The sequence below is a fragment of the Mumia sp. zg.B17 genome (genome assembly GCF_019550915.1).
Classification (GTDB): domain Bacteria; phylum Actinomycetota; class Actinomycetes; order Propionibacteriales; family Nocardioidaceae; genus Mumia.
In genome coordinates, this window is record NZ_JAHWCI010000006.1 from 1 (window position 1) to 56360 (window position 56360).

Here is a 56360-nt window from a genome sequence, read left to right on the forward strand (position 1 = left end):
GAAGGGCCTTACCGCTCGACTTGCATGTGTTAAGCACGCCGCCAGCGTTCGTCCTGAGCCAGGATCAAACTCTCCATCGAAACCCAACCAAACGGCCAGGCACAACAAAAACGTTCAACCCCGGACATCACTATTTGCTGACAAATAATTCTGTCACGGAATTTGACCAAAACAACAACCCAGCAAAACCAGGCCATCATCAAGGTCGCTGATTATCTCGTCGACTTTTGACACACTGTTGAGTTCTCAAACATCAGACACACAAAACCCTCAACCCCACACAGGAGCATCAGACCAAGGCGCGACCCCCAAACCTACCAGAGCTTTGCTCGGCAGCCAAGATGGCCAGCCGGTCGGTGGTCTCAGAGAGAGGGGGGTGTCTACCAGGGCCGCGTGCCCGGCCTCTCGGCCTTGCCCGCCGCCGTCCCCGGCAACAAGAAGAACATTACGCGGCGGAAAACGGCCGGTCAAATCGGGGTCGTGTGGGCTGGCTCACAAACACTGTCTTCGCAGGTCAGGGGCGGTTTTGGGTCGGAAAGCCCGAGGCCCGGCGCCGCGTTGGGGTGTCGAGCCTCGGGGATCTCTCGGACAAGCCTGGACAGACCGGTCAGGCGCTGCTCACCTCGGCGCCTGCGACCGCCTTCTTGCCGCGCCGCAGGACCACCAGGCCCCCGTGCAGGCCGGCGTCGTCGAGCGTCGCCTCGGGATCCTCGGCGCGGACGTTGTTGACGTACGCCCCACCCTCGGTCACTGCTCGACGTGCCGCAGACCGGCTGTCGACAAGGCCGGCGCTCACCAATGCGTCGACGACGGTGGTTCCCCGTGGGACGGCGACCAGGCCGGCCTCGCTCAGGGCTGCTCGCAGCGTCGACTCGGGCAGATCACCGAGCTCGGCCCGGCCGAAGAGTGCGGCAGAGGCCTGCTCGGCCGCCTTGACCTCGTCTGCTCCGTGCACCAGAGCCGTCACCTCGGCGGCGAGCCTGCGCTGGGCAATCCTCAACCCGGGCTTCTCGGCCGACTCCGCCACGATCGCGTCGATCTCCTCGAGATCGAGGAACGTGAACTGCCGGAGGTACTCGACGACCTTCGTGTCCTCCGCCTGGATCCAGGTCTGGTAGAAGGCGTACGGCGAGAGCATCTCGGGATCGAGCCAGAGCGCTCCCCCGGTCGACTTGCCGAACTTGGTGCCGTCGGCCTTGGTGATCAGGGGCGTGGACAGTGCGTGGACCTTGGCACCCTCGGCGCGCCGCACCAGCTCCACGCCGGCCGTGATGTTGCCCCACTGGTCGCTGCCGCCGGTCTGCAACGAGGTGCCGTACCGGCGGTAGAGCTCGAGGTAGTCCATCGACTGGAGCAGTACATAGCTGAACTCGGTGTAGCTGATCCCCGACTCCAGCCGGCTCGCGACGACCTGGCGGTCGAGCATCCGGTTGACCGGGAAGTGCTTGCCGATGTCGCGCAGGAAGTCGATGACGTTGACGTCTTTCGTCCAGTCGAGGTTGTTGACGACGCGCGCGGCGTTGTCACCCTCGAAGGACACGAACTGCTCGACCTGCGCCTGGATCCGCTCGACCCATTCCGCGACGGTGTCGCGGCTGTTCATCGTGCGCTCCCCCACGTCGCGGGGATCGCCGATCAGACCTGTCGAGCCGCCGACGAGGATCAGCGGCCGGTGTCCTGCCAGCTGGAGGCGCCGCGCGGTGAGCAGCTGGAGGAGGTTGCCCATGTGCAGGCTGGGCGCCGTCGGGTCGAAACCGACGTAGTACGTGACCGGCCCCGCGGACAGATCGGCGCGCAGGGCGTCTCGGTCCGTCGAGTGCGCGACGAGTCCGCGCGCCTCGAGGTCGTCCAGGACATGGGTGGTCACGTGATGTCTCCTCTGTCGGTGATCGCGGCCAGGAACGAGGCCGATCTCCCTGCAAGTCTGCCGCACGGCGCACGCAGCGCGCCGTGACGGCGCCCGACTCCGTGCCCCCGGTCGGCGGTCGCGGTGGTGGGACGATCCCTCGGGATCGGCTCGGCGTACGGGAGATCGCCGGTCCTGGGACCGGCACGCGCTTATGCTCAGGGCCATGTGGCTCGCTGTTCTCGGCCCGGTCGAGATGCACCGCGAGCAGGCCTCGCCGCCGGTCGCGCTCGGGACGCGCAAGCACCGCGTCCTGCTCGCCGCGCTCGCGCTCGGCGCCGGGAGCGTCCAGAGCGTCGACACCCTGATCGACTACCTCTGGGGCGGCCGTCCCCCGGCCGGTGCGCACGGCACGCTCCAGGCCTACGTCTCCGGCCTCCGCAGGGCGTTGGCGACCGTGGTGCCCGACGACGCGGACCCGCCGCTGCGGACCTCGAGCGGTGGGTACGTCCTCGACACGTCGGGCCTCGCGCTCGACGCCGCCACCGCGAGCGATCTCATGCACGGGGCCCACCGGCGGCTCGGTCCGCTCGTCCGGCACGCCGTCCCCCGACCCGGTGTCACGACGGCCGACGTGCTGGAGCAGGCTGCGCGTGACCTCGACGCCGCCATCGGTCTGTGGCGCGGGCGTCCGTACGACGAGCTCGGCGAGCACCCTCAGGCCGTTGCCGAGCGTGCCCGTCTCGACGAGCTGCGTCTGGTCGCGTGCGAGGACCGCGCCGCCGTGCGACTCGCGCAGGGCGAGCACGCGACGGTCGCGGCCGAGCTCGAGTCGCTGACGACGCAGCACCCCCTCCGTGAACGGCTCTGGACGCTGCGCGCGGTGGCCCTGGCGCGCAGCGGACGTCAGGCTGACGCGCTCCAGGCCGTCCGGGTGCTCACCTCGACGCTCGACGAGGATCTCGGTATCCAGCCCGGGACCCAGGTGCAGGAGGTGCAGGCGGCGATCCTGCGGCAGGACCCGGCGATCACCTGGACCGAGACGACTCCGTCGTCACCCTCGACGGCGACGGCCGAGCCGCAGACGGTGCCCGCTCCCCCTCGAAGTCTTCTCCCTCGAGGGCCTCAGCCCCGACTGCCGCAGCTGCCTGCGTGGCCGATGGTCGGCCGCGACCGCGAGCTGGCCGTCCTCCTGGACCGGTACGAGGTGGCCGAGACCGGACGCCCGCAATTCGCCTGCCTCGTGGGTGAGCCGGGGATCGGCAAGTCCCGCCTCGTCGCCGAGGTGCTGGCGCGCGCCCGCGAGCGCGGAGCGCGCGTCCTCGTCGGACGCTGCTCCCAGGACAGCGGCGCGCCGCCGCTGTGGCCGTGGGAAGCCGTTCTCGAAGGGCTGGGCCGTGACGTCCCGACCGCCGTGGGCGGCGACCCGGACAGCGAGAGGTTCGCCGCGTGGGAGCAGATCTGCCGGCAGGTGCTCGACGCCGCGGACGAGCAGCCGCTGGTCGTCGCGCTCGACGACCTCCAGTGGGCCGACCCGTCCTCGTTGGGCGTTCTGCGCCACCTCTGCGCCGTCGCCGACGAGGGCCGGTTGCTCCTGATGGTGACGATGCGCACCCACGCCGAGCAGGACGGGGCCGTCGCGGAGACGCTCGAGGCGCTCGCGCGCAGGCACGCGGTGTCAGTGGCGCTGACGGGTCTCTCCGCGGCGGAGACCGGGGAAGTCTTGACGGCCCTCTCCTCGCACCCCGTCGCCCCTGCGACGGCCCGGGTGATGCAGGAGCGTACGGACGGCAACCCCTTCTTCGTGGTCGAGTACGCCCGGCTCCTCGACGAGGCGGGTGGCGACGTGGCGCTCGAGCCGCCGACCGCCGTCACCGACGTCGTACGGCGCCGACTGGCCGCGGTGCCCGACGGCACCCTCGACGTGCTCCGTCACGCCGCCGTCGTGGGACGACGTTTCGACCTGCCTACCGTCGTGAGCAGCACAGGGCTCGACGACCTCACGGTCCTCGACCGCCTCGAGCCCGCGACCTCCGCGGGGATGGTGCGCGACGAGGGGGACGACCGGTTCCGCTTCTCGCACGCGCTCGTGCGGGACGCGGTGTACGCGACGCTGTCGCCGTCGCGCCGCCAGCGCATGCACGCCCGGATCGCCGAGGCGCTCCGGCTCGACCAGCGCGCCTCCAGCCGGACCGCGGAGATCGCGCGGCACTGGGCCGATGCGGGTGAGGACCATGCCGCGCAGGCGTGGACGTCGGCGTACCGGGCCGCGCTCGCCGCGCAGCGCCGCCACGGCCACGAGGAGGCCGCCGAGCTCCTGGCCCTGGCCCTCAGCCGCATCGACCTCGACCCCGATGCCACCCTCTCCGACCGCTACGAGCTCCTGCTGGCGCGCGCCGACGCGACGCGTTGGGCGGCCCGCTGGGACGACCTGACCGACGCCGTCGAGGAGGCGATCACGGTGGCGGACAAGCTCGGCGACCCCGAGCTGCTCGCCCGGGCCGCGGTCGCGACGACGCGCGGCGCGCTGTGGCAGAGCCCGACCTTCGGTGAGACGAAGGAGACCATCGTCGGCGCCCAGCGGCGCGCTCTCGCCGCGCTGCCGGGCGGGGACTCGCCCCTGCGGTGCACGCTGCTGATCAGCCTGGCCAACGAGGTGTACTACAGCGCCACGGAGTCCGAGTGCCAGCTGCTCGTCGCCGAAGGACTCGAGATGGCGCGACGGCTCGGTGACGACGCGCTCCTGATGGAGATGTGCTCTGCGGCGTTCCTGGCGGTCTGGCGTCCGTGGACGGCCGTTCAACGGCTGGCACTCGCCGACGAGGCGGTCGCGATCGCCCGCCGGCTCGGCGATGCCCGGGGTGAGGCGATGGCGCTCGCGCAGCGGGCCGCGGTCCACGGCGAGCTCGGTCATGTCGAGGACCTCGAGCGTGACCTGGCGGAGGCCGACGGTCTCGCGGACGATCTCCAGCTGACCTACGTCCGGTGGTTCCTGGACTGTATGCGCCTGCCGTGGCTCGCGATGCGCGGCGAGCTCGAGGAGGCCCGAGCGACCCTGGACGGCCTCATGACGCTCGTCGACACCATCGCCGTGCCCCACAAGTACGACGCCGTCGGCGGCCTGATGCTCGTGCTCGCGATCTGGGGCGGTCTCGACGACCGCGAGGACGGCGTCCTCGATGAGCTGGTGGCGGCAGCGCGGGTGCCGATCCACATGGCCGCGACCGGCTTCCTGCTGCGACTCGGTCGTACGGACGCGGCCCGGGAGCTCTTCGAGACCTCACGGCCGACGCTCGACGACGAGAGCTGGATCGCTCCGTTGATCTGGGGGTTCGGGGCCGAGGTCGGGCTCGCTCTCGGCGACCGCGACCTCGCAGCAGCCGCCTACGATCGGCTCGCCCCGCTGCGCGGGGGCGTCCTGAGCGCCGGCTCGACGATCGCCATGGGACCGGTCGACGCGTTCCTCGCGCTCGCCGCCGCTGCCGACGACGACATCGGGCTCGCGACGCGGCACGCCGACGACGCCGTACGGTTGATGCAGACGTGGCAGATCCCGTTGGCGGAGCAGTGGTTCCTCCGTCAACGGGACCTGCACGGCTTCTGAGCCTCGGTAGGGATCAGGGCGTCAGGGCTTCGCTGCCCGCGAGCAGACAGTCGATCCGCCGCCCGGTCTGCACGAGCCTGACGAGAAGCGCCGCCCGGATGTCGCGATCTCCGTTGCCGGCCATCCACGCGAGCCCTTCCCCGCACACCGCCATGGTCTCCGCCAGATCGGTCTCCTGGCGCATCAGAGCCTCGGTCTGTGGTGCGCCGCTGAGCCGGCCCCAGCGGCGGTGCAGGCGTGCCCACGCCAACCGGTCGCCGAGCGGCGTCGTCCGTGCGGCCTCGACGACCGCCGTGACCTCGTGCTGGAGGGGGTGCTCGCGCGTCGTGCCGTTCATGTCGTTCGTGCCGTTCATGTCGTTCGTGCCCTTCATGCCGTTCATGCCGTTCATGCCGGAGCCTGCTCTCTCTCGTCGGTCGCACCAGGACCGGACGGTGCCGGTGCGGTGACTGCGCCGGCGTCCAGCTCGGCGCGTACGTGCGGGAGCCGCCGGTCGATCCAGGGCGGCAGCCACCAGTTCGCGCGACCGAGCAGCGTCATCGTGGCCGGGACGAGCACGAGGCGGACCAGGGTCGCGTCGAGTGCGACGGCCACCGCCATCCCGAGTCCCAGCATCTTGACGAGGACGGTGTCCTCGGTCGCGAACCCGAGGAAGACCGCCACCATGATCGCCGCCGCACTCGAGATCACCCGTGCGCTCGCGCTGAGGCCGGTGACCACCGATCCCCGCGCGTCCCCTGTCCGCAACCAGGCCTCGCGGATCCGTGACAGCAGGAACACCTCGTAGTCCATCGAGAGCCCGAACAGGATCGCGAACATCAGGATCGGTACCCAGCTCGAGACAGGGACAGCGCGGTCCATCCCGAGCAGGGACGAGCCCCACCCGTGCTGGAAGACGAGGGTCACGACCCCGTACGCGGCACCGATCGACAGCAGGTTCATCGTGGCGGCCTTGAGCGGGATGATGACCGACCGGAACATCATCGCGAGCAGGAGCATCGAGACGAGGACCACGAAGCCGACGACCACCCACATCCGCTCGGACAGCATGGTCGAGATGTCGGCGAGGATCACCGTCGTGCCGGTCAGCTCGACGCCGTCAGGGAGCCCATCGGTCCGTAGAGACGCGATGAGGTCGCTGGTGCGCTCGTCCTGCGGACCCGTCGTCGGTTGGGCGTCGAAGACGGTGATCGCCCCGTCGCGCGACGTGGTCGCGGGACCGACCGACGTGATGCGCGGGTCGTCGAGGAGGTCGGAGCGGAGGCGCTCGGTGTCGGTGGGGTCGACCGCACCGGTGTCGCTCACGAAGGTCAACGGCCCGTTGGCGCCGTGCCCGAACTCCGCGGCGACGAGGTCGTAGGCCTGGCGGGTCGTGAACGAGGCAGGGTCCGCGCTGGCGTCCTGCGGGAAGGTCCGCATGCCGAGCGCGGGTGCAGCCAGGGCGATCAGGACGACGAGTGCCGCGAGCGCCCACGGGAGCGGTCGTTTGCAGACCCGGCGCGCCCACCGTCCCGTGAGGGTCCGGCGCACGCTGCGCGGGCCACCGTTCTCGTAGGGACGCCCACGGTCTTTCCGCGCCACGAGGCGATGGCCGGCGAGACCGCAGAGCGCGGGCACCAGCGTCAGCGCGGTCGCCATGACCGAGGCGACCGCGATCGCGGTCGCCGCCCCGAACGCCGAGTACGTCGGCAGACCGGCAAGGCCCAGGCCCGTCAACGACACGAGCACCGTGAGGCCCGCGAACACCACGGAGCGGCCGGCGGTCGCCACCGCGGTCCCTGCGGCGTCGACCCTGGACCGGCCGCGGCGGAGCTCCTCGACGAAGCGAGTCACGAGCAGCAGCGCGTAGTCGATGCCGACGCCCAGCCCCACCATCGTCGCGACGGTCGGGGCGGTCGAGCTGACGTCGATCACCGCGGCAAGCAGCGTGACCCCTGCGCTCCCGACCGCGAGACCCACGAGGGCGACCGCGAGCGGCAGACCTGCTGCCACGACGGAGCCGAACGTGAGCACGAGGATGACCAGAGCGACGCTCACGCCGATCAGCTCGCCACGGCCGCTCATCTCCATCGCCGACCCGGGGACCTCTCCCCCGTACTCGACGTCGAGGCCGTCGACCCCCGCGGCCGAGACCGCGTCCTCCAATGGTTCGAGCGCGCCCATGACCTCGTGGTGGGTGACCGGCACGTCGTAGCGCAGGGTGAGCAGTGCCGTGTCGGAGTCGGCCGACAGCCTCGGGGGCGAGACCTGGGCGACGTGCGGGACGTCCTCCAGCGTGCCGGCGATCCGGGACAGGTCGGCTCGGACGAGCGCGCCTCCGTCAGGGTCGTGGACGGCGACCAGTGCGCTCGCGCCACCGGACTCCGGGAGGTGGGTGCGGAGGGCGTCGAGGCCGACCTGGCCCTCGGCGCCGGGCACGTCCCAGTCGTCATGGGTCGCGCCTCCGGCGCTCGCGGCGAGCGCGAGCACCCCGACGACCACGACGAGCCATGCGCTGACCGTGCGCCACGGGTGCGCCGCGGTCGCTCGACCGAGGCGGTACAACATGCTGGACATCACCAGTGCTCCTTGTCATCCGGTCTGGATGACAACGAGCCTCACGCGAGCCGCTTGCGGATCCCTTGGGAAAGCCTTGGGGCGTCGCCGCAGCAGCGACGACGCCCCGTGGAGACTCCCGGACGAGGGCTAAGCGGTGCCGGAGCTCCGGCGCGCCCGTCTCGACAGGGAGTCGATCGTGACGGCGAGCAGCAGGACCGCGCCGGTGACGATGTAGCGAACCTCGGCCTCCACGCCGATGAGGTTCAGACCGCTGGTGATCGACTGGAGCACGAGCATCCCGAAGAGCGCCGCGTACGCCGAGCCGCGACCGCCGAACAGGCTGGTCCCGCCGATGACCGCGGCCGCGATCGCCATCAGGTTGGTGTCGGTGCCACCGCTGGACTGGGCGACCGACTGCAGCCGGCCGGCGGCGAGGATCCCGCCGAGGACGGCGAACGTCGAGGCTGCGGCGAACACGGTGATGTAGACCCTGTTCACCGGCACGCCGGCGCGCCGGGCTGCCTCCTCGTTGCCGCCGACCGCGTAGACCGACCGTCCGAAGCGCGTCTTGCGGAGGATCAGGTCGACCGCCACGATCATCGCCACCCAGAACAACGGCATGTAGCCGACGCCGCGGTCCTGGTTGAGGTACCAGGCGCCGAAGAGCATCGCGGCCACCATCAGCACCGTCCGGATCACCGCGCCCCGCAGGGACGGCGCCGACAGGTTCGCCGCACGGCGGCGACGGATCGTGCGCAGCCGCAGCGCGAGATAGACGGCACCGATCGCGACGGCCAGGGCGTACGACACCGGGTCGGGCAGGTAGGAGAAGTTGGCGAAATCGATGATCCACGAGTCGATCGGGAGGTTGACCGTGCCGCGGCTCCCGAGCACCCACAGCTGGACCCCGAGGAACGCGAGGAGTCCGGCCAGGGTGATCACGAAGCTCGGCACGCCGAACTGCGTGAAGAGCAGGCCGTAGAACGTGCCGATCGCGACACCCACGGCGAGCGCGAGGAGGATCGCCGTCAGCAGCGGCCACCCCTGATAGACCAGCAGCACGGCCATGATCGAACCGCCGACGCCGCTCACCGAGCCGACCGAGAGGTCGATCTCGCCGAGGAGCAGGACGAGCACGATCCCGAGCGAGATCATGCCGATCGTCGCGGAGTCGAGGCTGAGGTTGACGAGGTTGCGCGAGGAGAGGAACCGGTCGTTCTGGAGGAAGAAGATCAGCCAGATCAGGACCAGGCCGATGATGACCGGGGCCATGCCGAGGTCGCCCGACCGGATCCGTCGCCCGAAGCCGCTGAGGACGGCGCGGGGCGACTCGCTCTCGAGGAGCCGCTCGTCGGTCTTGTCGTAGGTCGTGGTCATGCGTCGCGCTCCTGGTCGGGGTCGGGGCTCACGTGCCCCGGCCCGCCGGCGCCGTCCGGCAGGACGGCGTACGGGTCGATGGCGTCCGGCGTGATCGGGGACCCCGAGCGGTCGCGGGCCGCACGCTCGGCCACAACGTTGTCGGAGGCGCCGGTGATGGCAGCGACGAGCTGCTCCGTCGTGACCTCGCCGATCGCGAACTCGGCGCTGTTGCGTCCGAGCCGGAGGACGTAGATCCGGTCCGCGACAGCCTGGACGTCGGCCATGTTGTGCGTGATGAGCACGACGCCGAGCCCACGCTTGCGCAACCGCTCGATCAGGTTGAGGACCTCGGCCGTCTGGGCCACACCCAGCGCCGCGGTCGGCTCGTCGAGCATGACGACCTTGGGCTCACCGACGAGGCTGCGGGCGATGGCGACCGTCTGGCGCTGTCCGCCGGACAGCGAGGCGATCGGGATGCGCACGGACGGGATCTTGGCCGAGAGCTGCTGCAGGAGCTCCCACGAGTGGCGTTCCATCTCCACCTCGTCCAGCACTCCGGCCTTGGTGCGCTCGTGGCCGAGGAAGAGGTTCGCGACGACGTCGAGGTTGTCGCACAGAGCAAGGTCCTGGAAGACCGTCGCGATGCCGAGGGCCTGCGAGGCCTTCGGCCCGTTGATCGTGACGGGGCGTCCGTCGAAGACGATCTCGCCGCCGTCGGGCTGGTACACGCCCGACATGATCTTGACGAGGGTCGACTTGCCGGCGCCGTTGTCGCCGACCAGGGCGACCACTTCACCGGGGCGCACGTCGACGGAGACGTCGCTGAGGGCTTGCACGGCGCCGAAGCGCTTGTCGATGCCGCGCAGCGAGAGGATCGGCTGGCTGCCGTCGTTCATGATGTCCTTCGCTGATGGTGAGGAACGGGAACGGCCCGGGTGGTCACGACGCGCGTGACCACCCGGACCCCGAAGGCTTGATCAGCTGAGGCCCGCAGCCTTGCACGCGTCGGCGTACTCGGGGGTGCAGATGTCCTCGACCGTGTAGAACCCGTCAGCCACGACCGTGTCCTTGATGTTGTCCTTGGTGACGACCGCCGGGTCGAAGATGAACGAGTCGACACCCTCGTAGTCGGTGGTCTCGCCGACGTCGTCGCCGTTGACGATGGCGACCGCCACCTCGGCGGCCTTCTCGGCCTCGGTCTTGATCGACTTGTAGATCGTCATGTACTGGTCGCCGCTGACGATGCGCTGGATCGCGGCGAGCTCGGCGTCCTGACCGGTGACCGGCGGGAACTTCGTCATGCCGTCGGCGCGGAGGGCAGCGATCACGCCACCGGCCTGGCCGTCGTTGGCGGCGTACACGCCGGCGAGCGCGGCGCCGTCGACGTTGTTGAGCTGCGACGTGACGAACTTCTGAGCGTTGTCAGGGCTCCAGTCGGGGTTGTCGTACTCCGCCGCGACGGTCAGTCCGCTGGCGTCGATGGCCTTGTGCGCGCCCTTCTTGAACTGGGCGGCGTTCGGGTCGGTGGGCGAACCGTTGAGCATCAGGATGTCGCCGGAGCCACCGGTGGCCTCGACCAGCGCCTGACCCTGGAGCTCGCCGACCTTCTCGTTGTCGAAGGACAGGTAGTAGTCCGCGCCCTCCATGAACCGGTCGTAGGCCACGACCGGGACCTTGGACGACTGCGCCGACTTCACGGCGCCGGCCGCGGCGTCGCCGTCGACCGGGTCGAACACCAGCACGGCGGCACCGTCGGTGATCGCCGACTCGGCCTGCTGCTGCTGCTTCGCCGAGTCCTGGTCGGCGTTGAGGTACTTGACGTCGCAGTCGTCGCAGAGCTCCTTGACCTTGGCCTCGAACAGCGGCTTGTCGAACGCCTCGTAACGGGTGGTCTTCGTCTCGGGGAGCAGCAGCGCGATCGTCTTGCTGTCGCTGCCACCTCCGTCGCCGTCGTCGTCTCCGCCGCAAGCGCCCAGTGCGGCCGTGAGAACCACGACCGACGCCGCCCCTACGACGGTGCGCGCAAACTTGTTCACGATGTCCTCCCAGATGATGTGGTGCGGACAGCTGCAGGTCCGCCGCCGACAGTCTTGGGACCTTCCGCGTAATCGTCAAGTCATGAACGAATGAGCGTTGCAGAATCGAAACATATCTGTGAAATGTTCACCTCTTGACGACTCACGAGATCTGATTAGGTTGTGCCCATGCCTCCCACCGGCTCGCCCTCGGCGCTGCGCTCTGCCAACCTCGAGCGCATCGTGGGAGTCCTCCGCACCGCCACGGAGGTGTCCCAGGCCGAGATAGCCCGCCGCACCGATCTCGCGCCCGCGACCGTGTCCAACATCGTCCGCCAGCTCGTCGCCACCGGGCTCGTCGAGACCTCCGGCGGAGCCGGCCGTCGAGGCCTCACGGTCCAGATCTCCCGTCGCGCCGGACTCGTCGCAGGACTCGACTTCGGTCACTCCCACCTCGAGGTCGCGCTCGGCGACCTCGCCGGCCGCCCGCTGGTCGGCGTACGCCGCCCGCTGGACAACGATCACCGGTACGCAGATGGCCTCGCGCTGGCGGAGGATCTCCTCGACGACCTGCTCGCCGAGCTCGGGGAGAGCCGCGACGCCGTGCGCGCCGGAGGCCTCGGGCTCCCCGCGCCGATCACGAAGGACGGCCGCATCACGGCCGGCTCGATCCTCCCGGGCTGGGTCGGCGTGGCCGCGGCCGACGTGGCCTCGGCCGTGCTCGGCATCCCGATCCTGGTCGACAACGACGCCAACCTCGGTGCGCTCGCCGAGCACCACCACGATCCCGGGGTGACGACCCTGGCCTACCTCAAGGCCTCCTCCGGCATCGGCTGCGGACTGGTGCTGGACGGCCGCCTCTATCGCGGCGGGCTCGGCACCGCCGGTGAGCTCGGCCACGTGACGCTCGACGAGAGCGGACCCTTGTGCCGGTGCGGCAGCCGTGGGTGCCTCGAGGCGTACGCCGGGGGTAGCGGACTGATCGAGCAGCTGCGTGGACGGGCCCCGGACCTGGCCGTCCACGACCTGGCCGACCTCGCCGTCTCAGGAGACGCGGGCGCCCGGCGCCTCCTCGAGGACGCCGGCCGGGCGCTCGGGCAAGGGTCGGCGATCCTCGCGAACCTGCTCAGCCCTGAGGTGATCGTGGTGGGCGGGGACCTGGCCTGCGAGATCCTCGTCGACGGCATCCGTGACGGTCTGCGCCGTCACGCGGTCGACGGGCTCGAGGGAGCGATCGAGGTGCGGTTGTCCACGCTGGGCGACAAGGCCTCGGTCGTCGGAGCCCTCGTGACCGCGCTCGACGCGGTGGCGCTGACCGGGTGACGTCCCCGGCGCCGGCCAGCCGCTCAGACCGTCGTACGGCCGAGCAGCGCGGTGAGCTCTACCGTCGTCGGCGTGCTCGTCAGCATGGTGCCGTCGACCTCGACGGCCGGTGTCCCGTCGATCTTGCCCATCGCGTCCTCGGTGAGCTCAGGGACCAGCCCGGCGTGCTGCCCGGTCTCGATGCAGGACCTCGCGTCAGCGGCGCCGACCTCATCGGCGAGTCCGACGAGGTCGGTGTCGGACAGACCGCCCGGGCGCTGATGCTCCAGGAGAGCGGCGACGAACGCGGCGTACTCCGCCGCCCCCTCGGCGGCGGCGACGCACAATCCGGCGTTGACGCTCCGCGCGGAGGCGCGGTCGGTGCTGCCGTTGTCGAGGAACGACACCAACCGGTACTCGAGCGTGATCGCGCCCTCCGCGAGCCGCGCCTCGAGCAGCCGCCCCTGGTCAGCGGCGAACGCCTTGCAGTGCGGGCACAGCGGCTCGACGTAGACGGCCACCGCGGTCGCCTGCTCGGGGAACGAGCCCGCGGGGTCGAGGTCGCGGGCGGTGACGACCACGCCGCCGCCGTCGGTGAGCGTCGGGACGGCCGCCGCGGCACCGGCTGGTCCTGAGCGACCCGTCGCGACATCGGCGGCGCTGCCGCACCCGGCGAGGACGCACGACACGAGGCACACCATGAGTCCGGTCACGAGCCAGGAGCGAGTCATGCCGCCATCCTCACAGAGGCTCCGCGTCGCCGGCCCGGGGGCTGCGGCGGTAGGCCGAGACCGTCGGGTCGTTGGTCACCCAGAACCGCCACGGGACGTCGGCCGCCCGTGAGACCCCCACCCGGGGCCCGGCACTGACGGCCTCGGCCGGGATCGGCGCGTCGCGGTGCAGCACGACCTGAGGTCCGTCCAGCGTGGCCCCGTTCTGCTCGATGGTGATCCCGAGCGCCGAGGTCAGGTTGGCAGGGCCTCGAGCGAGTCGGACGTCGGGCACTCCCCCACGCCGGTCACGGGCTGTCTCGACGCCCCGCACCACCTCACCGGCCCGCAGCAGCACGGCCGACGCGTCACCGTCGGCCCCCACGACCACGTTCGCGCAGTAGTGCATCCCGTACGAGAGGTAGACGTAGAGCACGTCGGGCGGTCCGAACATGATCCCGCTGCGCGGCGTCGGTCCACGGAAGGCGTGCGACGCCGGGTCGCCCGTCCCGCCGTACGCCTCGACCTCGGTGATCCGCACGGTCACGTCACCACGCGTCAGGGTCGCTCCCAGCAGGTGCCGCGCCTGCGTCTCGATCTCGTCCGTCACACTGCCGAGTGTGCCGGGCCGTCCGGCTTCACCGCGAGGACGGGGACGGGAGAGTCGAGGAGGAGTCGCTGGGCGACGCTCCCGGCGATCATCTTCCCGACCGGGGACCGGTGACGGATCCCGATGACGAGCTCGTCGGCACCCACCTCCGCGACGACGGCGAGCACCGCGCCGGCGACGTCGGGGTCGATCGGCTGACGGACGACCGCGTCGACGCCCAGCCGCACGAGCTCCTCACGGAGGTGGTCGGCCGCGCTGCCGGCGGCGAACCGCCGGTCGACGTAGGAGTCCCCGCGGGTCGCGTTGACGACCACAAGGTCGGTGTCCCGCAGCCTCGCCTCCGCCACACCGTGGGCGAGGGCGGCGCGTCCCTGGTCGTCCTCGCTGTAGGCCACGACGACGGTCATGGGCGGACCTCCTTCTCCAGGTCGTCGAGCTCCTTCTCCAGCGGGTCGGTGCCGCCACCGCGCAACCGGGCGACGAGAGGGACCAGCACGATCAGCGCGATCACCACGTACGCGACGACGGCGACCGGCTCGGAGAGCAGCGTGGTCCAGTCTCCCTCGGAGAGCTGGAGCGCCTGCCCGAGCTGGTATTCCAGCTGCGGACCGAGGATGACGCCGATGATGAGAGGCAGCACCGGCAGCGCGAACCGTCGCATCGCGAGGCCGAGGAGCCCGAACGCGAGCAGCACCAGCAGGTCGAACCACTGGAAGTTGACGCTGTAGGCGCCGAGCGAGGCAAAGAAGAGGATCCCGGCGTACAGGTACGGCCGCGGCGTGCGCAGCAGCTTCGCCCACACCGGCGCGAGCGGGAGGTTGAGCACGAGCAGCAGGGTGTTGGCGACGAAGAGGCTGGCGAGCAGGCCCCACACGAGCTCCGGCTCGTTGTCGAAGAGGCCGGGTCCCGGCTGCAGGCCGTAGCTCTGCATGGAGGCCAGGATCACCGCCGCGGTCGCGGTGGTGGGCAGCCCTAGGGCGAGCAGCGGCACCATGGTCCCGGCGGCGGAGGCGTTGTTGGCCGCCTCCGGACCGGCGACGCCCTCGATCGCGCCGTGGCCGAACTCCTCGGGGTGCTTCGAGAGCCTGCGTTCGGTGATGTAGGACAAGAACGTCGGCATCTCGGCGCCACCGGCCGGGAGCGCGCCGAACGGGAAGCCGTACGCGGTGCCACGCAGCCACGGCCTCCAGGAGCGCGACCAGTCCGCCCGCCCCATCCACGGCCGACCGACCGGCGTGATCTCGAGCGGGCGACGCCGCAGGTGCGCCGCCACCCACAGCGCCTCCCCGATCGCGAAGATGGCGACCGCCACGACCACGATGTCGATGCCGTCGGCCAGCAGCGAGTTGCCGAACGTGAGACGCGGCTGACCCGTCGACGTCCCGACCAGGCCGATCGACAGACCCAGCGCCAACGAGATGAACCCGCGCAGCTTGGAGTCGCCGAGGACGGCGGTGACCGCCACGAGGGCGAGCAGCATGATCGCGAAGTACGACGGAGCACCGAGGTTCACGACCCAGTCGGCGACGCTCGGCGCGAGCGCCACGAGGAGCACGGTCCCGATGGTGCCGGCGACGAACGAGCCGATCGCCGCGGTGGCGAGCGCCTGGGCCGCGCGGCCCGCCTTCGCCATCTTGTTGCCCTCGATCGCGGTGATCACCGACGACGACTCCCCTGGCGTGTTGAGCAGGATCGAGGTCGTCGAGCCGCCGTACATCCCGCCGTAGTAGATCCCCGCGAACATGATCAAGGCGCCCTCGGGCGAGACGTTGTAGGTCACCGGCAGCAGCAGCGCCACGGTCATCGCCGGGCCGATGCCGGGCAGGACGCCGACCGACGTGCCGAGCAGCACGCCGATGCAGGCGTAGAGGAGGTTGATCGGGGTCAGCGCGGTCGCGAAGCCGTCGAGGAGCATGTCCATCAGAGCACCCCGTCCAGGATCCCGGCCGGGATCGGGATGCCCAGCCCGACGTAGAACCCGTACCAGGTGCCGACCGACATGACGGCGCCGATCGCGAGGTCGCGCACGTGCGTCCGGCTGCCCAGGACCCAGGTGCAGCCGGCGAACAGGAGTGCGCCGGTGATCGCCCAGCTCAGCAGGTCGATGAGGACGATGTTGACGACGAAGACGCCCACGAGCTTGGCGACGGTGAGCCAGTCGGCGCCCTCGGTCAGGTCGACGTCCTCGCCGGCCTCCGCCTCCGGCACGTCGCCTCGGGCGGTGACGACGGCCAGCAGCACCGCGAGCACGACGAGGGCGCCCCCGACGACGTAGGGGAACGCCGCCGGGGACAGCACCTGGTCGGAGAACCCGGCGCTCAGGGTCGCGGCGTCGTACAGCACGTAGGCGCCCACCACGGCGAGAAACGCCGCGAGGGCGTACTGGGCGCGGTCGACGACCCGCGTCGACGGCTCGTCCGCCTTCGCCGCGCTCATACCAGCCCCAGCTCCTTCAGGGTGTCCTCGACCCGCGCGTCCTGCGAGACCAGGAATTCCTCGAACTCGGCCCCGGTCTGGAAGGCGTCCGTCCAACCGTTGCGCTCGAGCTCGTCACGCCATGCGTCCGTGTCCTGCATCTCCTCGAGCAGCGTCACCAAGGCGTCGCGCTGCTCGTCGCTGATCCCCGGCGGCGCGAGCACACCACGCCAGTTGCTGAAGGCGAAATCGACACCGGACTCCTTGAGGGTGGGTGCGTCGACGGTCTCCAGCCGCTCCTCCCCCGACACCGCGAGGACCCGCAGGCTGCCTTCGGCGATCTGGCCCTCGAACTCACCGAGACCCGACGTCCCGACGTCGATCTTGGCGCCGAGGAGAGCCGTCGTCAGCGGGCCGCCGCCGTCGTACGCGACGTAGTTCACCTCTCGCGGGTCGACGCCGACCGCCTGGGCGAGCTGCATCGGGAAGAGGTGGTCGGGTCCCCCGGGCGAGGAACCGCCGCCGATCGACACGCTGCCGGGATCGGCCTTCCATGCCTTCACGAAGTCCTCGACCGTCGTGAATGGCGAGTCCGACGGCACGAGGAGGCCCTCGGACTCCTCGACGAGGCGCGCCAGCGGCGTCGCTCTGTCGACGGTGGCGTCGGACCGGTTGGTGTAGACCGCACCGACCACGCCGAGCCCCATCGTCAGCATGAGGTCGTCGGCCTCACGCTCGTTGAGGAGGCGCTGCATCGCGACGGTGCCGCTGGCGCCGATCACGTTGGTGATCTCGAATCGGCCGGTCAGGCCGTCGTCCTCCATCACCCGCGCGGCGGCACGTCCGGTGAGGTCGTAGCCGCCCCCGGGGCTGTTGGGGATCATCATGCGGAGGCGCCGGTTGTCGGCCTCGTCGGCGCCGCGGGTCACCCCGCAGGCGGCGACGACGGCCGTCAGCACCGTGACCAGCACCACGACCCAGGCGGCACGCGCCCGCCGCGAGCCTGGGTCCCTCACGTCAGTCGGCATCGTCCCTCGTTCCGTCGCGCGCGCCCGTACGGCACGTCCGTCCCCTGCGAGGATGGACCATCCCGTGGTCTACGTCACGTCGAGCCGACCACCGGCCGGTGTGCCGGCTCAGCCCAGCCGGGTCCGAAGCTCCGCCAGCTGCTCGGCGACGCGCACCGGTGCCGTACCCCCGCGGGCGTCCCGCGAAGCGATCGATCCCTCGACGCTGAGCACGTCGCGGACCTCCGGCCTGAGATGCGGCGAGACGGCCGCGAGCTCGTCGTCGCCGAGATCCCACAGCTCCTTGCCCTGAGACTCCGCGACGCGGACGCACGCTCCCGAGATCTCGTGCGCCTCGCGGAAGGGCACGCCCTCGCGCACGAGCCACTCGGCGATGTCGGTCGCGAGGGCGAAGCCCTGCGGCGCCAGCGACTCGAGCCGCTCGGTGTGGAAGGTCAGGGTGGCGATCATCCCGGTGAACGCCGGGAGCAGGACCTCCAGCGTGTCGACGGTGTCGAAGACCGGCTCCTTGTCCTCCTGGAGGTCGCGGTTGTAGGCGAGCGGGAGCGCCTTCAATGTCGCCATCAGGCCGGTGAGGTTGCCGATGACCCGTCCGGCCTTGCCGCGGGCCAGCTCCGCGATGTCGGGATTCTTCTTCTGCGGCATGATGCTGGAGCCGGTCGAGAAGCCGTCGTCGAGCGTGACGAAGCCGAACTCTTTGGTGTTCCAGAGGATGATCTCCTCGGCGAGGCGCGAGACGTCCACGCTGATCATCGCCGCGACGAACGCGAACTCGGCGACGTAGTCGCGCGCCGCGGTCCCGTCGATCGAGTTCGGGGCCGACCCGGTGAACCCCAGGTCGGAGGCCACCTGCTCGGGATCCAGCCCGAGCGACGACCCGGCGAGGGCGCCCGACCCGTACGGCGACCCGGAGGCCACGCGCGCATCCCAGTCGGCGAGCCGGTCGAGGTCGCGGACCAGCGGCCACGCGTGGGCCAGCAGGTGGTGGCTCAGCAGCACCGGCTGCGCGTGCTGGAGGTGGGTGCGTCCCGGCATCGCGACGCCGAGATGCCGCTCGGCCTGGTCCGCGAGCGCGGCGACCAGCGCTCGCACCAGCCGGCCGATCTCGGCGGCGTGGTCCCGCAGGTAGAGCAGGCCGAGTGTCGCGATCTGGTCGTTGCGCGAACGGCCGGCGCGCAGCCGCCCTCCGAGCTCCGGGCCGAGTCGGTCGACGAGCCCCCGCTCGAGGGCGGTGTGCACGTCCTCGTCACCGGGCGCGGGAACGAACGAGCCCGAGGCGACGTCGGCCTCCAGCGCGTCGATGCCGGCCAGCAACGCCGTGAGGTCGTCCTCGCTCAGCAGCCCCGCGCGCCGAAGCACCCGGGCATGGGCGCGCGAGCCCGCGAGGTCGTACGGCGCGAGGCGCCAGTCGAAGTGCGTCGAGCGCGACAGCGCCTCGAGCTCGGGCGAGGGGCCCGACGAGAACCTGCTGCCCCACAGCACGCTCCGCTTCGCCGCCTCCCCGCCCGCTGCGTCGACCGGCTCGTCTCCCGCGACCTGCTCACCGGTCACGGTCACTCCCCCGCCAACGCCCGGTCGCGCTTGCTGGCCAGCGTGCTCGACATGCCGAAGATCTCGATGAAGCCCTTGGCCATGCTCTGGTCGAACGTGTCGCCCTCGTCGTACGTCGCGAGGTTGAAGTCGTACAGGCTGGTGGCGGAGCGGCGACCGGTCACGGTGGCCTTGCCGGCGTGCAGCGTCATCCGGACCTCACCGGTCACCGCCTCCTGCGAGGACGCGATGAAGGCGTCCAACGAGTCCTTGAGCGGCGAGAACCACAGCCCGTCGTAGGCCAGCTCTCCCCAACGCTGGTCGACACCGCGCTTGAAGCGGGCGAGCTCGCGCTCGACGGTCACGTTCTCGAGCTCCATGTGGGCCGCGATCAGGGCCGCCGCGCCGGGCGCCTCGTAGATCTCACGGCTCTTGATGCCCACGAGCCGGTCCTCGACCATGTCGATCCGGCCGACGCCCTGCGCGCCGGCACGGATGTTGAGCTGCTGGATCGCCTGGAGCATCGTCACCGGCTTGCCGTCGAGCGTGACCGGTGCTCCGGCCTCGAAGCCGATGACGACCTCGTCGGCGTCCCGCGGCTGGGCCGGGTCGGAGGTGTAGGAGTAGAGGTCCTCGATCGGACCGTTCCAGATGTCCTCGAGGAAGCCCGTCTCGACGGCGCGACCCCAGACGTTCTGGTCGATCGAGTACGGCGACTTCTTGGTGACGTCGATCGGGAGGTTGTGCTCGTCGGCGTAGGCGATGGCCTTCTCCCGCGTCCACGCGTAGTCGCGGACCGGGGCGATGACCTGGAGGTGCGGGGCGAGCGCCTTGGCGCCGACCTCGAAGCGCACCTGGTCGTTGCCCTTGCCGGTGCAGCCGTGCGAGATCGTCGTCGCACCGTGGTAGGTCGCCGCCTCCACGAGGTGCTTGACGATGAGCGGGCGCGAGAGCGCCGAGACCAGCGGGTAGCGGTCCTGGTAGAGCGCGTTGGCCCGGACCGCCGGGAGGCAGTAGTCCTCGGCGAACTCGTCCTTCGCATCGATCACGATCGACTCGACGGCGCCGCACGCCAGGGCGCGCTCGCGGACCACGTCCATGTCCTCGCCGCCCTGACCGACGTCGACGGCGACCGCGATCACCTCCGCGTCGGCCTCCTGGCCGAGCCAGCCGATCGCGACCGAGGTGTCGAGTCCGCCCGAGTAGGCGAGTACGACCCGTTCGCTCATGATGTCTCCTTGTTCTTCGCCGAGACACCGGTCTCGGCCGAGGTGAGTGTGTCGGGGCTTGCCAGGGCGCGGAACTCCTCCGCGACCTCCGGTCCCCCGGTCGGGTCCTTGCAGATCACCAGCACGCTGTCGTCCCCCGCGATCGTGCCGAGCAGGGCGCCCAGCGCCGCGTGGTCGATGGCCGAGGCCAAGAACTGCGCCGCGCCGGGCGGTGTTCGGAGGACGACCAGGTTGGCCGAGCCCTCCGCCGACACCAGCAGCTCGTTGCACAACCGGGCCAGCCGCGCGTTCGCCGAGACCGGCTCGACGGCCGGGCGGGGCGTACGGTCTCCGCCCTCTCCCGGGACGGCGTAGACGAGGCCGCCGCCCGGGTGCCGCACTCGCACGGCGTCCAGCTCGACGAGGTCGCGCGAGAGCGTCGACGGGTTGACCAGCACGCCGTCCTCGGCGAGGAGGTCGGCCAGGTCGGTCTGGGACCGGACGACGCGCGTCCGCAGGAGCTCGACGACTCTCTGCTGCCGCGCCGCCTTCGTGGCCGGGATCGTCGTCACGAGGCACCGCCCGTACGAGCCAGCAGCCACACGAGGAGGGCCTTTTGCGCGTGGAGACGGTTCTCGGCCTCGTCCCAGACGACGCTCTGCGGTCCGTCGATGACGTCGGCGGCGATCTCGAGCCCTCGGTAGGCCGGCAGGCAGTGCAGGACGATCGCGTCGTCGGCGGCGCGGGCGAGCAGGTCCGCAGTGATGCCGTACCGGCTGAAGGTCGCAACCCGCTGCGCCTTCTCGTCCTCCTGGCCCATCGACACCCAGGTGTCGGTCGCCAGGACGTCGGCGCCCGACGCCGCCTCGACCGGGTCGGTGAGGACGGCGACGGAACCACCCGTGGAGGCGGCGATCCGGGCGGCGTCGTCGAGGACGTCGCCTCGGGGCGCATAGTCGTCCGGAGCACCGACCCGTACGTGCATCCCGGCGGTGGCACCGGCGAGGAGGTAGGAGTGCGCCATGTTGTTGGCGCCGTCACCGAGGTAGGTGAGGGTGAGCCCCGCCAGCGTGCCCTTGTGCTCGCGGACCGTCAGGAGGTCGGCGAGGAGCTGGCACGGGTGGAAGTCGTCGCTGAGCGCGTTCACCACCGGCACGCCGCTGACGGCAGCCATCTCGTCCAAGCCGGACTGGGCGAAGGTGCGCCACACGATCGCCGACACCATCCGCTCGAGCACCTTCGTGGTGTCCGCGACGCTCTCGCCCCGTCCCATCTGGCTGCTGCTCGCGTCGATGACCAGGGGACTGCCCCCGAGCGCCGCGACGCCCACGGCGAACGAGACGCGCGTCCGGGTGGAGGCCTTGTCGAAGATCACCGCGACCGTCTGCGGCCCGTCGAGCGGCCGCTGGGAGTACGGCGCCGCCTTGAGGGCGTCGGCCAGGTCCAGGACCTCGGTCTGCTCGGCAGGTGTCAGGTCGTCGTCCCGCAGGAAGTGCCTCATCCGTTCTCCCCCTCGCTGGCGTGCGTGTCGAGCACGCGCATGATCACCGCGACGGCCTCGTCGGCCTGCTCCGCGGTCAGGATCAACGGCGGCACGAGCCGCAGCCGTCGAGGAGTGGCGGCGTTGATCACGACGCCGCGCTCGAGAACTGCGGCCTGCACCTGCGGCGCCACCGGAGCGTGCAGCCCGATGCCGACGAGAAGGCCGGCGCCCGAGACGTCGGTGACCATCGGGTGATCGGCCAGCGCGGCGCGCAGCCTCTCCCCTGTCGCGGTCGCCTGCGCCAGGAGCCCTTCACCCTCGATCGTGTCCAGCACGGCGTGGGCAGCCGCTGCGGCGACCGGGTTGCCGCCGAACGTCGTACCGTGGTTGCCGGGTTGGAGCAGCTCACCAGCCTCACCGACGGCGATGCAGGCGCCGATGGGGATCCCGCCGCCGAGGCCCTTCGCGAGCGTCACGACGTCGGGCACGATGCCTTCGGTGCTGTGCGCGAACCACGCGCCCGTGCGACCGATGCCGGTCTGCACCTCGTCGAGCCACAGCAGGGCTCCGTGGCTGCTCGTGATCTCGCGCGCGGCGGCCAGGTAGCCGGCACCGGGCACCACCGCTCCGGCCTCGCCCTGGATGGGCTCCAGCACGACCGCGGCCACGGTGTCGTCCACCGCTGCCCGCAGCGCCTCCACGTCACCGTAGGGAACGAACGTGACCTCGCCCGGGAGCGGCTCGAACGGCGCCCGGTAGGCCTCCTTGCTGGTGAGCGCGAGCGCACCCATGGTGCGTCCGTGGAAGCCGCCGGCGGCCGCCACGAGGCGGGTGCGACCGGTCCGCCGTGTCAGCTTGAACGCGGCCTCGTTGGCCTCGGTGCCCGAGTTGGTGAAGAACACCTTGCCGTCGGTCCCGAGCAGTGCCAGGAGCCGCTCGGCCAGGCTCACCTGGGGCTCGCTGGCAAAGAAGTTGGAGATGTGACCGAGGGTGCCGATCTGCGCGGTCACCGCCTTGACCACCGCAGGGTGGGCGTGCCCCAGCACGTTGACGGCAATGCCTGCGAGCAGGTCGAGGTAGCGGTTGCCGTCGGCGTCCCAGACGTACGCGCCCTCGCCACGCACGAGAACGCGCTGCGGAGGACCGAAGGTGTTCATGACTGCGCCGGAGTACCGCTCGAGCCACTCCTGCTGGTTGGTGCTCTCGGCACTCATGCCTGCCTCCTCAACGCGGTCCGTACCTTGGTCTCCGCCTCGGGGAGGACCTGCGTCCCGACACCCTCGTCGGTGAAGATCTCCAGCAGCACGGCATGCGGCTCCCGGCCGTCGACGACCGTTGCTCGTGGCACTCCCCCTCGTACGGCCTGGGCGCACGCGCCCATCTTGGGGACCATGCCGGAGGCGAGGCTCGGCATCAGGTCCTCCAGTGCGTCCACGCCGATCTCACCGATCACGTCGTCGCTGTCGGGCCAGTCGCGGTAGAGGCCTTCGACGTCGGTCAGGACGAGCAGCTTCTCGGCACCGAGCGCGACCGCGAGCGCGGCGGCGGCGGTGTCGGCGTTGACGTTGTGGACCTGGCCCGACGCGTCTGGGGCCACCGACGAGACCACCGGGACGCGTCCGGCCTCGATCAGGTCGAGAACCGCCTCCGGACGCACCTCGCTCACGGTGCCTACGAGTCCGAGGTCGACCTCCTCGCCGTCGATGACGGCGCCGGTCGCGACCGCGGTGAAGAGTCCGGCGTCCTCGCCCGACAATCCGACGGCGACAGGTCCATGGGCGTTGAGGAGCCCGACGAGCTCACGGCCGACCTGGCCGACGAGCACCATGCGGACCACCTCCATCGCCTCGGGCGTGGTCACCCGCAGCCCGCCCCGGAACTCCGAGCGGATGTCGAGCCGGTCGAGCATCGTCGAGATCTGCGGCCCACCGCCGTGGACCACCACCGGCCGGAAGCCGGCGTAGCGCAGGAACATCACGTCCTCGGCGAACGCCCGCTTGAGCTCGTCGTCGACCATGGCGTTGCCGCCGTACTTCACGACGATGATCTTGCCGTGGTACTTCATCAGCCACGGCAGCGCATCGGCCAGGATCGCGGCCTTCTCGGTCTTCCGCTTCCAGTGGGCCGGGACGTTGGTCGTCAGGTCGGTGCCGCTCATGAGGAGTACGCCGAGTTCTCGTGGACGTAGGAGTGCGTGAGGTCGTTGGTCCAGATCGTCCCCGCGGCGGACCCGGCCTTCAGATCGATCGTGACCGTGACCGCCCTCGGCTCCAGGTCGACCTTCTCCCGCGGGTCTCCTGGGCCACTGTTCCGGCAGACCCAGACCCCGTTGATCGCAACGTCGAGGTCGGCGGGATCGAACGCCGCTGCGGTGGTGCCGACCGAGGCGAGGATGCGCCCCCAGTTGGGGTCCCGGCCGAAGATCGCGGCCTTGAACAAGGCACTGCGCGAGACGGCCCTGCCCACCTCCAGCGCGTCGGCCTCCGAGGCCGCGTTGACCACGTCGATCGCGATGTCGTGGTCGGCGCCCTCGGCGTCGGAGAGCAGCTGGAGCGCGAGGTCGCGGCACAGCGTCTCCAGCTGGCCCTGGACCTCGGCGAGGTCCGGCTCTACGCCGGACGCGCCGTTGGCCATCAGGAGGACGGTGTCGTTGGTGGACTGGCAGCCGTCGGAGTCGAGCCGGTCGAAGCTGCGTGCGGTGGCGTGCCGGAGGACGGTGTCGCACTCCTCGGAGCTCAGGACGGCGTCGGTGGTGATGACGACGAGCATCGTCGCCAGAGACGGGGCGAGCATGCCTGCGCCCTTGGCCATCGCTCCGAAGGTGTATCCCGCACCCTCGAGCACGACCTGCTTCGGGCGGGTGTCGGTCGTCATGATCGCCCGCGCCGCGTCGGGCCCGGCCTCGGCGTCGAGGGACGCGACGGCCGTCCGGACCCCGGCGAGCAGGTCGTCGCGGTCGTTGAGCAGACCGATCAGGCCGGTCGAGGCCACCTGGACCTCGATCGGCGCGATCCCGAGCAGCCCGGCGGCCGTCTCGGCGGTCAGGTGGGTCGTCGCGAACCCTTCCGTCCCGGTGTAGCAGTTGGCTCCCCCGGAGTTGATGACGACCGCACGGGCGCTCCCGGCCTTGATCGCCTGCTCGCTCCAGAGGACGGGGTTGGCCTTGCAGCGGTTGGCCGTGAAGACGGCGGCGGCACCGGCGCGAGGGCCGTCGTTGACCACGACGGCGACGTCGGGCTCACCGGTCGACTTGAGACCGGCGACGACGCCGGCGGCACGGAAGCCTTGAGGTGCGGTCACGCTCACGGCGCCACCCCGACGACCGGCAGACCGAGCGTCTCGGGAAGCCCGAGCGCGAGGTTCATGGACTGGATCGCCGTGCCGGCCGTCCCCTTGGTCAGGTTGTCGATCGCCCCGACCGCGACGACCCTCCCGACCCTGGTGTCGACCGCGACCTGGACGTGGACGCTGTTGGACCCGAGCACGGCCTTGGTGGCCGGCCACTGCCCCTCGGGGAGCAGGTGGACGAAGGGCTCGTCGGCGTAGGCCTTCTCGTACGCCACCCGGACCGCGTCGGCGTCGACTCCCGCTGCGAGCGGAGCGCTCGCCGTGGCGAGGATCCCCCGCGACATCGGGGCGAGGACGGGAGTGAAGGAGACGCGTGCGTCGGCGGCACCGGCGCGCCGCAGGTTCTGCTCGATCTCCGGCGTGTGCCGGTGAACTCCCCCGACGCCGTAGACCGAGGCCTGCCCCATCACCTCCGATCCCAGGAGGTGCGGCTTGAGCGACCTGCCCGCGCCCGAGGTACCCGTGGCCGCGACAACGACCACCTCGGGCTCGACAAGGCTCTCGGCGACCGCCGGCAGGATGCTGAGCGTGGTGACGGCCGGGAAGCAGCCCGGCGCGGCGATCCGACGTGCGCCCGCCAGCCGGTCGCGCTGACCGGGAAGCTCGGGCAGGCCGTACGGCCACGTGCCGGCGTGCTCGCCGCCGTAGAACGCGGTCCACTCGTCGGGGTCGGCCAGCCGGAAGTCGGCGCCGCAGTCGACCACGAGGACGTCGTCGCCCAGCTCCCCCGCGAGTGCGGCGGACGCGCCGTGCGGGAGGCCGAGGAACACGACGTCGTGACCGGCGAGGGTCTCAGGCGTGGTGTCAACGAGCGTGCGTCCGGCGAGCGGGGTCAGGTGCGGGTGGTGGGCACCGAGCGCGGTCCCGGCGCTCGATCCGGCGGTGAGGGCCCCGATCTCGACCTCGGGATGGGCGAGGAGCAGCCGGAGGACCTCGCCACCGGCGTACCCGCTCGCTCCTGCGACGGCGATCGTGAGGGAAGCCATGTGCATAGTCTTGCAGTCGACTGCAAGGTCCTGCAAGGCGGGGTGGGGGTGGTGCCAGTCGTCCGGCCCCACCCCTCTCCCGTCAGGTGCGCTGAACCGCTCCGGTGACCTCGCCGGCGCGGGCAACGGCCGCGTCTCGTACGGTCGCCGTCTCGGCCTCGGTCAGCGTGCGCTCGGGCGCCCGCATCCGCAGCGCGAAGGCCAGGGACTTGTGCCCCGCGGGCACCTGCTCGCCGGTGTAGACGTCGAAGAGTCGCACCGACTCCACCAGGTCGCCGCCACCCTCGAGGAGGGCGTCGGCCACGTCCTGGCTGGGGACGGACTCCGCGACGACGAGGGCCACGTCCTCCTTGGCGACGGGATACGTCGAGAAGGAGGGCCGCGGGCCGAGCTCCGGCGCCGCACCCAGGATCGCGTCGAGATCGACCTCGGCCGCGACGGTGCGGGCCGGGACGCCGTAGGCGCGACAGACACGGGGGTGCAGCTCCCCGGCGAACCCGACCGGCGCACCGTCGACGCGCAGGACAGCCGTACGGCCGGGGTGCCATGGCGCAGGCACCTCACCGCCACCGACCGCCAGGTCGACGTGCACCGCGGACGCCACGCGGCGGACGGCCTCGACGGCGTCGGCCCACTGCACGCGACGGCCGTCCCCCCACCAGCCGGCCCGCTCGCGACGACCGGTCGCCGCCAGCACCAGGTGCAGAGGCTGGTCGGGCAGAGCCTCGTCGAAGGCGGCGTACTCCTCCGCGCTCGGCGCCCGGTCGACGCCGTAGACCGGGGCCTCCGGTGCGGACTCCTTGGGAAGGAAGACGCGGCCGGTCTCGAAGATCGCCACGTCGTCGTGCCCGCGCCCGACGTTGAGGGCGAGGGCCTTCATGGCGCCCGTCATCAGGGTGGTCGTCAGGCCGGGCTCCTCCGCGGAGAGCGGGTTCTCGAGGAGGACCTGGTCGCGCCGAGGATCGTCCTCGGGGATGCCGAGCTGGTCGAAGTCGGCGGGCCCCGCGAACGGGAACGTCTTGACCTCGACGTAACCGGCTCCGGCGAGCACCAGCCCAGCACGCCGTCGCAGACGCTGCTGGGTGCTCAGCCCGCGGCCGGCCGGGGCGTGCGGCAGCACGGACGGGACCTTGTCGTAGCCCACGTAGCGCAGCACCTCCTCCACGACGTCGTACGGGTCCGTGAGGTCCAGGCGCCACGAGGGTGGCACGACGTGGAGGGTGCCCGCCTCGTGCTCGACCGTGCACGCGTTGGCCTCCAGGGCACGCACCGCCGTCTCGGCATCGACGTCGACACCGGAGATCCGGGCCGGAAGATCGTCGGCGAGCGAGATCTGGGGCGCTGCAGGCGGCGTCCCGACCGATGTGAGGCCGTCGGAGATCCGACCTCCGCCGTGCTCCACGAGCAGCTCGGCCACCCGCTGGGCGGCGTACGGCGGCAGTGCCGGGTCGACCCCGCGCTCGAACCGACGGGACGCCTCGCTGCCGAGGCGCTGCAGCCGGGCCGTGCGCGCGATCGTCGGGGGGTCGAAGTGCGCCGCCTCGATGACGATGTCCGTCGTGCCGGCAGCGAGCTCTGTCGTCTGACCACCCATCACCCCGGCCAGACCGATCGGGCCGGAGTCGTCGGTGATCAACAGGTCGTCCGGCGTCACGTCGCGCACCACGTCGTCGAGGGTCGTGACCTTCTCCCCCGGACGTCCGCGGCGCACGGTGATCGGACCCGTCAACGCGCTGCGGTCGTAGCCGTGGATCGGCTGACCCAGCTCGAGCATGACGTAGTTGGTGACGTCGACCGCCAGCGAGATGGGACGCATGCCCATCAGCTCCAGCCGGCGTGCCATCCAGCGAGGGGTGGGCCGCGTCGGGTCGAAACCCGTGACCGTCCGGGTGACGAAGACCGGACAGGCGAGCGGGTCCTCGACGACGACCGGGTACGCGTCGGACCCGTCGCTCGGGACCTCGATCGCCGCCGGGTCGCGGAAGCCGACCTCGTAGCCCATCGCGGCGTCACGGGCGACGCCACGCAACGACAGCGCGTACGCACGGTCGGGGTTGACCTCCAGGTCGAGCACGTCCTCGCGGAGGCCGAGCAGCGCGATCGCGTCGTCACCGACCTCGGCGGAACCCTCGGGCAGCACGATGATCCCGTCGGGGTCACCCGCCGTCCCCAGCTCGGCACCCGAGCAGATCATGCCGTCCGAGACGTGGCCGTACGTCTTGCGCGAGCTGATCGCGAACGGTCCGGGCAGCACCGACCCCGGGAGGGCGACGACGACCAGGTCACCGGGACCGAAGTTGTGGGCGCCGCAGACGATGCCACGGGGCGCGCCGTCGGCGGCGTTGTGGTCCGGGCCGACGTCGACCGAGCACCAGTTGATCGTCTTGCCGTTCTTCTGCGGCTCGGGCTCGGCCGACAGCACCCGACCGACGACGATCGGACCCGAGATGTCGGCGCCGACGGCGTCGATCTCCTCGAGCTTGAGGTCGAGCATGGTGAGCCGGTCGGCCAGTGCGGCAGTGCTCAGGTCGGTCGGCAGGTCGGCGTACTCCCTCAGCCACGAGACTGGGACGCGCATCAGATCTCCACTCCGAACGGTTCGGTGAACCGGACGTCTCCGTCGAACAGGTCGCGCAGGTCGGCGATGTCGTACCGGCCGGTGATCGTCCGGTCGAGCCCGATCCCGAAGGCGAAGCCGGTGTAGCGCTCGGGGTCCACGCCGTTGGCGATCAGCACCCGCGGGTTCACGACGCCGCAGCCGCCCCACTCGACCCAGCCCTCGCCCTTGCACGTCCGGCAGTCGGCGACCGTGGCGGGATCGTTGTGGCAGACGTAGCAGAGCAGGTCCATCTCGGCGCTCGGCTCGGTGAACGGGAAGTAGGAAGGACGGAACCGCGTCGTCATGCCCTCGCCGTAGATCGCCTGCGCGAAGTGGTCGAGGGTGCCCTTGAGGTGGGCCATCGACAGACCCTCGTCGATCGCGAGGCCCTCGACCTGGTGGAACACCGGCGAGTGCGTGGCGTCGAGCTCGTCGGTGCGGAAGACCCGCCCCGGCACCACGACGTAGATCGGCGGCTTCCGGGTGAGCATGGTCCGCGCCTGCACGGGCGAGGTGTGCGTGCGCAGCACCATCGCGGCCTTGTGCGGGGCGACCCAGAACGTGTCCTGCATCGTACGAGCGGGGTGGTCCGGTCCCAGGTTGAGCGCGTCGAAGTTGAGCCACTCGGCCTCGACCTCGGGCCCCTCGGCGACCTCCCAGCCCATCGCCACGAAGATGTCGGCGACGCGCTCCTGGATGGTCGTCAACGGGTGACGCGCACCGACGGGCTCTCGGTCGGTCGGCAGCGTGACGTCGACCGTCTCCTCGGCGAGCATGCGCGCCTCGGCCTCGACCTCGAGCACGGCCGTACGCTCGGCGATCGCCTCCGCGAGGGCCTTGCGGGCCTGGCCGACACGCATGCCGGCGTCCTTGCGGGCCTGCGGCGGGAGCGCGCCGATCTCGCGGTTGGCGAGTGCCAGCGGCGAACGGTCTCCGGCGTGGTCGAGGCGCACCTGCTTGAGCGCCTCGAGCGAGTCTGCGGCCGCGACCGCAGCGAGAGCCGCGTCACGCATCGCCGCGACCTCCTCAGGCTGCAGCGGCGAGACCTCGACCGGGTCGTAGTCGCTGTTGGGTCCGGACATGGTCACCTTTCTTCGGCACGGGACGTCGGCCCCGGCGCTGCTCGCGCGGCACCGAACACGTCCTCGGCTCCTGCGTCGTCCCGTCTGGTCAAGTCTAGGGAGGTTGTCGAACCCGTTATCCCCGCGGGCCGTCGCGGAGCACCTCGGGCACGTTCTCGGGGAACCAGACCCCCACGCACGCGCCTCCCTTGTCACCGTCGCAGACCTCGATCTCGCCCCCGTGGGCGTCGACCACGCCCTTGACGATGTAGAGGCCGAGGCCCGTGCCGCCCCGGTCGCCCGAGCGCCAGAAGCGGGTGAACATCCGCGCGCGGATCTCCTCGGGGATCCCGGGTCCGAAGTCGAAGATCTCGAACGCCACCCCGTCGGGGAAGCGCGACGGGCGCCTCACGACGATCTCTCGGACACCCATCCCGTGCCGCTGGGCGTTCTCCACCAGGTTGGTCACGACCTGCGCGAACCGGTCGGGGTCGACCCACACCTTGGGCAGGTCCTCGTCGGCGGTCACCTCGAGCGTGAGGCCGCTCCCGGCCGCGACGTTCTCCAGGATCCGTCGTGTCTCCTCGGCCAGGTCGACCGGCTGCGGGCGCAGCGTGAGCCGCCCGGAGTCGATCCGTGCGGCGTCGAGAAGGTCGGTGATCAGACGCGAGAGGCGGTCGGCGTCGGAGTCGACGGTCTCGAGCATCAGCTGACGCTGCTCGTCGGAGAAGCGGTCCCAGTTGTTGAGGAGCGTGGCCGTGAACCCCTTGACGCCGGTCAACGGCGAGCGCAGCTCGTGGGCCACCGTCGCGACGAGGTCGGATCGTGCGCGGTCACGGTGGGCTCGTGCCTTCGCGGTGCGCAGGCACACGACGACCTCGCGGACGGGCTGGCGCGGGGCGTCGCGGTGGAGCGTCGCGGTCACGAGGATCTCGACCCCGGACTGGGTGTGCCAGCTGGACTCCGAGAGCCGGGTGCGCGTCGACAGCCCGGTGTAGGGGCGCATGCAGTCGAACCAGCAGTTGCCGGCCAGGTCGTCGAGCGGGAGGGCGTCGGAGAGGTGGAGCCCGATCAGCTCCTCGGCGCTGCGCTGGAGCATCCGGGACGCCGCCGCGTTGACACGGAACACCGTGCCGTCGGCGTCGGCGAGCACGACCCCGTCGGGAAGCAGGTCGACGTCGATCATGGCCGCCGTCCCTCGGCCGGGGTCGTACGCCCGGCGCGTGCGGAGGCGTACAGGCAGACCGCGGCGGCGGTGGCCAGGTTGAGGCTCTCGGCGCGGCCGAAGATCGGCACCGCGACGACCGTGTCGGCGAGCGCGCGGGTGGCGGCGGGCAGCCCCCATGCCTCGTTACCGAACAGCCACGCCGTCGGGCCGTCGAGCAGGCCGCTCTGCTCGGCGGCGAAGAGATCGACGTCGGCGACCCCGTCTGCGGCGAGGACTCGGAGTCCGACGGCCTGCAGCGCCGACACGGCCGCGGCCGTGTCGCGCTCCACCACCACGTCGAGGTGGAAGAGGCTGCCGACGCTGGCGCGGACCGCCTTGGGGTTGTAGGGGTCGACCGAGTCGCCAAGCAGGATCACCGCGTCGGCACCAGCGGCGTCCGCGCACCGTACGACCGCGCCGGCGTTGCCGGGGTCGCGAACCTCCGCGCAGACCGCGACCAGGCGCGGGGAACGCTCGAGCACCGAGGAGAGCGGGACGTCGAGGTAGTCACAGACCGCGACCACGCCCTGCGGCGACACCGTCTCGCTGATCGCAGCGACCACCTGGTCGTCGACGACCTGCCAGCGGGATCCCGCAGCTGCGACCAGCTCGGGGTAGCGGGCGGTGACGTCCGGGGTCGCGTAGACCTCGCGGACCTGGCCGGCCTCTCGCGTCGCGGCGTCGAGCGCCTCGCGGACGGCCTGCGGCCCCTCGGCGAGGAAGGCCCGCTCCTTCTCCCGGAAACGCCGCGTGGCGAGCCTGCGGGCAGCCTTCACCCTCCCCGTACGGGGGGTGAGGACGTGCTCGGGACTCGCCACGTTGCGTACGCAGAAGCCTGAATCAGGCCGCGGCGTCCTTCGGCTTGTTGACGTCGTCGGGGAGGCTGGCCTTCGCCGACTCGACCAGAGCCGCGAAGGCGCCCGGATCGCTGATCGCCAGGTCGGCGAGGATCTTGCGGTCGACCTCGATGCCGGCCAGGCGAAGACCCTGGATGAAGCGGTTGTAGGTCAGGCCGTGCTGACGGACACCGGCGTTGATGCGGGTGATCCAGAGGCGACGGAAGTCGCCCTTCTTGGCGCGGCGGTCACGGTAGCTGTAGACCAGCGAGTGGGTGACCTGCTCCTTGGCCTTGCGGTACAGGCGCGAACGCTGTCCGCGGTAGCCGGATGCGCGCTCCAGCGTCTCGCGGCGCTTCTTGGCTGCGTTGACGGAACGCTTGACGCGTGCCATGGGTTACTCCTCGTTCGGTGTGACTCGGGTGCGGCGTGCGAGGTCTCGGCTCAGAGGCCGAGCATCTTCTTCACGCGGGGGACGTCAGCCTTCGCGATCGGCTGGTCGCCGCTCTCGAGGCGGGTGCGCGCCGTGTTGGACTTCTGCATCAGGTGGGTACGACGACGGCCGTGCTTGTGCACGAGCTTGCCGGTGCCCGTCACCTTGACGCGCTTCTTCATGCCCGAGTTGCGCTTCATCTTCGGCATCTCATGCCTCCATGTCGGGGTCGATGTTCTCCGAGCGCTTGCGCGGCTTCTTGGCCGACACAGGCTGCTCGCTCGCGTCACGCTGCGCCTTGTCGAACTCTCGGTCGGCGTCGCGCTCGGCTGCCCGCTCGGCTGCGAGACGATCCTTCGCCTCCTTGGCCTCCACACGGGCTTCGGACTTCTTCTTGTGCGGTGCCACGACCATCGTCATGTTGCGGCCGTCCTGACGAGGGGACGCCTCGACGAAGCCGAGCTCCTCGATGTCGCCGGCGAGGCGCTGGAGGAGACGGAAGCCGAGCTCGGGCCGGCTCTGCTCGCGACCGCGGAACATGATCGTGATCTTGACCTTGTCGCCCTGCTTGAGGAACCGCTCGACGTGACCCTTCTTGGTGTCGTAGTCGTGCTGGTCGATCTTGGGGCGCAGCTTCATCTCTTTGATGATGGTGTGCGTCTGGTTGCGCCGGGACTCGCGTGCCTTCTGGGCGGTCTCGTACTTGAACTTGCCGTAGTCCATCAGGCGGCAGACCGGCGGGCGGGCCGTCGGAGCGACCTCGACCAGGTCGAGGTCGGACTCCTGAGCCAGCCGCAGGGCATCGTCGAGTCGGACGATGCCGACCTGTTCGCCGTTGGGTCCGACGAGACGCACCTCGTTGGCGCGAATGCGGTCGTTGACGCGCAGTTCTGTGGTGATGGGTCCTCCTGGGTTCGTACCGGTCGGTTCGTCGTGCGACGACCACCGTGAACGAAAAAATGGCCTTCGCTTGCGAAGCGAAGGCCAGGGTCCCCACGCATGAGATGCGCGCTGTCTCCTCGACGGTCCGGAGGACGTCTCGGTGACGAAGAACCCGACGATCCGAAGATCGCCCAGGTGGGAGTGGTCTCCACTTCGACGGCCCACAGTAGCAGACGGTCCGAACCGACCGAAATCCGACGGGGATCGTGCCGAGCACCACCGTCCAGGGTCAGAGCCTGCGACAGATTTGTTAGGCTTCCGCGCGTCCCCGGCCCTCCCCGGGACATGACCGAGGAGCAGTTGTGAGGATCCCCCTGCGTGTCGTGGCCGTCTGCGGCGCAGCCGCCCTGCTCTCCGCCTGCGGGAGCGAGCCGATCGACGCCGACCGCCTCGAGCAGCGCATCAGGACAGGGTACGAGCGCCAGGTCGAAGGGACCACGGTGAAGTCCGTCACGTGCCCCAGCTCGCTCAAGCGGGAGCCCGGCGTCACCGCCACCTGCCGCCTCACGCTCTCGACGGGTGTGTCCGGGACGGTCGACATCCGTGTGCGTGACGACAAGAAGATCGAGTGGAAGGTCGCCGGCGCCGCGGGCTGAGGCCAGGGACCCGCGGGCTAGGAGTGCCGGGTCCAGCCCCACGAGCCGCCGACCAGGACCAGCTCGTCGCCGGCGGCGAGGTGCTCGAGGTCGTCGGTCTCCACCACCACCGGCACGGTGCCGGCGAGGTCGAGAAGCAGCGCCGTGGCGCCCTCTGCGAGCGCGGCGCGTGCCGCCTCGCGGGCCCACACCGGCACCGGACGCGCCTCGGGGCGCCAGCGCCGGAGCGTCTCGAGCGCGCTGAACGCGAGGAGACCCTTGCGGCCGTCCGCCCCCGTGAGCATGACCGTCGCCATGTCGGCTTCCTTGTCGCCGTCGGTGGCCGTCTCACCCCGTACGGCGACGACCGGGACCAGCACCCGGGCGCGGGCGAGGGCGACCAGGACAGGCCCGAGGTCACCGTCGGCGTCATACGCCGTCAACGCCGCAGCGAGGCCCGGATCGACCGAGCCGTCGTCGCCCGGGAACGCGGGTTCAGCCAGAGATGCCACACCCACCACGCTAACCGGTGGGCACGACCGCGCCTGCTCCGAGGTCGGTGCGGCAGACTGGGGGCATGACCGCCGATGCCGTCACCCTGCTCCCCTGGGCAGCCCTGCTGTCCGCGATCGCCGTCTTCTTCGCGTGGCGGGCGTGGAAGGCAGGCGACCGTGCCGCCGTGGTCCGGCGCGTCGGATGGGCGCTGGTGCCATGGGCGCTCTGGCTCGTAGGGGCGCTGAAGCTCGTCGTACGCATCGGGTCCGCCGTCGCCGACTGGGCGGCCGGGTTCGTCTTCCGGCCCTCCGTCTGGCTCGGCATCGCCCTCGCGATCGTCGCGGTGCTGTTGATCGTCGCGGGGTCGCGGGGCCGCGGCAAGAGTCGTGCCGTCGAGGGCGGTGCGCCCACGAGGGACGCCCCGGCGGTGGGGGCCACGCCGAGCACGCGCCGGAAGAAGGGCAGCCCGAAGAAGAGCGGCGCCACGGCGCAGGACGACGACCTCGCCGAGATCGAGGACATCCTGCGACGGCACGGCATCGAGTAGCCGTCGCAGGTCGCCCTCACCGGTGCGTTCGCGTGAGCGTCGGCGGCTCAGCGCCCGGCGTCGAGGATCCGCTCGCGCAGGTACCAGACCGCGTCCCGTGCCCGCGGGCCGTCCGACGCCGGGATGCCCATCATCATGATGCGCCGGTCGTCCCGGGTCGCCAGCACGGGCCACGGGGCACCGGACGAGTAGGCGACATCGACGATCTCCGACCACCGGAGGTCGTGGTTCCGATAGCCGTTGCGGACGTGCAGCCCGTCGTTGTCGGCGATCACGCGACTGCGCCCGATCCCCCACATCGCGGCGTCGAACGCCAGAAGGAACAGGGCTAGCGTCGCCGTCTGCGGCCAGGTGAACTGCGCGCGGACCTCGGCGGGCAGGGTCAGCGCGATCGCGAAGAACAGCACCCACAGGCACACGATGGCCACGATCCCGACGACGCGGGGTCCGACAGGTCGGAACACCCGTCGACCGTCAGCCGCCGCGCCGGGCGTCTCGCCGCTCACAGCCGGCACGCCAGGATGTCGGTGACGAGCGTGCCGCGTGCGCCGAGGGTCCACAGCTCGTCCATGACCTTCTGGGCAGCGTCCCGACGCACCATCGAACGGACCGCGACCCACCCTTCGCGATGAAGCGGCGACACCGTCGGCGACTCGATCCCGGGGGTGAGCGCCACGGCGGCCTCGACCTGCTCGACCCGGATGTCGTAGTCCATCATCACGTACGACCGGGCGACCAGGACGCCCTGGAGACGACGCTCGAACACCGCGAAGCCGTCCGGCTCCGGGCGGTCCTTCGGACGGATGACGACGGCCTCGGAGGTGAGGATCGGCTCACCGACCACCTCGAGGCCGGCCTGTCGCAGGGTCGAACCGGTCTCGACCACGTCGGCGATCACGTCGGCCACGCCGAGGCGTACCGACGACTCGACCGCACCGTCGAGGCGGATGACCTTGGCGTCGAGTCCTCGCTCCTCCAGCCAGGCGCGCACGATGCCCGGGTACGAGGTGGCGATGGTGCGACCGCCGATCGCATCGAGGCTCGGCAGCTGACCCAGCGGTGCTGCGAAGTGGAAGCTGGATCCGCCGAAGCCCAACGACACCACCTCGTCGGCTGCCGCCCCGGAGTCGAGGAGCAGGTCGCGGCCCGTGACTCCGACGTCGAGCGTGCCCTCGCCGACGTAGATCGCGATGTCACGCGGACGGAGGTAGAAGAACTCCACGTCGTTGTCGACGTCGAGGGTGACGAGGTCCCTGGTGCTGCGGCGCTGGCGGTATCCCGCCTCGACGAGCATCTGGGCGGCGGACTCGGACAGCGAGCCCTTGTTGGGTACGGCGACTCTCAACATGGCGGTCTTCCCGATCGGTTCTGGTGCTCACCGGACCCGGAGGCACGGCGGTCGTCTGCAGGCGAAGGCACGGGCAAGGGTGACGTGGCAGCTTGCCCGTCACAGATGCGCGTAGACGTCGTCCAGCGTCAGTCCCTTGGCGAGCATCATCACCTGCACGTGGTAGAGCAGCTGGCTGATCTCCTCGGCCGTCCGCTCACGGGTCTCGTGCTCAGCCGCCATCCACGACTCGGCGGCTTCTTCGACCAGCTTCTTGCCGATCGTGTGCACGCCGCCGTCGAGCTCGACGACGGTGCGCGAGCCCTCGGGGCGGTTCACCGCCTTGTCGCTCAGCTCGGCGAAGAGTGCGTCGAAGGTCTTCATCGAGGCCTAGCGTACCGAGGCGAGGACGCGCGCCGTCGCGACGGCTGCCTGCGCCGCCTCCCGACCCTTGTCCTCCCTGCTGTGGGGCAGGCCGGCACGGTCCAGCGCCTGCGCCTCGTCGTCACAGGTCAGCAAGCCGAACCCGACCGGGACCCCGGTCTCGAGGGCGACACGGGACAGGCCGTCCGTCGCGGCCTGGCAGACGTAGTCGAAGTGCGGCGTGCCACCTCGGATCACGACGCCGAGCGCGACGACCGCGTCGTACCCGCTGCGGGCGTAGGCCTGGACGACGGGTGGGAGCTCGAACGAGCCGGGAACCCGTACGAGGACAGGCTCGGCGCAGCCCATCGCCGAGAGCGCGTCCTTCGCGCCGGCGATCAGTCCGTCCATCACCACGGTGTGCCACGACGACGCGACGATCGCGATCTTCAGGCCGTGTCCGTCGGCGCTGCTCAGGTCGGGCGACCCCTGTCCGCTCATCGTGCGTTCTCCTCCATGTCGGCAGCCTTCTCCTCGATCTCGACCAGGTCCGGAAGGTGGTGTCCCATCCGCTCGGCTTTGGTCTGCAGATACCGCAGGTTGTCCTCGGTCGGGTTGATCGCCAGCGGGACACGCTCGGTGACGGCGACCCCGAAGCGCTCCAGCGCCGCGACCTTGTCCGGGTTGTTGGTGAGCAGCCGCACCGAGGACACGCCCAGGTCGCGCAGGATCTGCGCTCCGTCGGCGTAGTGCCGGGCGTCGATGGGCAGCCCGAGCGCCAGGTTGGCGTCGACGGTGTCCTGACCGTCGTCCTGGAGCGCGTACGCCCGCAGCTTGGCGAGCAGTCCGATCCCCCGTCCCTCGTGCCCCCGCAGATAGACGATGACGCCGGCACCGTGCTCGGTCACTGCGGCCATCGACGCCTGCAGCTGCGGGCCGCAGTCGCAGCGCTGGGACCCCAGCACGTCCCCGGTCAGGCACTCGGAGTGGACCCGGACCAGCACGTCGTTCCCGTCACCCAGGTCGCCGTGGACCAGCGCGACCTGCTCGTTGCCGTCGACGACGTTGCGGTAGCCGTACGCGGTGAACGTGCCGAACTCGGTCGGCAGACGCGTCTCGACCTCCCGCTCCATCTGCGACTCGTGCCGACGGCGGTAGGTGATGAGGTCCTCGATCGAGATCATCGCCAGGTCGTGCTCGTCGGCGAACTCCCGCAGGCGCGGCGCCCGCATCAGGCTGCCGTCGTCGTTGATGAGCTCGCCGATGACACCGGCAGGCGTCAGGCCCGCGAGGCGGGTGAGGTCGACCGCCGCCTCCGTGTGCCCGGCTCGCGCCAGGACGCCGCCGGGCTTGGCGCGCAGCGGAAGGATGTGGCCGGGCTGCACGAGCTCACGCGGCTCGGTCGCGGAGTCGGCGAGGACTCTGACGGTGCGTGCCCGGTCGGCGGCAGAGATGCCGGTGGTCACGCCGTCGCGGGCGTCGACGGAGATCGTGTACGCCGTCTTGAGCCGGTCGCGGTTGTGCGGCGTCATCAGCGCGATCCCGAGCCGGTCGAGGATCTCGCCGGTCACCGGCGCGCACACGTACCCGCTGGAGTAGCGGACCATGAGCCCCATCAGCGCCGGGGTCGCCTTGCTGGCCGCGAAGATCAGGTCGCCCTCGTTCTCGCGTCCCGGGTCGTCCACGACCACGACCGCCTTGCCGGCCGCGATGTCGGCGACCGCCCGCTCGACCGTGTCCAGGCGTACGGCGTCCAGCGCCTCGTACGGGTCGGGATCCTGCTTCGCCGCAGTCCTCATGCCACCGCCTCCGCTCGCGGGTCGTCGATCCTCGGTGCCTCGTCGCGTGCCGCCCGCCGCCACACCACGAAGCCCCAGACGACGAAGCCCGCGTAGACCGCGTAGAGCACCGCCGACGGGTAGTACTGGAAATAGATGAGCTCGGGGACGCCGACCAGGTCGACGGCGATCCACACGAGCCAGAAGTCCACCCACCCTCGGGCCATCGCGAAGGTGGCGAGGATGGAGCCGACGAAGATCCACGCGTCGGCGACGTAGTACCAGCCCGGAGCCGGCCAGCCGGCACCGATCTGGGTGAACAGCCACGCGCAGAAGACGACGGCGATCGCGCCGGCGAGCAGGTACGCCGTCCGCTCGCGCCGGGTCGCCCAGCGCGGGACCACGGCCGGCGCATCGGGCTCGGTCCGGCTGCTCCGCCAGCGGTACCAGCCGTAGACCGAGACGGCGACGAAGAACACCTGGCGCGCGGCCTGCCCGAAGAGCGGCGCACCGTAGCCGCCGAGCGCGGTCCCGAGGAACACGGTGAACAGCAGCACGTTGCCGACGATCCCGACCGGCCACGCCCAGACCTTGCGGCGCATGCCCCCGATCGCGGACGCCAGCCCGAACCCGTTGCCCGCGATCTCGCGCCACGCGATCGGGTGCCCGCCGATCGTCAGGTGGGCGTCGTAGAGGTCGATGAGGACGCTCATGAGCGCGGTTCCCCCTCGGTCGCGCGGCCAGAGGCGAGCAGACGCTCGACGTACTTCGCGAGCACGTCGACCTCGAGGTTCACCGGGTCGCCCGGCTGCTTCGTGCCGAGCGTCGTCGCCGCCAGCGTGGTCGGGATCAGCGAGATCGTGAAGGTCTCGTCGTCGACGTCGACGACCGTGAGCGACGTGCCGTCGACGGTGACGGAGCCCTTAGGAACGAGGTAGCGACCGAGCTCGCGGGGATAGGCGACCGCGACGACCTCCCAGTGCTCGCTCGCCGTCCGCGACGCGATGGTCCCGGTACCGTCGACGTGTCCCTGGACCACGTGACCGCCGAAGCGTCCGCCGGCTCGCATCGCACGCTCGAGGTTCACCGGGTCGCCGACCGCCAGCGCACCGAGCGAGGTCTTGTCGAGCGACTCCTTCATCACGTCCACGGTGAAGGTGTCGGCATCCTGGTCGGTCACGGTCAGGCAGCAGCCGTTGACGGCGATCGAGTCGCCGCGGCCGGCGTCGGAGACCACCAGCGGACCGCGGAGGGTGAGCCGGATCGCGTCGTCCTGCTCCTCGATGCCGGCGACGCTGCCGAGCTCCTCGACGATTCCTGTGAACATCAGGCGCCTTCTTTCCGGGTGGATCCGGCCCGCTGAGGGCGGGCGGTCAGCCTCAGGTCGGGGCCGATTCGGGTGATGTCGGTGACGTCGAGCCGTACGGTGTCCGCGATCGTGTCGATGCCGGTCCCCCGCAGGGCGTTCGGGCCGGCGCCGAGGAGGGCGGGTGCGAGGTAGGCCACCACCTCGTCGACGAGTCCAGCAGCGATGAACGCACCGGCGAGCACCGGGCCGCCCTCGAGCCACACGTGGCGGATCTCCCGCTCGGCGAGCGCAGCCATGGCGTCGTCGACGTCGCGGGTCGGCAGGTGCAGGAACGGTGCCTCGTCGTCGCGGACTCGCGCGTCGGCCGGGACGGAGCGCTCACCGATCACGACCCGCGCCGGCTGCTCGTCGTACGGCAGGGGCGCGTCCTCGTCGTCGCGGAGGGTGAGTCGCGGGTCGTCGGTGATCACGGTCCCCGTGCCGACGACGATCGCGTCGCACACGCTGCGCAGACGCTGCACGTCCAGACGCGCGGCCGACCCGGTGATCCACCGGCTGGTGCCGTCGGCGGCAGCGCTGCGCCCGTCGAGGGTCGCGGCGAACTTCCAGGTCACGAACGGCCGGCCGGTGCGTACGGCGTGGGCCCACGCTGTGTTCAGCGCCTCAGCCTCGTGGGCCAGCACTCCGCCCTCGACGTCGACGCCCGCCGTACGGAGCCGATCGGCACCGCCGGCACCGATCGGATTCGGGTCGTCCATCCCGTAGACCACCCTGACGACCCCTGCGGCGATCAGCGCCTCCGAGCACGGACCCGTGCGGCCGGTGTGATCGCACGGCTCCTGCGTGACGACGACCGTCGCCCCGCGAGCCGCCTCACCGGCGTGCGTCAGCGCATCGACCTCGGCGTGCGGCGTCCCCGCACCTCGGTGGGCGCCCACGGCGATGACGGCTCCGGACGGGTCCAGGATCACGCAGCCCACGCGCGGGTTGGGCAGCGCCGTGTGCACCGCGTCTCGGGCGGCGGCGAGCGCGCGCCGCATCGCCGTTTGCTCGTGATCGTCTGCCACCGGTCCGCCCTCTCGTCTACTGACGCGGGCTCCGGGGTCGTCGAACGGACGCCTCTGCGTGCGGACCCACGGGTCCCACGTCAGAGGTGTCTGCGTGATCCTCCCATCCGGACTTTCACCGTCGGTCCTGGAGTTCCACCAGGTCAACCAGTCGCCCGGAGGCTTCTGGGTCGCGGACTGTCACCGCCGGCTCGGAATTACACCGACCCCGGAGCACGCAATGCTCTGCAGCCAGTGTACGAGAGGCCCCGCGACACCCGCACCATCCCGCCGGTCGGTGAGACGTACGCCACTCGCGCCCAGGGGTGAGCCGGGGCTCCTCAGGCGTGACGGTGGTTCGCGGCCGCGGCCTGCTCCCGCAGCTGGTCGACCATCGCCGCCGGGTCGTCCGCGCCGAAGACCGCGGAGCCGGCGACGAACGTGTCCGCACCGGCCTCGGCGCACCGCTCGATCGTCGTCGCGGAGACTCCGCCGTCGACCTGGAGCCAGATGTCGCCGCCGTGCTTGTCCAGCAGCGCCCGGGTGCGCCGGATCTTCGGGAGCATGATGTCGAGGAACGCCTGCCCACCGAATCCCGGCTCGACGGTCATCAGCAGCACCATGTCGAGCTCGGGGAGAAGATCCTCGTACGGCTCGATGGGGGTAGCGGGCTTGAGCGCCATCGACGCCCGTGCGCCACGCGCGCGCAGCTCGCGGGCGAGGCGTACGGGCGCGGCCGCCGCCTCGACGTGGAACGTCACGCTGCCCGCCCCGGCCTCGGCGTACCCAGGCGCCCAGCGGTCGGGGTCCTCGATCATCAGGTGCACGTCGATCGGGGTCTCGGTGACCTTGCCGATCGCCTCGACCACGGGCAGGCCGAGCGTGAGGTTGGGGACGAAGTGGTTGTCCATGACGTCCACGTGCAGCCAGTCGGCGTTCGCGATCCGCGTCACCTCGCTCTCGAGGTTGGCGAAGTCGGCGGAGAGGATGCTCGGCGAGATGCGCAGGCCCATGGCGTCAGGCTAGCCGGACCCGCCGATGTGCCCGACACGTGAGTCCCCGTCCCCTGCCGCTCGCGGGTCACCGTCGCGCGCTCGCGGGTCACCGCCGCGCGCTCGCGGGTCACCGCCGCGTGCTCGCGGGTCACCATCCGCGCAGAGAGTGACCCGCGGACGCCAGGAAGTGACCCGCGGGCGCCAGAGGGTGACCCGCGAGCGGAGAGGAAGGGGTCAGCGGGTGCGGCGCAGGGCCGCGACGAACATCGCGTCGGTCCCGTGCAGGTGCGGCCAGAGCTGGACGTACGGCTCCGAGCGCTCGAGGTGGGGCACACCGGCGAGCACGCTGGTCGCGTCGACGAGCTCGACGTCGTCACGTGCGGCGAGCACGGCCTCCACGACCTCGCGGGTCTCGCGCCGGTGCGGCGAGCAGGTCGCGTAGGTCACCACCCCGCCAGGTCGCGCAAGGTCCACCGCATGGTTCAGCAGGTCGCGCTGGAGCACCGTCAGGTCGTCGAGGTCCGACTGCTGCCGGCGCCACCGCGCCTCGGGGCGCCGCCGCAGCGCGCCGAGACCGGTGCAGGGCGCGTCCACGACCACACGGTCGTACGCGGTGCCGGTCTCCAGCGTGCGTCCGTCCTCGACCGACACATCGACGTGGTCGAGCAGCCGCACGGCCGATCGGACGAGCTCCGCACGGTGCGGCGTGACCTCGTTGGCGAGCACGTGCGCGTCACGTCCGCCGGCGATGGCGCCGAGCAGGGCCGCCTTGCCGCCGGGGCCGGCGCAGAGGTCGAGCCAGTGCTCGTCGGCCCCGTCGACGGCGAACGACGCGGCGGCGATCGCGACCAGCTGCGACCCCTCGTCCTGGACGCCGATCCGACCCTCGCGCACGGCCGGCACGGCGCCCGGGTCACCGCCGGCGAGCCGGAACGCGTACGGCGACCACTCCCCCGCCTCGCCCTCGAGGCCCTCGAGGTCCTCGGGCTCGGCGAGTCCCGGGCGAGCCACCAGCGTGACCCGCGGAGGTGCGTTGTCAGCCGCCAGCAGCGCCGCGAGCTCCTCCGGCGCGGCGTCGCCGAGCGCATCGCGGAACGCCTCGACCACCCATCGCGGGTGTGCGTGGACGACCGCCAGGTGGCCGACCGGGTCGTCGTCGTACGGCGGGGCGACGCGCGACACCCACGTGTCCAGGTCAGCGGCGGCGACCTTGCGCAGCACCGCGTTGACGAACGAGGCGGGCCGGTGCCCGATCACGGCGCGGGTCAGGTCGACGCTGGTCGAGACCGCCGCGTGGCTCGGCACCCGCATGGCGAGGAGCTGGTGGACCCCCAGCCGCAGGACGTCACGCACCGGGGCGTCGATCCCCTTGGGAGCGAGCCGGTCGAGCACCGCGTCATAGGTGCGGGACCGCCGGATCGTGCCGTGGGTCAGCTCGGTGGTGAAGGCCGCGTCCCGTCCCGTGATGGCGTTCTCGCGCAGGAGGCCGGGCAGCAGGAGGTTGACGTAGGCGTCCTGCTCCTCGACCGCGCGCAGCACCTCCCACGCGACCCGACGGGTGGGGTCGACGCGCTGGCGCGTCTGCGGACGGTCGCGGCGCTCAGCCAAGACGGGTCCCCGACTCGAGACGGGCGCCTCGCGCCCAGTCCGCGGCCGGCATCGCCTTCTTGCCGTGCGGCTGGACGTCGCCGAGCATCACGTCGGTGGTGCCGGTGCCGACCCGGACCTCCGACTTCGAGACACCGAGCGCGCCCGGCTTCAGCTCGGCGCTGTCGAGCACCGTGACCGGCCCGACCTTGAGGCGCTCGTCGCCGTAGGTCGTCCACGCGCCCGGGGCGGGAGTGCAGCCGCGGATCCGCCGGTCGACCCCGAGGGCGGGCGCGGACCAGTCAACCCTCGCGTCCTCGGTGGTGAGCTTCGGCGCGTACGACAGCCCGTCCTCCGGCTGGGGGCGCGCCTCGATGTCACCGAGGGCGAGATGGTCGAGCACGTCGACGAGCAGGCCTGACCCCACGTCGGCCAGCCGCGCCAGCAGCGTCCCCGCGGTGTCCTCGGGCCGGATGCGCTCGGTCAGCAGCCCGAAGACCGGACCGGCGTCGAGCTCGGGGACCAACGAGAACACCGACGCGCCCGTGACCTCGTCCCCGGCGATGAGTGCGTGCTGCACAGGTGCGGCTCCACGCCAGGCGGGCAGGACGGAGAAATGGAGGTTGACCCAGCCCAGGCGCGGGATCGCGAGCACGTCGGCCGGGATCAGCCCGCCGTAGGCGACGACGGGTGCGCAGTCCGGAGCGATCTCGCCCAGGCGCGCCACGAAGTCGGGATCGCTCGGACGCGGCGGCCGCAGGACCTCGATCCCGAGGTCGAGTGCCCTCGCAGCCACCGGAGACGGGCGCAGCGTACGGCCGCGGCCGGCGCGCGCGTCGGGTCGGGTGACGACGGCGGCCACCTCGTGGTCGCTCTCGACGAGGGCATCCAGGGCAGGCAGCGCGACCTCGGGGGTCCCGGCGAAGACGAGTCTCACAGGACCAGCGTAGGGGGCGCCTCCTGCCGAAATCCGGTCGCTCCGCGCCACCCGCGGTGATGGGGTGGGGGTATGGAGCATCAGCCGCACCCCGTCGTCCATCCCCCGAAGCCCCGACAAGGCGACCGTGTCGCGGTGCTCTCCCCCTCCTTCGCGGCCCCCGCGTACTTCCCCGCCGTCCACGAGCAAGCGATGGTCCGGTTGCGCGAGGTGACCGGTCTGGAGCCGGTCGAGTACGCCACGACACGGGCCGACTCCTCCGCAGAGGCACGGGCGAGCGACATCAACGCCGCATTCGCCGATCCCGACATCCGCGCGATCCTCGCCACGGTCGGCGGCGACGATCAGATCACGGTCGTCCGCCACCTCGACCCCGCCCTCGCCCGCGCCGACCCCAAGCCCTTCCTCGGCTACAGCGACAACACCAATCTCCTCAACTGGCTCTGGGTGAACGGCGTCGCCGGCTTCTACGGCGGATCGACGCAGGTCCACCTCGGGCCGGGACCCGGTGTGGACGCGGTCCACGCGGCCTCGTTGCGCGCGGCGTTGCTGTCCGGCGGCGCCCTCGAGCTCAGCGAACCCGGGGAGTCCGAGGACACCGGGAGGCCGTGGGACGACCCGACCGCGCTGACCGCGTACGGCGAGCGCGAGGCCACGGAGCCGTGGACCTGGCACGGCCCGGCACGCTCGGTCACGGGCCGCACCTGGGGCGGGTGCCTGGAGGTCCTCGAGTGGATCCTCACCGCCGACAGATTCCCTTTCCCGCCGAGAGTGCTCGACGGGGGTGTGCTGCTCGTGGAGACCTCCGAGGAGCTGCCCTCGGCACAGACGGTGGGTCGCATCCTCCGGTCGATCGGTGAGCGCGGGCTCCTCTCGGCCGTCGACGCGGTCGTCATCGCGCGCCCACCGACGTCCGACCTGGAGCACCGACCCCCGACCGACGAGCGTCGACGCCTCCGCGACGCCCAGCGAGACGTGGTCACAGCGACCGTCGCGACCTACAACCCGGAGGCGGTCGTCGTCGTCGGCATCCCCTTCGGACACACGCGTCCCCAGTGGATCGTGCCCTACGGCGGCACGATGACCGTCGATGGCGAGCGGCAACGGGTGGTGGCCGACTACTCCTGACAGCGCCTGGTCACCGGGGTCCGCCTCGACGGGCCGCAGCCTGTCAGCCGAGAGCCTGGGGATCGATCGCGATGCGGTACGGGCGAGCCTTGTGCACCGCCCGCTCAGACTGCGCCACCTGCAACCGGCGCGCGAGGGCAGCACCCTCCGTACGGGGCACTGCCACGATCAGCCGACCCCACGGGTGGTCCTCGTCCTCCCCTGCCGGCCGGAGCTCCACAGGCCCGAGGACCTGAGCGTGCTCCGGCCACGGTCCACCCGCGAGCTCGCGGAGGGCGGGCAGCTCGCCCTCGACGGCTGCGAGCCGGGCCGCGGGCGGGAGCCGGGTCTCGATCCGGGCGACCAGCTCTCGCTCGGCGTGGCCGACGGGATCGGCCCGCACCAACGCCTGGAGCACGGGCAGCCCGGGATCTCCGACGGCGACGACCTGGCCGCCGTCGGTCGACGACCGCACCAGCGCGGAGGCGTTGAGCCAGCGGCGCAGCGACTCCTCGTGCGTCCGCAGGTCGGGTCGGGAGAGGGAGGCGGCGGTGTCGAGGAGCAGCGCGGCAGCGTATCCGCGCTCGGCGCGCGGCTCCGCCCCCGGCGTCGCGACGACGATCGCCGGCTCGTCGGGCACCTCGCGCAGCACCGCGTCACCGGCGGAGCTGCGGACCCGCACGCCGGGGAAGGCGCGCCCGAGCTCTTCTGCGGTACGCCGCTCCCCCGACACCGGTGCCCGCAGCCGCCGCCCCCCGCAGGTGGGGCACGACCAGTCGGCGGCCGCCTCGCCGCACCACCGGCAGCGGGGGGCGTCCCCGGGCCGGTCCTGGCCGAGGGGTCCGCTGCAGCGCCCGCACCGGGCCGGTGTCCGGCAGTCCTGGCACGCGAGTGCGGCCCGATAGCCGACGCGCGGCACCTGGACGAGCACCGGGCCGACGGCGAGCCCCGACCGGACCGCGGCGAACGCCGCGCCGGGGATCCGTGCGGCCTGGAGCGCCCCCGCCCCCGCGTCGATGGTGATCCGCGCCCAGTGCACACGGCGTTCGCGCATCGGGGCCGTGAGAGAGCGGCACCACCCGGAGGCGACGAGCTGCTGGGCCTCGGCCGTGCGTGCATAGCCTCCGACGAGCACTCCGCACCCGGTGTCCCACGCCCGCGTCAACAGGACCTCACGGGCGTGCGGGTACGGCGCCCGTGGCTCGGCGAGCAGGTCGTCGCCGTCGTCCCAGACGGCGACGAGCCCCAGGTCGTGCACGGGTGCGAAAGCGGCCGCACGGGTGCCGACCACCGCGCGGACCTGACCTCGGGCGAGGGCGAGGAACGCCGCGTAGCGTGCCGACGGACCGAGGTCGGCGGTGAGGACCACATGGCGGCCCGGTCCGAGGACCTCGGTGAAGACGGCATCGGCGCGCACCACGTCGGAGACGTCGGGGAGACAGACCACCGCCCCGCGTCCCGAGCGCAAGACGGCGTCGACGGCCTGGGCGAGCGCGCGCTCGGGCGGATCGGACGGCACAGCGTTCCACACGGCGCGGGGGCCGGAGCCGTCGGCAAGGGCGTGGACGAAGTCGGAGCCGCCCTCGTACACCGCCCAGGCGTCGTCCTGGGCAGGACCGCGCGGCTCGATCGCGACCTCGCGCGGGGCCCTCTTCTCGGTGCGGGCATGACGGGGCGGGACGGCCAGGCGGACGACGTCGGCGAAGACACCGGCGTAGCGGTCGGCGACCTCGCGGCACAGGCGGACGACGTCGGGACGCAGCACCACCTCCGGCGAGAGGACACGACCGAGTCGGCCCAGACGGCCGACGTGCTCGGTCGTGGCCGCTCGCTCGAGGACGAAGCCGCCCACCTGCTTGCCGGCGAAGCGGACGGTGACTCGACAGCCAGGCACCGCGTCGTCGGCCAGGTCGGCCGGCACCAGGTAGTCGAACGGGCGGTCGAGGTGGGCGAGACTGACGTCTGCCGCCACGCGCGCGATCGGGAGGTGCTCGGCGGCACCGGCGAACCGTGGGTCGGCCGCGCGCGGCCCCGGCGGAGGGGTCTCCTCCACCAGGGCCGGCTGAGCGTCGCGCGTCTCGGTCACCAGGTAGTTCTACCAAGGGGTCCGGACGTGGGCGTGTGCCGCAGTCAGACTCCGGCGGCCGCGCGCAGGGCGTCGGCCCGGCCGGTCCCCTCCCAGGTGAACTCGGGGAGCTCGCGTCCGAAGTGACCGTAGGCCGCGGTCTTGGCGTAGATCGGGCGCAGGAGGTCGAGGTCGCGCACGATCGCGGCGGGACGCAGGTCGAAGACTTCATCGACGGCGGAGACGATGCGCTCCAGCCGCACCTTCTCGGTGCCGAACGTCTCGATGTAGAACCCGACCGGGTGCGCCTTGCCGATCGCGTAGGCGACCTGGCACTCGACCCGGCTGGCGAGTCCGGCCGCCACGATGTTCTTGGCAACCCACCGCATCGCGTACGCGGCGGAGCGGTCGACCTTGCTCGGGTCCTTGCCGGAGAAGGCGCCACCACCGTGGCGAGCCATGCCTCCGTAGGTGTCGATGATGATCTTGCGGCCGGTCAGGCCGGCGTCGCCCATGGGGCCGCCGATCTCGAAGCGACCGGTCGGGTTGACCAGCAGCCGGTAGTCGGCGTGGTCGATGTCGAACGTGTCCAGGACCGCGTCGACGACGTGCTTCTTGACGTCGGGGGTGAGCATCGCCTCGAGGTCGATGTCGGCGGCGTGCTGGGTCGAGACCACGACCGTGTCGACCCGGACAGGCCGGTGGTCGTCGTCGTACTCGATGGTGACCTGGGTCTTGCCGTCGGGACGCAGGTAGGGAACCGTGCCGTCCTTGCGTACGGCGGTCAGCCGCTCCGCGAGCCGGTGCGCGATCGTGATCGGCAGCGGCATGAGCTCGGGGGTCTCGTCGGTGGCGTAGCCGAACATCAGCCCCTGATCACCGGCACCCTGCAGGTCGAGCGGGTCGGCCGAGCCCTCGGCCCGCTCCTCGTAGGCCTGGTCCACGCCCTGGGCGATGTCGGGCGACTGCTGGCCGATCGTCACGGTCACACCGCAGGATGCGCCGTCGAAGCCCTTGGTCGACGAGTCGTAGCCGATCTCGAGGACGCGGTCGCGCGCGATCCGGGCGATGTCGGCGTACGCGCGGGTGGTCACCTCTCCACCGACGAGGACGAGTCCGGTCGTCACGAACGTCTCACAGGCGACGCGCGCCTGGGGGTCCTGCGCGAGGAGTGCGTCGAGCACGCTGTCGCTGATCTGGTCGGCGATCTTGTCCGGGTGACCCTCGGTCACGGACTCAGAGGTGAACAGGCGGCTCACAGGGTGTCCTTTCGGCTGCCGTTGGACGAGTCGACCCAGCCTATACCGCGGGTCGGCGAACGATCAGCCGTTGTCCAGACGCTGGGCGACCGTGTCCCAGATCGCGTGGGCGACCGCGACCTTGGGGCCGTACGGGACCTCGGCGACGCTGCCGTCGCGGCCGAGGACGACGACCTCGTTGTCGGCACGGTCGAACGCCTTGCCTCCGCTCACGTCGTTGAGAACCAGGAAGTCGCAGCCCTTGCGTGCCAGCTTGGCCCGAGCGTGGTCGAGGACGCCCGCGCTGTCGTCCCCGGTCTCGGCGGCGAAGCCGACGATCAGCGGCGCGGCGGCGCCCGAGCGACGCTCGACGAGATCGCGGAGGATGTCGGGGTTCTGGACGAGCGTGACCTGCGGGACCGACCCGGCGTCGTCCTTCTTGATCTTGGTCGCGGCCACTGCGGCGGGACGGAAGTCGGCGGGCGCCGCGGCCATCACCACCACGTCGGCCGACCCAGCCCGCTCCAGCATCGCGTCGTGGAGCTCGGCGGTCGTCTCGACCCGGACGACGTCGACACCGGCCGGCACGGGGACCGACACGTTCGCGGCGACCAGCGTGACCTTCGCTCCTCGGGACACGGCGGCCTGGGCGATCGCGATGCCCTGGCGCCCGGAGGACCGGTTGCCGAGGTAGCGGACGGGGTCGAGGTATTCGCGGGTGCCTCCGGCACTGATCAGGACGCGCACGTCACCGAGGTCGTTCGTCCGCGCCTCGTCGCGCGCAAGGACGGCCAGTGCGGCCTCGACGACCTCGCCCGGGTCGGGGAGACGCCCTTTGCCGGTGTCCTTGCCGGTCAGTCGACCCACGGCGGGCTCGAGAACGATCACGCCGCGCGACCGCAGCGTGGCCACGTTGGCCTGGGTCGCCGCGTGCTCCCACATCTCTGTGTGCATCGCCGGTGCCATCACGACCGGGCACCGGGCGGTGAGCAAGGTGTTGGTCAGCAGGTCGTCGGCCAACCCGTGCGCGGCCTTGGCCAGCAGGTCGGCGGTCGCCGGTGCCACGACGACGAGGTCGGCGGACTGACCGATCGAGACGTGCGGGACCTCCGGCACGGACGTGAAAACGTCCGTGCTGACCGGCTGTCCCGACAGCGCCTCCCAGGTCGGGGCACCGACGAACTTCAGGGCCGCGGCCGTCGGCACCACGCGCACGCGGTGGCCGGACTCGCTGAACCTGCGCAGGATCTCCGCGCCCTTGTAGGCGGCGATGCCGCCGCCTACACCCAGGACGACGTTGCTCATGGGCTTCGACGCCGTCAGCAGGTCATGCCTGCTTGGCGCCCTGCTCCTCGGCGTCGGGAGTCTCGGGCTCGGTCTTGAGCAGGCCACCGTCGATCTCGCGCAGCGCGATCGAGAGCGGCTTCTCCTGGACGTGGGTGTCGAGGAGCGGACCGACGTACTCGAGCAGGCCCTCGCCGAGCTGCGCGTAGTACGCGTTGATCTGGCGGGCGCGCTTGGCGCTCACCAGGACGAGCTCGTACTTCGAGCCCACCTTGCTGAGCAGGTCGTCGATGGGCGGGTAGGTGATGCCTTCAGGGGCAGCCTGGGTGCCGGACACGTGGTGGCCTCACAAGGGATTCGTGGGTGTGCCCCGGACGACGTCCGGGGGATTCTGGACCAATGCTACCAACTCGGCACAGGCGCGGCGGACGTCGGCGTTGACGATCGTCACGTCGAACTCCTTCTCCGCGGCGAGCTCCACCCTGGCGGTGGCCAGCCGACGCTCGCGCTCGGCCTCGTCCTCGGTCCCTCGTCCGACGAGGCGGCTGACCAGCTCCTCCCACGACGGCGGCGCGAGGAAGACGAACAACGCCTCGGGCATCGCCTCGCGCACCTGGCGGGCACCCTGGAGGTCGATCTCCAGCAGGGCGGGCGTGCCGGCGGCGAGGTGCTCGTCGACGGGAATCCGGGGTGTCCCGTAGCGGTGGTTGCCATGGACGACCGCCCACTCGAGCATCTGCCCGTCGTCGACCAGCCGGTCGAACTCGGCCGGGGTCACGAAGTGGTAGTGGACCCCGTCGACCTCTCCGGGCCGTGGAGGTCGCGTCGTGGCCGACACCGAGATCCAGATGTCAGGATGCTCGGCGCGCACGCACGCCGCCACCGTGCCCTTGCCGACAGCGGTCGGTCCTGCCAGCACGACGAGCCGGGCAGCGCCCGAGGCGGGGGGCACGGACTCAGCCACGGTTGGCGAACTCGTGCTCCAGAGCCGCGATCTGCTTGACGCCCAGTCCGCGCACGCGCCGCGAGTCGGCGATGCCGATCCGCTCCATCATCTGGCGAGCACGCACCTTGCCCAGGCCGGGCATCGACTGCAGCAGGTCGTAGACCTTCATCTTGCCGACGACGTCGTTGGTCTGGCCGTCCTCCAGCACCTCCGAGAGCGAGGCACCCGAGTGCTTGAGGCGATTCTTGATCTCGGCGCGCTCACGGCGCGCGGCCGCCGCCTTCTCGAGCGCGGCCTGGCGCTGCTCAGGCGTGAGCGAAGGAAGGGCCAACGTGGGTCACCTCGTGGGGTCGGGTCGATTCAGTGAACTTAGCCAGGGTTTCCGCAGGGCGGCAACACGAAGTCGCCCACCGCGGCGCGGGTCGGCGACAGCCTAGTAGGCCGCGCTGGTCACGACGCGGAGAGGTCGACCCGGCACACGCGCTTCACCTGCGCCTCGACCGCCGCACGGGTCTTCGGGACGCGGCTCTGACGCTGCACGGCCTTCCGGACGGCGACCCGTTGCTGCGCCGAGAGCTCGGCGGTGACGGAGGCGTCGGCAATGTCCTCCATGCGCAAACCCGCTCGTGCGATGCCTCGCTGAAGGTCGACCAGGCTCTTGTGGAGCACGCCCCAGCGAGGCGCGACACCCCGTGGCGATGCATCGCGGACCGCAGCGACCGCCGCCACGGTCTCGCTCAGCGCGTCGTCGGTGGGGTAACCGTCACGACCGATGCCGGTGAGACGGTCGCGATGGGCGACCACGACGTCGCAGTACGGCGAGGTGACAGGGCGCGGCGTCGGCGACGCCGTCGCGGACGGGGTCGCCGACGCCGTGGCCGGAGCGTCTCCGCTCGCCGAGGCCTCGTCACCGGCCGCGGCGGCAGGCATGTCCTGGTCGCGGTCCTCGCCGCCGCTGCACCCGGCGAGACCGACGACGAGAAGGACAGCGACGACGGTGGGAAGCGTGCGACGGGACATGCGGGGGGCCCTCCTCAACGACACCGGACACGAGGTGACACCAGAGGTGCACCCCGAGGTCCCAGCACCTTAGCCCGCGATCGGGGTCCCCGAGAAGGGACCCGAGCTAGCTGGTGCTCTCGTTCAGGTCGATGTCGCAGTCGGCCTTGACCTGCTTCTCGAGGTCCTTGCCGGCCTTCTCCAGCTTGGCGGAGTCGACGTCGGCGACATCGCCCTTCTGCACGGCCTCGTACGAGGTGATCAGGATGTCCCAGTTCTCCTTGGTCTTGCCCGAGGCCTCGTCGCGAACCTTCTTGAGACTGTCTACCGCGGCCTTGATGTCGCCCTGTCCCGTGACGCCGTTGATCGACTTCGCGGCGGACCGTACGGAGTCGCAGTAGGCCTCGTTGGTGTCCTTGTCGTCTCCACCGCATCCGGCCAGGGTGGCGACGGCCAGCGTGGCGCTCGCGATGGCGAAGGTGAGACGGCGCATGGAAGCTCCTTGTCGTGCGGCCGCTCGGCGACCTGGTGGGGCGTACGTATGTATCCGCGATCGCGGGGTACGAGCGCAGCGACCGGGAGAGGGGACGTCGCCGCACGGCGAGTGCCACCTTAGCCGCCGTCGAAGTCCTGGGCGAGGGCCCTGGTCAACCGAGCTGGTCGCGCACCGCGCGTGCCGCACCCCGCAGGGCGGACACGTCGGGACCCGCGGCGAGGATGCCGCGGGAGCTGGCGGGCAGCACGTGCTCCCACACGTGCCCGAAGAGCCGTCGCAGGTCGGCGACGGTCCCGCCCTGCGCTCCGAAGCCCGGGATCAGGAGAGGACCGCCGATCGCCACGTCCTCGGTCAGGTCACCCACTGTGGCGCCCACGACGGCACCGTACGAGCCCTGCGGCTGCGCCCCGGCGTTGCGGTCTCGGAGGTGGCCCAGCATCCGTCCGGCGACGGTCTGCTCCCCCACACGGGCGTGCTGCACCTCGGGCCCCTCCGGGTTGGAGGTCAGGGCCAGGACGAACACCCCTCCCCCGTGCCGCTCGGCTGCGCTGAGGAACGGCTCGAGGGACCCGAAGCCGAGGTACGGCGACACCGTGACCGCGTCGACACGCATCGGCGAGGCCGGATCGAGGTACGCGTCGGCGTACGCAGCAGCCGTCGAGCCGATGTCTCCGCGCTTGACGTCGAGCAGGACGAGGAGCCCGGCCTCGCGCGCGGTCTGGATCGTCTGCTCGAGGACCGCGACACCGGCAGCGCCGTGCCGCTCGAAGAACGCCGACTGCGGCTTGACGACCGCCACCTCGCCGGACATCGCCTCGACGACGGTCGACGCGAACCGCTCGAGTCCAGCGACATCGTCGGAGAGCCCCCAGTCCGCGAGCAGCGACGCGTGCGGGTCGATGCCGACGCACAGTGGGCCGTACTCCCCCACCGCCTCGCTCAGCCGTGCGCCGAACGACCTCGTCGCGTGCGCTGTCTCAGCCATGCGCGGCTCCTCTGACCTCGTCGAGCGATCGGATCCCCCGCCGCGCGAGCTCGTCGCGCAGCTCGCGCACGATGCGGGCAGGGGCGCTGGGGTCGTTGAAGATGACGGTCCCGACCTGCACGGCGAGCGCCCCGGCGAGCACGAACTCGAGCGCGTCGAACCCCGTGCGGATGCCGCCGACGCCGATGATCGGCAGGTCGGGCAGCGCCTTTCGGATCTGCCAGACCGCGCGGACCGCGACCGGACGGACCGCCGGACCGCTCAGGCCACCGGTGACACCGCCGAGCCGAGGGCGCAGCGTGTCGGGGTCCATCGAGAGACCGAGCAGGGTGTTGATCACGGTGACGCCGTCGGCTCCGGCGTCGGAGACGGCTCCCGCGATCGCGGCGATGTCGGTGACGTCGGGCGTCAGCTTGGCGAACACCGGGATGTCGGCGGGGATGTGCGGGCGGACCTCCTCGACCACCCGGTACGAGGAGTCAGGGTCGCAGGCGAAGACGAGTCCGCGGTTCTCGACGTTGGGGCAGGAGATGTTGACCTCGATGGCCGCGACGCCGGGGGCCTGGCCGACCCGCCGGGCCAGCTCGACGTAGTCGTCCGGCTTGTCCCCCGCGATCGAGACGATCGCTCGAGCCCCCCGCTGGACCAGCCATGGGAGGTCGCGGGCCAGGAACGCGTCGATCCCGGGTCCCTGGAGGCCGATCGAGTTGAGCATCCCTGACGGCGTCTCGACCATCCGCGGCGTCGGGCGACCCGACCGCGGGTTGAGCATGATCGATTTGGTGACGACCGCACCCAGCGCCGCGACGTCGAAGAACTGGTCGAGCTCACGACCGGCGGCGGCGCAGCCCGAGGCGGTCATCACCGGGTTCGGAAGCGTCACACCGCACAGGTCGACCGAGAGATCGACCTCCTCGGGCGCGATGGCAGCCGTCGTCGTCATCGCGGACCTCCCAGCGTCCCCGGCGGGATGGTCCCGACGGCGTCCCACAGGACCCGGTCGCCCCGGAAGACGGGGCCTTCGACGCAGCTGCGGACCATACGGACGATGCCGTCCTCTCCCTCGACGGGCAGCACGCACGTCATGCAGACCCCGATGCCGCACGCCATCGACTCCTCGACGGCGCACTGGCTCCAGGCGCCGTTGTCCTCGGCGACCTCGGACACCGCTCGCAGCATCCCCATCGGGCCGCAGGCATAGACCACCGCCGCGTCGGTGTCGTCGACGAGGGTGGCGAGGACGTCGGTCACCCGGCCTCGGGTGCCGGTCGACCCGTCCTCGGTAGTCACGTGCACGCTGCTCGCGACCTTGTTGGCCTCCAGCAGCCCGAAGAGGCGCGGGGTCGTGGCGGCACCGAGCACGAGGTGCGCCGCGCAGCCGCGCTCGCGCAGCGTGGTCGCGAGCGAGAACATCGGTGCGGAGCCGTACCCGCCGCCGACGAGCACGCAGGAGACCGGCTCCTTCGGCAGCGCGAACGGTCGGCCGACCGGCCCGACGACGTCGATCGGGTCGCCCGGTGCGAGATCGGCCATCCAGCGGGTGCCCTTGCCGTGCTCGGCGAAGACGATCTCGACGGTCTCGCCGTGGCGTCCGGTCGCCGACGTGCGATAGATCGAGAACGCCCGCCGCAGGAGCATCGCACTGTCGGCTCCTCCGACGGCCAGCGCGACGAAGTGACCGGGGCGCGTGTGCGCCGCGATGCCCTCGGCGGCGATGACGAGGTGGTGGTAGTCGCCGACCAGGGTGCGCGACACCACCGTCCCCTGGGCCTGCGTCGCGCTCACGAGTCGTCCCGCGCGGGAGTCGACCGCGGGCGTACGGCCTCGGCCCACGACTGCAGCGAACGCACTCCGACGCCGCCCTCGCGAGCCGCCTCGATGCCCTGCACCGCGGCGGCGAGACCCTGCACCGTCGTGATGCACGGCACGCCGGCAGCGATCGCCGCCGTACGGATCTCGTAGCCGTCGACGCGCGGGCTGCCTCCCGAGGTCGTCCCGTGCGGGGTGTTGACGACGAGACCGACCTCTCCGGAGGTGATCAGATCCACCAACCGTCGGCCGTCGTTCGTGGCCGAGGACTCGCTGAGCTTGCGGACCACGGTCGCGGTGACGCCGTTGCGGCGCAGCACCTCGGCCGTGCCGGACGTGGCCACGATCTCGAAGCCGAGGTCGGCCAGCCGCTTGATCGGGAAGATCATGTGGCGCTTGTCGCGGTTGGCGACCGAGACGAAGACCTTGCCCGAGGTCGGCAGCCCTTCCTGGGCTCCGGCCTGAGCCTTGGCGAACGCGGTGCCGAAGAGCGCGTCGATCCCCATCACCTCGCCGGTCGAGCGCATCTCGGGGCCGAGCAGGGTGTCGACGGACATGCCCTCGAGGGTGCGGAACCGGTTGAAGGGCATCACCGCCTCCTTGACCGCGACCGGGGCGTCCGGGCCGACGTCGGCCCCGTCTCCCTCCGCCGGCAGGACGCCGGCGGCACGCAGGTCGGCGATCGACTCCCCCAGCATCAGTCGAGCGGCTGCCTTCGCCAACGGGACGCCGGTCGCCTTCGAGACGAACGGGACGGTCCGCGAGGCGCGCGGGTTCGCCTCGAGGACGTAGAGCACGTCCGAGCTCAGGGCGAACTGGATGTTGATGAGTCCGCGGACCCCGACGCCCTCGGCGATGGCCCGGGTCGACACCCGGATCTTGGCGAGGTCCTCGGCGCCGAGCGTGATCGGCGGGAGCGCGCACGAGGAGTCGCCCGAGTGGATCCCGGCCTCCTCGATGTGCTCCATGACGCCGCCGAGGAAGAGGTCGGTCCCGTCGAAGAGCGCGTCCACGTCGATCTCGACGGCGTCGTCGAGGAACCGGTCGACCAGGACGGGGTGCTCGGGCGAGATCTCGGTCGACCGCGCGATGTAGTCGGCGAGCGTCGGCTCGTCGTACACGATCTCCATGCCGCGCCCGCCCAGGACGTAGGACGGCCGGACCAGCACCGGGTAGCCGATCTCGTCGGCGACCTTCTTGGCCCCGGGGAACGAGGTCGCCGTGCCGTGCTTGGGTGCGGGGAGGTTCGCGTCGGCCAGCACCCGCCCGAACGCCCCGCGGTGCTCGGCCAGGTCGATGGCCGCCGGCGACGTCCCGACGATCGGGACGCCCTCGCGCTCCAACGCCGCAGCGAGCCCGAGCGGGGTCTGGCCCCCCAGCTGCACGATGACGCCGACGACCGGGCCGGCCTG

At 71.4% G+C, this 56360-nt stretch carries 56 protein-coding genes, 1 rRNA gene and 1 riboswitch (1 of these 58 running past the window's edge); of the genes, 5 read left to right on the top strand and 52 right to left on the bottom strand.

Annotation, left to right across the window (positions count from 1 at the left end):
- Both KV097_RS08450 and tyrS read right to left on the bottom strand, forming a co-directional pair.
- A 16S ribosomal RNA gene (locus KV097_RS08450) occupies positions 1 to 80 on the bottom strand; the annotation flags it as partial.
- Between the two features lie 527 nt (positions 81 to 607).
- Positions 608 to 1867: a tyrosine--tRNA ligase gene (tyrS, locus tag KV097_RS08455; RefSeq protein WP_308289375.1), complete on the bottom strand. Its 1260-nt coding sequence runs from the start codon at positions 1865 to 1867 to the stop codon at positions 608 to 610.
- Positions 1868 to 2072: 205 nt separating this feature from the next.
- On the opposite strand from tyrS, the gene KV097_RS08460 reads away from it, so the two are divergent.
- Complete coding sequence (locus KV097_RS08460; RefSeq protein WP_220365634.1) at positions 2073 to 5450, top strand: BTAD domain-containing putative transcriptional regulator; 3378 nt, start codon at positions 2073 to 2075, stop codon at positions 5448 to 5450.
- Between the two features lie 13 nt (positions 5451 to 5463).
- Here KV097_RS08460 and KV097_RS08465 read toward each other — a convergent pair whose 3' ends face one another.
- The 5 genes from KV097_RS08465 to KV097_RS08485 all read right to left on the bottom strand — a co-directional run bounded on the left by KV097_RS08465 (position 5464) and on the right by KV097_RS08485 (position 11383).
- Positions 5464 to 5841, bottom strand: coding sequence for a hypothetical protein (locus tag KV097_RS08465; protein WP_220365635.1), 378 nt, complete (start codon positions 5839 to 5841; stop codon positions 5464 to 5466).
- The gene (locus KV097_RS08470) at positions 5838 to 8006 is read right to left on the bottom strand and encodes an MMPL family transporter (RefSeq protein ID WP_220365636.1); all 2169 of its coding nucleotides are present in this window, start codon (positions 8004 to 8006) and stop codon (positions 5838 to 5840) included. The genes KV097_RS08465 and KV097_RS08470 overlap by 4 nt, the downstream gene beginning before the upstream one ends.
- 129 nt (positions 8007 to 8135) lie before the next feature.
- Entirely contained in the window at positions 8136 to 9365 is a 1230-nt protein-coding gene (locus KV097_RS08475) for a sugar ABC transporter permease (protein WP_220365637.1), read from the bottom strand.
- Entirely contained in the window at positions 9362 to 10243 is an 882-nt protein-coding gene (locus KV097_RS08480; RefSeq protein ID WP_220344688.1) for an ATP-binding cassette domain-containing protein, read from the bottom strand. The genes KV097_RS08475 and KV097_RS08480 overlap by 4 nt, the downstream gene beginning before the upstream one ends.
- 81 nt (positions 10244 to 10324) lie before the next feature.
- The gene (locus KV097_RS08485; protein WP_301021524.1) at positions 10325 to 11383 is read right to left on the bottom strand and encodes a sugar ABC transporter substrate-binding protein; all 1059 of its coding nucleotides are present in this window, start codon (positions 11381 to 11383) and stop codon (positions 10325 to 10327) included.
- 168 nt (positions 11384 to 11551) lie between these two features.
- On the opposite strand from KV097_RS08485, the gene KV097_RS08490 reads away from it, so the two are divergent.
- Positions 11552 to 12685, top strand: a complete 1134-nt coding sequence (locus tag KV097_RS08490; RefSeq protein WP_220365638.1) for an ROK family transcriptional regulator — start codon at positions 11552 to 11554, stop codon at positions 12683 to 12685.
- A gap of 23 nt (positions 12686 to 12708) precedes the next feature.
- On the opposite strand, the gene KV097_RS08495 is transcribed toward KV097_RS08490, so the two are convergent.
- From KV097_RS08495 to infC, 21 genes are all read right to left on the bottom strand, one after another.
- Positions 12709 to 13395, bottom strand: a complete 687-nt coding sequence (locus KV097_RS08495) for a thioredoxin domain-containing protein (RefSeq protein ID WP_220365639.1) — start codon at positions 13393 to 13395, stop codon at positions 12709 to 12711.
- Between the two features lie 10 nt (positions 13396 to 13405).
- Positions 13406 to 13984, bottom strand: coding sequence for a DNA-3-methyladenine glycosylase (locus tag KV097_RS08500; RefSeq protein ID WP_220344685.1), 579 nt, complete (start codon positions 13982 to 13984; stop codon positions 13406 to 13408).
- Positions 13981 to 14391 (bottom strand): universal stress protein, encoded by a 411-nt coding sequence (locus KV097_RS08505; RefSeq protein WP_220344684.1) that lies wholly within the window; start codon positions 14389 to 14391, stop codon positions 13981 to 13983. Before KV097_RS08505 ends, KV097_RS08500 begins: the two co-directional genes overlap by 4 nt.
- On the bottom strand, positions 14388 to 15905 hold the full coding sequence (locus KV097_RS08510; protein ID WP_220365640.1) for a tripartite tricarboxylate transporter permease: 1518 nt from the start codon (positions 15903 to 15905) through the stop codon (positions 14388 to 14390). Before KV097_RS08510 ends, KV097_RS08505 begins: the two co-directional genes overlap by 4 nt.
- A complete protein-coding gene (locus KV097_RS08515) occupies positions 15905 to 16420 on the bottom strand; it encodes a tripartite tricarboxylate transporter TctB family protein (protein ID WP_220365641.1) in 516 nt (171 codons plus the stop codon). Before KV097_RS08515 ends, KV097_RS08510 begins: the two co-directional genes overlap by 1 nt.
- A complete protein-coding gene (locus KV097_RS08520) occupies positions 16417 to 17427 on the bottom strand; it encodes a tripartite tricarboxylate transporter substrate binding protein (protein WP_255559392.1) in 1011 nt (336 codons plus the stop codon). Before KV097_RS08520 ends, KV097_RS08515 begins: the two co-directional genes overlap by 4 nt.
- Before the next feature lie 108 nt (positions 17428 to 17535).
- Positions 17536 to 18909: an argininosuccinate lyase gene (argH, locus tag KV097_RS08525; RefSeq protein WP_220365999.1), complete on the bottom strand. Its 1374-nt coding sequence runs from the start codon at positions 18907 to 18909 to the stop codon at positions 17536 to 17538.
- 71 nt (positions 18910 to 18980) lie between these two features.
- Positions 18981 to 20189: an argininosuccinate synthase gene (locus tag KV097_RS08530; protein ID WP_220344760.1), complete on the bottom strand. Its 1209-nt coding sequence runs from the start codon at positions 20187 to 20189 to the stop codon at positions 18981 to 18983.
- Positions 20183 to 20737: an arginine repressor gene (locus KV097_RS08535; RefSeq protein WP_220365642.1), complete on the bottom strand. Its 555-nt coding sequence runs from the start codon at positions 20735 to 20737 to the stop codon at positions 20183 to 20185. The genes KV097_RS08530 and KV097_RS08535 overlap by 7 nt, the downstream gene beginning before the upstream one ends.
- A complete protein-coding gene (gene argF, locus KV097_RS08540; protein ID WP_220344680.1) occupies positions 20734 to 21666 on the bottom strand; it encodes an ornithine carbamoyltransferase in 933 nt (310 codons plus the stop codon). Before argF ends, KV097_RS08535 begins: the two co-directional genes overlap by 4 nt.
- On the bottom strand, positions 21663 to 22862 hold the full coding sequence (locus tag KV097_RS08545; protein ID WP_220365643.1) for an acetylornithine transaminase: 1200 nt from the start codon (positions 22860 to 22862) through the stop codon (positions 21663 to 21665). The genes argF and KV097_RS08545 overlap by 4 nt, the downstream gene beginning before the upstream one ends.
- The gene (gene argB, locus KV097_RS08550; protein WP_220365644.1) at positions 22859 to 23806 is read right to left on the bottom strand and encodes an acetylglutamate kinase; all 948 of its coding nucleotides are present in this window, start codon (positions 23804 to 23806) and stop codon (positions 22859 to 22861) included. The genes KV097_RS08545 and argB overlap by 4 nt, the downstream gene beginning before the upstream one ends.
- On the bottom strand, positions 23803 to 24954 hold the full coding sequence (argJ, locus tag KV097_RS08555) for a bifunctional glutamate N-acetyltransferase/amino-acid acetyltransferase ArgJ (protein WP_220347180.1): 1152 nt from the start codon (positions 24952 to 24954) through the stop codon (positions 23803 to 23805). The genes argB and argJ overlap by 4 nt, the downstream gene beginning before the upstream one ends.
- Entirely contained in the window at positions 24951 to 25988 is a 1038-nt protein-coding gene (argC, locus tag KV097_RS08560; protein WP_220365645.1) for an N-acetyl-gamma-glutamyl-phosphate reductase, read from the bottom strand. The genes argJ and argC overlap by 4 nt, the downstream gene beginning before the upstream one ends.
- A 76-nt stretch (positions 25989 to 26064) precedes the next feature.
- Complete coding sequence (pheT, locus tag KV097_RS08565; protein ID WP_220347178.1) at positions 26065 to 28560, bottom strand: phenylalanine--tRNA ligase subunit beta; 2496 nt, start codon at positions 28558 to 28560, stop codon at positions 26065 to 26067.
- Positions 28560 to 29663: a phenylalanine--tRNA ligase subunit alpha gene (pheS, locus tag KV097_RS08570; RefSeq protein WP_220344674.1), complete on the bottom strand. Its 1104-nt coding sequence runs from the start codon at positions 29661 to 29663 to the stop codon at positions 28560 to 28562. Before pheS ends, pheT begins: the two co-directional genes overlap by 1 nt.
- 115 nt (positions 29664 to 29778) lie before the next feature.
- On the bottom strand, positions 29779 to 30828 hold the full coding sequence (locus KV097_RS08575; RefSeq protein WP_220344673.1) for an ATP-binding protein: 1050 nt from the start codon (positions 30826 to 30828) through the stop codon (positions 29779 to 29781).
- Positions 30825 to 31667 (bottom strand): RNA methyltransferase, encoded by an 843-nt coding sequence (locus KV097_RS08580; protein ID WP_220365646.1) that lies wholly within the window; start codon positions 31665 to 31667, stop codon positions 30825 to 30827. Before KV097_RS08580 ends, KV097_RS08575 begins: the two co-directional genes overlap by 4 nt.
- A gap of 22 nt (positions 31668 to 31689) precedes the next feature.
- Entirely contained in the window at positions 31690 to 32079 is a 390-nt protein-coding gene (gene rplT, locus KV097_RS08585; protein ID WP_220344671.1) for a 50S ribosomal protein L20, read from the bottom strand.
- Between the two features lie 50 nt (positions 32080 to 32129).
- Entirely contained in the window at positions 32130 to 32318 is a 189-nt protein-coding gene (locus tag KV097_RS08590) for a 50S ribosomal protein L35 (protein WP_255559395.1), read from the bottom strand.
- A gap of 10 nt (positions 32319 to 32328) precedes the next feature.
- Positions 32329 to 32973 carry a translation initiation factor IF-3 gene (gene infC / locus KV097_RS08595; protein ID WP_374106984.1) on the bottom strand — a complete coding sequence of 215 codons (645 nt, stop codon included), beginning with the start codon at positions 32971 to 32973 and terminating at the stop codon, positions 32329 to 32331.
- Positions 32974 to 33362: 389 nt separating this feature from the next.
- Here infC and KV097_RS08600 point away from each other — a divergent pair, with 389 nt between their 5' ends.
- A complete protein-coding gene (locus KV097_RS08600) occupies positions 33363 to 33656 on the top strand; it encodes a DUF4333 domain-containing protein (RefSeq protein WP_220347176.1) in 294 nt (97 codons plus the stop codon).
- A 17-nt stretch (positions 33657 to 33673) separates the two neighbouring features.
- On the opposite strand, the gene KV097_RS08605 is transcribed toward KV097_RS08600, so the two are convergent.
- Positions 33674 to 34147 carry an SseB family protein gene (locus KV097_RS08605; protein WP_308289377.1) on the bottom strand — a complete coding sequence of 158 codons (474 nt, stop codon included), beginning with the start codon at positions 34145 to 34147 and terminating at the stop codon, positions 33674 to 33676.
- 65 nt (positions 34148 to 34212) lie between these two features.
- Here KV097_RS08605 and KV097_RS08610 point away from each other — a divergent pair, with 65 nt between their 5' ends.
- Positions 34213 to 34677: a hypothetical protein gene (locus KV097_RS08610; RefSeq protein WP_220365648.1), complete on the top strand. Its 465-nt coding sequence runs from the start codon at positions 34213 to 34215 to the stop codon at positions 34675 to 34677.
- Positions 34678 to 34724: 47 nt separating this feature from the next.
- Here the strand turns inward: KV097_RS08610 and KV097_RS19735 are convergent, their stop codons facing one another.
- From KV097_RS19735 to fmt, 11 genes are all read right to left on the bottom strand, one after another.
- Positions 34725 to 35141, bottom strand: coding sequence for a PH domain-containing protein (locus KV097_RS19735; protein WP_220344666.1), 417 nt, complete (start codon positions 35139 to 35141; stop codon positions 34725 to 34727).
- Between the two features lie 38 nt (positions 35142 to 35179).
- The gene (gene hisG, locus KV097_RS08620) at positions 35180 to 36025 is read right to left on the bottom strand and encodes an ATP phosphoribosyltransferase (RefSeq protein ID WP_220344665.1); all 846 of its coding nucleotides are present in this window, start codon (positions 36023 to 36025) and stop codon (positions 35180 to 35182) included.
- 99 nt (positions 36026 to 36124) lie between these two features.
- Positions 36125 to 36388, bottom strand: coding sequence for a phosphoribosyl-ATP diphosphatase (locus KV097_RS08625; protein ID WP_220344664.1), 264 nt, complete (start codon positions 36386 to 36388; stop codon positions 36125 to 36127).
- A gap of 6 nt (positions 36389 to 36394) precedes the next feature.
- Complete coding sequence (gene ribH, locus KV097_RS08630) at positions 36395 to 36868, bottom strand: 6,7-dimethyl-8-ribityllumazine synthase (protein WP_220344663.1); 474 nt, start codon at positions 36866 to 36868, stop codon at positions 36395 to 36397.
- Positions 36865 to 38166 carry a bifunctional 3,4-dihydroxy-2-butanone-4-phosphate synthase/GTP cyclohydrolase II gene (locus KV097_RS08635; protein ID WP_220365649.1) on the bottom strand — a complete coding sequence of 434 codons (1302 nt, stop codon included), beginning with the start codon at positions 38164 to 38166 and terminating at the stop codon, positions 36865 to 36867. Before KV097_RS08635 ends, ribH begins: the two co-directional genes overlap by 4 nt.
- Positions 38163 to 38858 (bottom strand): nicotinamide riboside transporter PnuC, encoded by a 696-nt coding sequence (pnuC, locus tag KV097_RS08640; protein ID WP_220344661.1) that lies wholly within the window; start codon positions 38856 to 38858, stop codon positions 38163 to 38165. Before pnuC ends, KV097_RS08635 begins: the two co-directional genes overlap by 4 nt.
- Positions 38855 to 39472, bottom strand: coding sequence for a riboflavin synthase (locus KV097_RS08645; RefSeq protein ID WP_220365650.1), 618 nt, complete (start codon positions 39470 to 39472; stop codon positions 38855 to 38857). The genes pnuC and KV097_RS08645 overlap by 4 nt, the downstream gene beginning before the upstream one ends.
- A complete protein-coding gene (ribD, locus tag KV097_RS08650; protein WP_308289378.1) occupies positions 39472 to 40521 on the bottom strand; it encodes a bifunctional diaminohydroxyphosphoribosylaminopyrimidine deaminase/5-amino-6-(5-phosphoribosylamino)uracil reductase RibD in 1050 nt (349 codons plus the stop codon). Before ribD ends, KV097_RS08645 begins: the two co-directional genes overlap by 1 nt.
- Positions 40522 to 40611: 90 nt before the next feature.
- Positions 40612 to 40742: riboswitch (FMN riboswitch) on the bottom strand.
- A 99-nt stretch (positions 40743 to 40841) separates the two neighbouring features.
- Entirely contained in the window at positions 40842 to 41513 is a 672-nt protein-coding gene (rpe, locus tag KV097_RS08655) for a ribulose-phosphate 3-epimerase (RefSeq protein ID WP_220365651.1), read from the bottom strand.
- 216 nt (positions 41514 to 41729) lie between these two features.
- Entirely contained in the window at positions 41730 to 43103 is a 1374-nt protein-coding gene (locus tag KV097_RS08660; protein ID WP_220365652.1) for an RsmB/NOP family class I SAM-dependent RNA methyltransferase, read from the bottom strand.
- Entirely contained in the window at positions 43096 to 44019 is a 924-nt protein-coding gene (gene fmt / locus KV097_RS08665; protein WP_220365653.1) for a methionyl-tRNA formyltransferase, read from the bottom strand. Before fmt ends, KV097_RS08660 begins: the two co-directional genes overlap by 8 nt.
- A 135-nt stretch (positions 44020 to 44154) precedes the next feature.
- Between fmt and KV097_RS08670 the strand changes: the two genes are divergently transcribed.
- The gene (locus KV097_RS08670) at positions 44155 to 45147 is read left to right on the top strand and encodes an LD-carboxypeptidase (protein ID WP_308289379.1); all 993 of its coding nucleotides are present in this window, start codon (positions 44155 to 44157) and stop codon (positions 45145 to 45147) included.
- 43 nt (positions 45148 to 45190) lie between these two features.
- On the opposite strand, the gene KV097_RS08675 is transcribed toward KV097_RS08670, so the two are convergent.
- The 12 genes from KV097_RS08675 to carB all read right to left on the bottom strand — a co-directional run.
- Complete coding sequence (locus KV097_RS08675) at positions 45191 to 47212, bottom strand: primosomal protein N' (RefSeq protein WP_308289380.1); 2022 nt, start codon at positions 47210 to 47212, stop codon at positions 45191 to 45193.
- A gap of 44 nt (positions 47213 to 47256) precedes the next feature.
- The gene (gene metK, locus KV097_RS08680) at positions 47257 to 48450 is read right to left on the bottom strand and encodes a methionine adenosyltransferase (protein WP_220344655.1); all 1194 of its coding nucleotides are present in this window, start codon (positions 48448 to 48450) and stop codon (positions 47257 to 47259) included.
- 63 nt (positions 48451 to 48513) lie between these two features.
- The gene (coaBC, locus tag KV097_RS08685) at positions 48514 to 49734 is read right to left on the bottom strand and encodes a bifunctional phosphopantothenoylcysteine decarboxylase/phosphopantothenate--cysteine ligase CoaBC (protein WP_220344654.1); all 1221 of its coding nucleotides are present in this window, start codon (positions 49732 to 49734) and stop codon (positions 48514 to 48516) included.
- A gap of 22 nt (positions 49735 to 49756) precedes the next feature.
- The gene (rpoZ, locus tag KV097_RS08690) at positions 49757 to 50050 is read right to left on the bottom strand and encodes a DNA-directed RNA polymerase subunit omega (RefSeq protein WP_220344653.1); all 294 of its coding nucleotides are present in this window, start codon (positions 50048 to 50050) and stop codon (positions 49757 to 49759) included.
- 9 nt (positions 50051 to 50059) lie between these two features.
- Complete coding sequence (gene gmk / locus KV097_RS08695) at positions 50060 to 50677, bottom strand: guanylate kinase (protein ID WP_301021946.1); 618 nt, start codon at positions 50675 to 50677, stop codon at positions 50060 to 50062.
- Positions 50670 to 50990, bottom strand: coding sequence for an integration host factor, actinobacterial type (gene mihF, locus KV097_RS08700; RefSeq protein WP_220344651.1), 321 nt, complete (start codon positions 50988 to 50990; stop codon positions 50670 to 50672). The genes gmk and mihF overlap by 8 nt, the downstream gene beginning before the upstream one ends.
- 119 nt (positions 50991 to 51109) lie before the next feature.
- Positions 51110 to 51679: a hypothetical protein gene (locus KV097_RS08705; protein WP_220365655.1), complete on the bottom strand. Its 570-nt coding sequence runs from the start codon at positions 51677 to 51679 to the stop codon at positions 51110 to 51112.
- Between the two features lie 106 nt (positions 51680 to 51785).
- The gene (locus KV097_RS08710; protein ID WP_220344649.1) at positions 51786 to 52151 is read right to left on the bottom strand and encodes a hypothetical protein; all 366 of its coding nucleotides are present in this window, start codon (positions 52149 to 52151) and stop codon (positions 51786 to 51788) included.
- A gap of 154 nt (positions 52152 to 52305) precedes the next feature.
- Complete coding sequence (gene pyrF / locus KV097_RS08715; protein ID WP_220344648.1) at positions 52306 to 53139, bottom strand: orotidine-5'-phosphate decarboxylase; 834 nt, start codon at positions 53137 to 53139, stop codon at positions 52306 to 52308.
- Positions 53132 to 54082 (bottom strand): dihydroorotate dehydrogenase, encoded by a 951-nt coding sequence (locus KV097_RS08720; RefSeq protein WP_220344647.1) that lies wholly within the window; start codon positions 54080 to 54082, stop codon positions 53132 to 53134. The genes pyrF and KV097_RS08720 overlap by 8 nt, the downstream gene beginning before the upstream one ends.
- Positions 54079 to 54924 (bottom strand): dihydroorotate dehydrogenase electron transfer subunit, encoded by an 846-nt coding sequence (locus tag KV097_RS08725; protein WP_220365656.1) that lies wholly within the window; start codon positions 54922 to 54924, stop codon positions 54079 to 54081. The genes KV097_RS08720 and KV097_RS08725 overlap by 4 nt, the downstream gene beginning before the upstream one ends.
- Positions 54921 to 56360, bottom strand: partial view of a carbamoyl-phosphate synthase large subunit gene (gene carB / locus KV097_RS08730; protein WP_220365657.1) — the final stretch only. It continues 1899 nt past the right edge of the window; the window shows 1440 of its 3339 coding nt (coding positions 1900-3339); the start codon falls outside the window, past its right edge — the gene reads right to left on this strand; the stop codon is at positions 54921 to 54923. The genes KV097_RS08725 and carB overlap by 4 nt, the downstream gene beginning before the upstream one ends.

What these genes read in the sequence shown, in the direction of transcription:
- KV097_RS08460 (WP_220365634.1), top strand. Translation starts at nt 2,073, where the DNA reads ATGTGGCTCGCTGTTCTCGGCCCGGTCGAGATGCACCGCGAGCAGGCC.
- KV097_RS08465 (WP_220365635.1), bottom strand. Translation starts at nt 5,841, where the DNA reads ATGAACGGCATGAACGGCATGAAGGGCACGAACGACATGAACGGCACG.
- KV097_RS08470 (WP_220365636.1), bottom strand. Translation starts at nt 8,006, where the DNA reads ATGTCCAGCATGTTGTACCGCCTCGGTCGAGCGACCGCGGCGCACCCG.
- KV097_RS08475 (WP_220365637.1), bottom strand. Translation starts at nt 9,365, where the DNA reads ATGACCACGACCTACGACAAGACCGACGAGCGGCTCCTCGAGAGCGAG.
- KV097_RS08480 (WP_220344688.1), bottom strand. Translation starts at nt 10,243, where the DNA reads ATGAACGACGGCAGCCAGCCGATCCTCTCGCTGCGCGGCATCGACAAG.
- KV097_RS08490 (WP_220365638.1), top strand. Translation starts at nt 11,552, where the DNA reads ATGCCTCCCACCGGCTCGCCCTCGGCGCTGCGCTCTGCCAACCTCGAG.
- KV097_RS08495 (WP_220365639.1), bottom strand. Translation starts at nt 13,395, where the DNA reads ATGACTCGCTCCTGGCTCGTGACCGGACTCATGGTGTGCCTCGTGTCG.
- KV097_RS08505 (WP_220344684.1), bottom strand. Translation starts at nt 14,391, where the DNA reads ATGACCGTCGTCGTGGCCTACAGCGAGGACGACCAGGGACGCGCCGCC.
- KV097_RS08510 (WP_220365640.1), bottom strand. Translation starts at nt 15,905, where the DNA reads ATGGACATGCTCCTCGACGGCTTCGCGACCGCGCTGACCCCGATCAAC.
- KV097_RS08515 (WP_220365641.1), bottom strand. Translation starts at nt 16,420, where the DNA reads ATGAGCGCGGCGAAGGCGGACGAGCCGTCGACGCGGGTCGTCGACCGC.
- KV097_RS08520 (WP_255559392.1), bottom strand. Translation starts at nt 17,427, where the DNA reads ATGCCGACTGACGTGAGGGACCCAGGCTCGCGGCGGGCGCGTGCCGCC.
- argF (WP_220344680.1), bottom strand. Translation starts at nt 21,666, where the DNA reads ATGAGGCACTTCCTGCGGGACGACGACCTGACACCTGCCGAGCAGACC.
- KV097_RS08545 (WP_220365643.1), bottom strand. Translation starts at nt 22,862, where the DNA reads ATGAGTGCCGAGAGCACCAACCAGCAGGAGTGGCTCGAGCGGTACTCC.
- argB (WP_220365644.1), bottom strand. Translation starts at nt 23,806, where the DNA reads ATGAGCGGCACCGACCTGACGACCAACGTCCCGGCCCACTGGAAGCGG.
- argC (WP_220365645.1), bottom strand. Translation starts at nt 25,988, where the DNA reads ATGCACATGGCTTCCCTCACGATCGCCGTCGCAGGAGCGAGCGGGTAC.
- pheT (WP_220347178.1), bottom strand. Translation starts at nt 28,560, where the DNA reads ATGCGCGTCCCAGTCTCGTGGCTGAGGGAGTACGCCGACCTGCCGACC.
- pheS (WP_220344674.1), bottom strand. Translation starts at nt 29,663, where the DNA reads ATGTCCGGACCCAACAGCGACTACGACCCGGTCGAGGTCTCGCCGCTG.
- KV097_RS08575 (WP_220344673.1), bottom strand. Translation starts at nt 30,828, where the DNA reads ATGATCGACGTCGACCTGCTTCCCGACGGGGTCGTGCTCGCCGACGCC.
- rplT (WP_220344671.1), bottom strand. Translation starts at nt 32,079, where the DNA reads ATGGCACGCGTCAAGCGTTCCGTCAACGCAGCCAAGAAGCGCCGCGAG.
- KV097_RS08590 (WP_255559395.1), bottom strand. Translation starts at nt 32,318, where the DNA reads ATGAAGCGCAACTCGGGCATGAAGAAGCGCGTCAAGGTGACGGGCACC.
- KV097_RS08610 (WP_220365648.1), top strand. Translation starts at nt 34,213, where the DNA reads ATGACCGCCGATGCCGTCACCCTGCTCCCCTGGGCAGCCCTGCTGTCC.
- hisG (WP_220344665.1), bottom strand. Translation starts at nt 36,025, where the DNA reads ATGTTGAGAGTCGCCGTACCCAACAAGGGCTCGCTGTCCGAGTCCGCC.
- KV097_RS08625 (WP_220344664.1), bottom strand. Translation starts at nt 36,388, where the DNA reads ATGAAGACCTTCGACGCACTCTTCGCCGAGCTGAGCGACAAGGCGGTG.
- ribH (WP_220344663.1), bottom strand. Translation starts at nt 36,868, where the DNA reads ATGAGCGGACAGGGGTCGCCCGACCTGAGCAGCGCCGACGGACACGGC.
- KV097_RS08635 (WP_220365649.1), bottom strand. Translation starts at nt 38,166, where the DNA reads ATGAGGACTGCGGCGAAGCAGGATCCCGACCCGTACGAGGCGCTGGAC.
- pnuC (WP_220344661.1), bottom strand. Translation starts at nt 38,858, where the DNA reads ATGAGCGTCCTCATCGACCTCTACGACGCCCACCTGACGATCGGCGGG.
- KV097_RS08645 (WP_220365650.1), bottom strand. Translation starts at nt 39,472, where the DNA reads ATGTTCACAGGAATCGTCGAGGAGCTCGGCAGCGTCGCCGGCATCGAG.
- rpe (WP_220365651.1), bottom strand. Translation starts at nt 41,513, where the DNA reads ATGGGCCTGCGCATCTCGCCGAGCATCCTCTCCGCCGACTTCGCCAAC.
- coaBC (WP_220344654.1), bottom strand. Translation starts at nt 49,734, where the DNA reads ATGAGCAACGTCGTCCTGGGTGTAGGCGGCGGCATCGCCGCCTACAAG.
- KV097_RS08705 (WP_220365655.1), bottom strand. Translation starts at nt 51,679, where the DNA reads ATGTCCCGTCGCACGCTTCCCACCGTCGTCGCTGTCCTTCTCGTCGTC.
- KV097_RS08710 (WP_220344649.1), bottom strand. Translation starts at nt 52,151, where the DNA reads ATGCGCCGTCTCACCTTCGCCATCGCGAGCGCCACGCTGGCCGTCGCC.
- pyrF (WP_220344648.1), bottom strand. Translation starts at nt 53,139, where the DNA reads ATGGCTGAGACAGCGCACGCGACGAGGTCGTTCGGCGCACGGCTGAGC.
- KV097_RS08720 (WP_220344647.1), bottom strand. Translation starts at nt 54,082, where the DNA reads ATGACGACGACGGCTGCCATCGCGCCCGAGGAGGTCGATCTCTCGGTC.